The following is a 55,983-nucleotide window of genomic DNA, read 5'->3' as shown; positions in this document are numbered from 1 at the left end:
CGACGCAGACATCGCTGACGGCAATGAAATCCAATGGGCCGCGCGGCTTGAGCTCCTTGTACGGACGGTTGCCCGGGACCTCGATGATCCGGGCCGCCTGGGCGGAATCCAGACCGTTCAGCGTATCGAGCACCTTGCGCCCGAATTCCTGCCCCTTGGCCAGGTCCGCCGCATCAGGACGGGCCACGGCCACGGGATACTCGGTACTGGAAAAAGAGTGTTCGCCGATGAACGCGCCGCAGGCCACCACCGCCCCGCCCTGTTCGCGGACCGTGTCCGAAAGCTCAAGCAAGGCATCGTCGTACTCGCGGTTGCCGTAGACCACCACGCAGGCCACGGGCGCGCCGTTCAGGGACAGCCCCTTGAGCCAGCCTTCGAGCAGCACCGGCACCCTGCCGGAATAGACCGGCACGGCCAGCACGAGCAGGTCGTCCGCACCCAGGCGGACGGGATGGGCGCGCACGGGCTCGCGCGTGAGGTCGATGTGTTCCGCCTCCAGCCCGCACCCCTGGGCGATGGCCCCGGCCACGGAGGCGGAGGTTCCAGTGGGAGAAAAATAGGCCAATTTCAACGATCGAATATGCATGTCGAGATCCTGAGCTGTTGCTGAACGTTCCCCATGGCAGCCCCTCACCCGCCAAGGTATCGGCCACCATTCCTTCATAAACCGGGCTGTGCGCCCGGTCAAACCTTACCAGAGAAAAAAGACCCGCCTTCCGGTCTTTCTCGCCATCCTCCGGCGGCGGAACCGGACCAAAAGAAAGGGCGGAGACACTGCCTCCGCCCTTTGGATTGCCGGTGTTTCTCGTTCGCCTAGTGGTGGCCTCCGGCCATGGTGACCGTGATGCCGTAGAGGGTCTTGCCCGCGTTGATGGCGAAGTTGAACAGGGGGGCCGGGATCATGCCGATGATCAGCACGGCCGCGGCCAGCATGCCCGCGCCTGCGGAGGCGAACCAGCCGTTGTCCGGCGGAGCCGCCTGGGACGGCTCGGACTCTTCGGTGAAGGCGTGCCGGAACAGGGACAGGTAGTAGTAGATGGCGATGGCCGAGTTCACGACCAGGGTGATGACCAGCCAGTTGTATCCGTGATCCCAGGCCGAGGTGATCAGGAAGAACTTGCCCATGAAGCCCATGGTCGGCGGCAGGCCGACCAGCGCGAAGGCGCCGGCGGCCAGCGAGAACGCCAGGACCGGAGCCTTCTTGTACAGACCGTTCAGGTCGCTCAGCTTCAGGTTCCGGCCGTCGGACGCCACGCGGCAGACGATCCAGAACACGAGCAGGTTCATGACCAGGTAGGCCATGCCGTAGAAGGCGGCCGCGCCGATGCCCTCCGGAGTGCCGGAGACCAGGCCAACCATGATGTACCCGGCGTGCGCCACGGACGAGAAACCGAGCAGCCGTTTGAGGTCCGTCTGGACCAGGGCCGAGAGGTTTCCGAAGGTCATGGAGGCCGCGCCGAGCACCGCCAGGATGGTGGTGATCTCAAGGCCGGGCTTGAGCAGCACGGCCAACCGGCACAGGACCACGATGGCGCCCATCTTGGGCATGGTCGCCACAAAGGCGGCGGTCTCGTTGCTGGCGCCCTGGTAGACGTCCGGACACCAGAAGTGGAACGGGAACAGGGCCAGCTTGAAGAACATGCCGCCCAGGAAGAGCGACAGCCCGACAACGGCCATGGGCTGATCCGCGAAGGACCAGGACTTGTTCATGAGCTCGGCGATGTAGGTGGTGTGCTGGGTGGCCATGATGTAGGACAAGCCGTACAGGGCCAGGGCCGTGGCCACCGCGCCGAACATGATGTACTTGATGCCCGCTTCCGCCGCGCCCTTGTCCTTGGCGCGCAGGGGAATGACGGCATACATGGAGTAGGAGGCCAGTTCCAGGGCCAGGTAGATGGTGATCAGCTCCACTGCGGAGGAGAGCATCATCAGGCCGAGGGTGGAGAAGCCGAGCAGCATATAGTAGTCCGCCCGTTTCCCCTCCTCCAGGGTCGGCTGGCGCGAGGCGTTCAATACGGTGACGTAGAAGCCGAAGGCCAGGACGATCTTGAAGAACTGGGACATGAGGTCCACTTTGTAGACATCCCAGAACATGCTGCCGCTCAGGTGGAAGCCCGTGATGGCCACGAAGAACGCGGCGCAGGAACCAAAGGGCAGCCACCGCTCGACAGGCGGTTTCCACTCCTTCGTGCCCAGCGACTGGACCATCAGGGCCAGCACTATGCAGAAGAAGAACAGTTCCGGGACAAGCGCTGTGATATGGAAGTTCACGTCGGAAGCCCCCTATTGATTGTCAGCCACGATGCTGAGCACATGCGCGGCGGCGGTTTGCATCGGTTGCTCGGTCTCGACGGAAGCGACCTTGCGCTTGTCGAAGTCGTTGAGCAGCTTGTCGATGGACGGGTCGATGATCTTGAAGAACGGCGTGGGAGCCAGGCCGATCCAGAGCACGAACACCGCCGGGATGGTCAGGTAGATCCACTCGCGGGCGTTCAGGTCGCGCCAGGCCTTGGCCGTGCTGGGCTTGCCCCAGGCCAGCTTCAGGGACACGCGGAACATGTACGCCGCGCCCAGAAGCGCGCCGGGGACCAGGAACATGCCGATGTACGGGGAATCCTGAAATGCGCCGATGAAGACCAGTATCTCGCCCACAAAACCGTTGGTTCCGGGGAAGCCGAAGGACGCGAGCGCCATGAGGCCCCAGAAGAACATGAAGGCGGGCAGATACTTGCCGAGCCCCATATTCTTGGAGATCTCACGGCTGTGGCTGCGTTCGTAGACCGCGCCGATCATCATGAAGAGTGCGCCGGTGACGATGCCGTGGTTCAGCATCTGGAAGAGCGCACCCTCGACGCCGCGCTGGTTGAACAGGAAGATGCCCAGCGTGACGAAGCCCATGTGACCCACCGAGGAGTAGGCGACCAGTTTCTTGATGTCCGACTGTCCGAGCGCGATGGCCCCGCCGTAGAGGATGGACACGATGGAGATCGCGATCATCATCGGGGCGAAGTACTCGCTGGCGGCCGGGGTCAGCGGCAGGCAGAAGCGCAGGAAACCGTAGGTTCCCATCTTCAGCAGGACGGCCGCCAGGATGACGGAGCCGGCCGAAGGCGCCTGCACGTGGGCCGCGGGCAGCCAGGTGTGGAACGGGAACATGGGGACCTTGATGGCGAACGCCAGCGCCATGGCCAGGAAGGCCCAGAACTGGAAGCGGAAGCTGAAGTTCATCTGCATCAGGTCCGGGATGGAGAAGGTGCCGCCCGTGACCCGGAAGGCCACGATGGCCGCGAGCAACAGGGTGGACCCCGCCAGGGTGTACAGGAAGAACTTCAGCGACGCGTACTTGCGGTCGTCGCCGCCCCAGACCGCGATGAGCAGGTACATGGGGATGAGCATGGCTTCCCAGAACACGTAGAACAGGACCAGGTCCAGGGCGCAGAACACGCCCAGCACCGATGAGGTCATGAACAACAGGCAGAAGTGGAATTCCTTCTCCCGCTTGCCGATGTAGGTCCAGGAACACATGACGCACAGCGGCAGGACCGCGATGGTCAGAAGGACCATGAGTATGCTGATGCCGTCCACGCCGAGGTAGTACTGAAGGCCCCACTGGTGGACCCAGTCGATCTTCTCGACGAACTGGAAGTCAGCGTTGAGTTTGAAACCCATCAGCGGCACTGCAAGCAGACACTCGATGAGGGACACCGCCATGGTGTAATACCTCACCACCTGCGGAGCGCGCAGGAAGAAGAGTCCGCAGGCCGCGACGAGCGGGAATGCGATCAATATCGTGAGTACCGGATATCCGAAGTCCAAAATGAGCTCTCCTTAGATTGTCCGGCTTAGCCGAAGTACCATACGAGGGCGAAGATGCCCAAGCCGAGGACGGCGGCCAGCGCCAGGTAATCCTGCAGGTTGGCTGTCTGGGCCTTGGCCCCCAGCCTGCCGATGTTCCTGACGGTGTAGGCGCTGCCGTCCACCACTGTATCAATGCCCTTCTTGTCGAACCAAGAAGTGCCGTCACCCATGCCGAGGAGCGCGCGCAGGCCGACGGTCCGGTAGACCTCGGTCCAGACGTCGTCAACCTTGGAGACCGGCCAGCAGATGGCACGCATGGTGACGCGGCCGATCAGGCGGTAGAACCAGTCGAAGTCCAGGTTGAGCTTTGCGTGCGGCGTGATGATCTCGCGGGTCAGATAGAAGGCCAGGCCGGAGAAGCCGAGCAGCAGGCCTGCGTTGATGACCTTGTCGATGGTCCAGGGCACGAAGTGATGCCCTTCGATCTCCATGGGGAGATACTGGTAGAGCATGTGGGGGTAAACTCCCTGCGCGATGCACAAGAGGCCGCACAGCGCCATGCCCACGTACATGTTGACGGGCAGCGGCTTGACCTCGCCCGTGTATTCCTTCTTTCCGCCCCAGAACGCGAAGTACGGGAGCTTGATGCCGACCGAGATGAACGTACCGACCGCCGCGACCTCCATGCCGAGGGCCAGGATCGTGCGGTGGGCCTCGGCCGCGCCCGCGATGGTCATGGTTTTCGAGATGAAGCCGTTGAACAGCGGCATGCCGGAGATCGACAGGGCCGCGACCATGTACCAGACCATGACCCAGGGGAGCCGGTAGGCCAGGCCGCCCAGCTTGTCGAGCTTGGCGGTGCCGACCGAGTACAGGATCGCGCCGGTGCCCATGAAGAGCAGGCCCTTATAGAGGATGTGGGCGTAGGCGTGGGCCACGGCGCCGTTCAGCGTCATTGCCGTGCCGATGCCGATGCCCGCGACCATGTACCCCACCTGGGAGACGATGTGGTAGGACAGGATGCGCCGCGCGTTGTTCTCGATGCACGCGTACAGCACTCCGAAGACCGCCATGCAGGTGCCGGCCACGGCCAGGACCTCCCAGCCCGCGAAGCCGCGCGCCAGGACGTAGACCGCCGTCTTGGTGGTGAAGGCGCACATGTACACCGCGCCGCATACGGAGGCGCGGGGATAGGCGTCGGGCAGCCATGCGTGCAGGGGCACCACGGCGGCGTTGACGCAGAAGCCGATCAGGATCAGCCAGTCGTAGAGATGGGCCTCGGCGGGGTTGACGCCCACGAAGGCGAAGCTGCCGGTGGCCTTGTACTTGAGCAGCAGACCGGCCAGCAGGAACAGGCCGCCGACGGTGTGGTACAGGAAGTAGCGGAAGCCTGCGCCCACGGATTCCTTGGTCCGGGCCTGCCAGATGAGGAAGGTCGAGCCGATGGACATCAGCTCCCAGAACAGGAAGACCGTCAGCAGGTCGCCCGCGAACACGCAGCCGAACCCGCCGGCCACGTAGAGGGACCCGGCCACGTAGTGGCCCCGGTCCTCGACGTGCATGCCGTAGATGCAGCCGATGAAGGCGATGACCGCGAAGACCTGGCCGAAGACGATGGACAGTTTGTCCACCCGCCCGAGGACCAGGGTCTGGTCGAGGTATTCCAGCGCGCCGTACATGCCGGGCGTCACCGTGAAGATCGAATACAGAGCGATGAGCGGCGCGAGCAGGGCCAGGCCGCCTCGGAAGGCCTTGTTCTTCCACAGGGCGGCGGGCACGAAGGGCACCAGCAGCGCCAGCGCGAGGAAGGCCATGGAGGGGTGGTAGAACACGCTAGTCTCCATAGTAGTCCTCCTTGCGCGCAATGAACGGCTGGATCACCTTCTTCATGATGATGACCATGGCCAGTCCCACGATAAGCCCGAATCCGGCGAAGAACCCGGGATACTTGTCGAGCCCGAAGTGCGGGTGGTGCGTGACAAAAGGAACGTTGAGCAGCACGAGGACCGCAAGGGTGACGAAGAAGATGATCCTCCACGCCTTCCAGTTGTCTCTCCATTTGGCGAGAAGCTCGCCCAAACCTTTTTGACTCATTGACATATCCCCCTAGAACTTGCCGAGAACGTTGACGAAGTTCAGGAACGTCTGCGGATACAGACCCAAGAACACCGAGATGGCGGCCGTGATGCACAGCGGGACGACCATGGTCATGGACGGCTCGTTGTACTGACCGATGTTGGCCTCCGGCAGGGGCTTCTTGAAGAAGGCCCGGTAAGTGATGGGCACGAAGTAGCCCGCGTTGAGCGCCGTCGAGAGGAGCAGCGCGCAGAGCAGCGGCCACTGGTGCGCATCGAGCGTGCCGTTCACCAGGTACCATTTGGAGACGAAGCCGCAGACCGGCGGCATGCCGATCATCGACAGGGAGGCGATGGCGAACGCTCCGAAGGTGAGCGGCATGCGCCGTCCCAGGCCGTCCATGAGGCTGATCTTCTTCAGGTGGCAGGCGACGTAGATGGCGCCCGCGGCCATAAAGAGCGTGATCTTGGAGAAGGCGTGGTGGGCGATGTGCATCACGCCGCCCTGGACCGCCGAATCCACCAGCATGGTCACGCCGATGACGACATAGGAGAGCTGGGCCACCGTGGAGTAGGCCAGCCGCGCCTTGATGTCGTCCTTGGTCAACGCGATGAACGAGGCCACCGTCAGGGTGAAGGCCGCGATGTAGGCCGTCCCCATGCCGATGGACAGGTCTCCAAGCCAGGAGCCGGGCGAACCGACGTAGATCTGGCTCATGGTCAGGGCCGCCGCGGTCTTGGTCCCGAAGGCCGAGAGCACGATGCGGCTGACGCAGAAGACGCCGGCCTTGACGACCGCCACCGCGTGCAGCAGGGCCGAGACCGGGGTGGGCGCGACCATGGCCGACGGGAGCCAGTTGTGGAACGGCATGAGGGCCGCCTTGCCGATGCCGAAGATGAACAGCCAGTAGGTGAGAGCCACCAGTCTGGGATGCTCGGCGACGACCTGGGCGTTGAACATGCCGTGCTGGATGTCGGCGAGGTTGAAGTCGAGGTTGCCGACCAGCACGTAGGTCAGGACCATGGCGGGCAGGAGGAAGAGCTTGGAGGTACCCATCAAGTAGACGATGTACTTGCGGGCGCCGACCCGGGCTTCGTCGTCCTCGTGGTGGTAGACCAGCGGGTACGTGAACACGGTGATGACCTCGTAGAAGAGGTAGAGCGTGAACACGTTGGCCGACAGGGCCACGCCAACGGCGCCGAAGATGGCCACCGCGAAGCAGACGTAGTAGCGGGTCTGTGCATGCTCGTTCAGGCCGCGCATGTACCCGATGTTGTAGCTGGTCACGAAGAACCAGAGGAACGGGGCGATCAGGGCGAAGACCATGGACAGGCCGTCCGCCGCGAACGCTATGTTGATGCCCGGCATGATGGTGGTCACGTGATAATACAGGACCTGCCCGGAAAGAACTTTCGGGGCCATCCACACTACCGAGGTAAAGGTCAGAAACGCGCCGATGAAGCTGATTGCCTCGCGCCGGTTTTCATCGCCCCTGCAGAGGTAGATGAAGAGCGGCACAAGGAGAGTGATCACCACCGGCAGAAGAATCGGACTATATGTAGTTACACCTTCCATCATAGCTATTCCTTCAGGGTAGTGATGTCACTGGTTTTGGCGGACTTGAAGCGCCGGGCCACAACCACGACCATGGCGAGGACGAGCGTGGCTTCGGCGGCCGCGAGCCCCATGACGAACAGGGTGCCGAGCTGGCCGAGGACCGCGCTGAAGTCGGTCAGCTGCGCGGCCGCCACCATGGACAGCCCCGCGCCGTTGAGCATCAGCTCCACCGAGATCAGCATTCCGACGAGGCTCCTGCGCTGGGTCAGGCCGAAGAGACCCGCGCACAGCAGGATCAACGCGACGATTTGATAGAGGGTCAGTGCGCTCATTACTTGTCCCCTCCGGTTTTCTGGCCCCGCTTCTCCCAGACCAGCAGGACGGCGCCGGCCATGGCGACCATCAGCACGACCGAGATCAGCTCAAAGGGCAGGAAGTACGACCCGAGCAGCCCTTGGCCGAGCTGCTTGATCGGGACCTCGACGGGCATGGACACGGAATCGACCGGCTTGGTCATGACCAGCCAGCCGAGGATGGCCGCCGGGGCCATGGTGGCCGCCAGGCCGTAGACATACCGTTTCATGGGCGCGCGGCCCGATTCGTCGCCGCCCTTCTCCGCCCGGGTCAGCATGACCGCGAAGAAGACCAGGACGCTGACCGCGCCCACGTAGATGAGCAGCTGCATGAAGGCCATGAAGGGCGATGCCAGCAGCAGGTACATCCCGGCCACGCCGATGAGCGTGGTGATCAACCCGATCAAGGCGCGCACCAGGCTGCTGCTCGACACGGCGACCACGGAGCCGCCGAGGATCACGAGCGTGTATACGCCGAATGCAATTTTTGCCAAGACTTCCATATTACGCCTCCTTCTCCGCCGCGGCCGGTGCGGCCTCGGTTTTGGGAGCGGGCGCGGAAAGTTCCGTGGCCTGCTCCTTGAGCCGGGCGAGAAGATCGATTTTCATCTCTTTTCTGGAAGTCGCCACCCAATAGACGTTATTGGAGAATTTCAGCGACTTTGCCGGACAGTTGTCAATGCAGGTGCCGCACAGCGAGCACAGGGTGTAGTCGTAGATGAACTTGGCCGGATTCTTGGGGGCCTTGGGCTTCACGACCTTCTCCCCCGCTTCCTCGGCCGCCTTCATCGCCGCCTCTTCCGCCTCGGTGGGCTTGGGAGGCTTGGACTTGACCACGGTCAGGCATTTGCTCGGGCAGTTGGTCACGCACATCATGCAGGAGATGCACTTGGGCGTGGCCGGATCCTTGGGCTTGCCGATGAGTTCGACATGCCCGCCATATGTTTCCAGATTCTCGTCGTCGATGACCTGGCGCGGATAGTGGACCGTGACCAGGGGCTTGCAGAAATACTTGCCCGTGATCTTCAGCCCCACGATCAGGGACCAGCAGTCGAGAATCGGCTGGATTACGCTTTCTCTGAATTTACCCATTTCTTCCCCCTACAACTTCACGATCAGCGCGATGGCCAACAGGTTGAAGGTGGCCAGCGGCAGCAACCATTTCCAGTTGATGTTCAGCAGTTGATCGAACCGTACGCGGGGGAAGGTCCAGCGGGCCCACACCATGAAGGAGAGCAGCGCGTAGACCTTGATCAGCATCCACCACCATCCGCCGATGCCGGGGATGGGGCCGTGGAACCCGCCCAGGAACAGGACGGAGCAGACCGAGCACATGACCACCATGTAGCCGTATTCGGCCATGAAGAAGAGGCCGAACCCCATGGAGGAGTACTCGGTGTGGAAACCGGCGGTCAGCTCCGACTCGGCCTCGGCCAGGTCGAAGGGCGCGCGGTTGGTCTCGCCGAACATGGCGATGAGGAACACGAAGAAGGCGAGGAAGGTGAACGGGTTCCTGAAGATGAACCAGTTCCAGATGTACCCTTCCTGCATGGCCGTGATCTCGGTCAGGCTCAGGGTGCCGGTCATGAAGGAGATGGCCAGGACGGTGAGCAGCAGCGGGATCTCGTACGCCACGGTCTGGGAAACTGCGCGGGCCGCGCCGAGCACGCCCCACTTGTTGTTGGAGGCCCAGCCCGCCAGGATGACCGCCAGCCCATTGAAGCTGGAGAAGGCCAGGATGAGCAGCAGGCCGAGGTTCACGTCCATGCCGGTCAGCACCGGGCCGTACGGAATGGGCAGGAAGAGCAGCAGCACCGGGATCATGGACAGGATCGGGGCGAGCCAGTACAGGGCCGCGTCCGCGTTGTCCGGGGTCAGGAGCTGTTTGCCCATGAGTTTCAGACCGTCGATGAGCGGCTGGAGCACGCCGTGGGGGCCGACCTCGAAGGGTCCGGGCCGGCGCTGGATGTGGCCCGCGAACTTGCGCTCGAAATAGACCCACACCAGGGCGTTTATGCCCAGCCAGACCATGGACGCCACGACCGCTATGATCAGAGGTATCAGGTGTTGTAAGAATGCGTTCATGGATTAAACCTACCTGTCGATTTCAGGGATGATCAGGTCCAGGCTGCCCAGGATGGCCACGGCGTCCGCCAGGAGGGTGCCGTTGGCGGCCTCCGCGAACGCGTGCAGGTTGGAATAGCCGGGCGCCCGCAGCTTGATGCGGTACGGGACCTTGTCTCCGTTAGAGACGACATGGATGCCGATCTTGCCTCGGGCACCCTCCACGTTGAAGTAGGCTTCTCCCGCCGGCGGCTTCATGGACGGCTTGGGCGCCTTGTCCATGATGTGGCCGCCCTCGGCGGAGGGGAGCTGCTCCAGGGCCTGCTCGATGATGCGCAGCGACTGCTCCATCTCGGCCAGGCGGACGTGGTAGCGACCCGCCGAACAGCAGGAATCCTGCGTCGGGATCTCGAAGTCGAAACGGTCGTAGATGCCGTAGGGCTCGTCCTTGCGCAGGTCGTAGGGAACGCCGGCACCGCGGACCACGGGACCGGTACAGCCGTAACGGCGGCACATGTCCTGGTCGATGATGCCGATACCTTCGATGCGGCGGCGCAGGATGAGGTTCTCGGTGACGAGATCATGGTACATGGGCAGCCGTTCCCTGAAGTGGGGAATGAACGCCTTCATCAGCTCGATGCACTTGTCGTCGAAGTCCATCTGCAGGCCGCCGACGCGGAAGTTGCTGTAGGTCAGCCTGGAGGCCGAAGGCCTCTGCAGGGCGTCCAGGAGCATTTCGCGATCGTCGAAGGCGTACATGATGGGCGTGAACGCGCCGAGATCGAGGATGTAGGCCCCCCACCACAGGAGGTGGGAAGTCAGGCGGTTGAACTCGGTCATGATGACCCGCAGGTATTCCGCCCTTTCCGGGATCTCGATGCCCATCAGTTTTTCCACTGCGCCCACGTAGGCCCAGTTCCAGGCCATGGCGTGACCGTAGTCCACGCGGCCCATGTTGGGGATGAAACCGCCCCAGGTTTGGGTTTCGCCCATTTTTTCATGCATGCGGTGCAGGTAGCCCAGCACGGGCTCGGCGCGGACGATGTATTCGCCGTCCACCTCGATCACGATCCGCAAGACGCCGTGCGTAGACGGGTGTTGCGGGCCCATGTTGATGATCAGGGTTCCGTCCTGCTTCCCGGCCTCGAACTTCTGGGTGTAGAAATCACCCTTCATTTGTTCTAAATTCTGGTAAGCCGACATACACTCTCAGTCCGGTTTTATATACCGACCGGTCGCCCCGGCCTACGCGTCGGAGGCCTCCTCGGCCTCCGCTTCCGCAAACAACGCTTCCAGTTCCGGGGAACAGGACACGACTTCGCCGAGGCTCAGCACGTCCTTGATGGACTTGCGCGTCTTGTCCGTCTTCCGCAGGGGGAAGAGGTCCTTGTCCTCCACCGGCATGAGCAGCGGGACGAGATTGGGATTGTCCGCGAACTCCACGCCGTGGAAGTCGCGGGTTTCCCGCTCGTGCCATTCCGCCCCGTCAAAGACGGACACGATGGACGGCACCACGGGGTTGTCGGCGCCGAGCAATACCCTCAGCACCACCCGTTCATTGATGTTCCACCTGTTAAAATGATAATGAACCAGAAATCCCTCGTCGAAATCCAAAGCAAAGATGTCTTCGAGGGAATATCCGGCCTCGTACAGTTTGCGGGCCGCCTTCACGATCTGGTTCGGTGCCAGGTACACGGACCATGCATGCCCCGTGACGGCCTGATCCTGTTTGGCGACGCATTGGGTCGCAACCCCTTCCAAAGCTTGCAGCATGACTACCCCTCCACCTTGGCGGCCACAGGCCACCAACGTTTGCCCGTGATCAGGCGCTGCAGTTCAAAGAACCCCTCGAGCAGCCCTTCGGGCCTGGGCGGACAGCCCGGCACGTAGACGTCCACCGGGATCAGCGTATCCACACCCTGGATCACGTTGTAGTTGTCCTTGATCTTGAAGGGCCCGCCGGAGATGGCGCAGTTGCCCATGGCGATGACCCACTTGGGTCCGGGCATCTGCTCGTACAGACGGACGACCGCAGGCGCCATCTTCTTGGTCACGGTGCCGGCCACGATCATCACGTCGGACTGGCGGGGCGAAGGCCGGAAGACCTCGGCCCCGAACCGGGCCATGTCGAAACGCGCCATGCCGGTGGCCATCATCTCGATGGCGCAGCAGGCAAGACCGAAGGTCATGGGCCACAGGGACATGGATCGACAGACGTCGAAGATGTCCTGGGCCAGTTTGAGGTTGACGATGGGCGGGTCCATGTGATGGTTCCCCGCCGTCAGGAATTCCCTTTGCACTACTGAATCCTGCGCGGCCATGTGAACACCCCTTTCGCCCAAAAGTAGATGACGGAGAGAATAAGGAAGAACAAGAAGACGAAAACCTTCACGAAGGGAACCCAGCCCTCGGCGTCAGCATACGCCGTGGAAACCGGGAACAGGTAAAGGACGTCCACGTCGAAGGCCAGGAAGATCAGGGCGTATACGTAGTACGATACGCCCCACCGGGCCCACGAGCTGCCGTAGGGGACCATGCCGCACTCATACGGCATCCCGATATCCCCCCCCCTTGCTTTGGGGGCAAGCAGCATTGCAAGGATCAACGGCCCGACGGCAAAGAGAAGGCCAGCGAGCAAAAACAATACAATTGCAAAATGCAGCCAGTCGAAAAGCATACCCCATCCTTTGGCAGTAAATTTGCGGGAATCTTGAACCAAAATTTTTTCAAGAATTAACGAGTTCCATGCCCCGAAAAAAGCGCTAAGTCAAGCACCTTGCGCATTTTTTCATTAAGAACCCACCTCCTAAGTATGTAATTTTCTTCACTCTGAACGACCCTCGCTCGTGCAATATGTCACAAGCGATACCCCGCCCGGAAACGGCCTGAATACCGCTATCCGGAGGCCGAAAAAAAGGGGTGTCTCGCCATGGCGAGACACCCCTTCGGGAGGCAATGTGAAATCGTGAACACGGCTATCCGGGCAGTCCGTAGTCCCCAAAAGTGCCATAATCGTTTTTTCCCTGGCGCTTGGCTCCGTACATGGCCGCGTCGGCCCTGCTGATGAGGGTCACCGGGTCCTTGCCGTCCTCGGGGAAAAAGCTGATGCCGATGGTCGCGCCGATGGTCAGCTCGTGGCCGCGCACGGTGTACGGCTCCCTGACCACGTTCAGTAGGTTCTCGGTCACGCTGAACGCGCCCTCGCGGTCCCTGACGTCCGACAGCAGGATGCCGAACTCGTCGCCGCCCAGCCGGGCCAGGGTGTCGGACTCGCGGGTCCGCTGCTGCAGCCGCTCGGCCACCATGCACAGCAATTCGTCGCCCGCCTGATGGCCGTAGGTATCGTTCACCTGCTTGAAGTCATTGAGGTCCACGAAGAGCACGGCCACGATCCGCTCGTACCGCTTGGCCAGGGCCAGGGCGTGCTCCAGCCGGTCGAAGAAGCGGTGCCGGTTGGCAATGCCGGTGAGGCTGTCCACCGTGGCCAGCCGCTTCAGCTCCAGCTCGGTGTTCTTGCGATCGGTGATGTCCTCCAGCACGCCCTCGACGAAGTCCCGGCCCTCTACGCCCCGGACCAGCCGGGAGCTCTCCGAGCACCAGATGACCTCGCCGTCGCAGCGGCGCAGCCGGAATTCGAAATTGGTCACGGCCCCGTCGCGGGCCAGCAATTCGCGGTACAGCCGCCGATGGTGCTCCTCGATCATATGGGCGTCGCGGAGCGCGGGCACATTCACCACATCGGACATCTTCTCATATCCCAGGATGCGCAGCATGGCCGGGTTGGCCTCCAGGTATTCCCCTCCCAGGGTGCATTGGAAGATGCCCTCGATGGCCCGCTCGAAGATGGAACGGTACTTCTCCTCGGCCACGCGCAGGGCGATCTCGGTATTGCGGCGCTGCTCCACCTCGCTCTCCAGGAGCATCTTCTGCCGGTGCATCTGGAGGAACGCCTTGACCTTGCTGGTCAGGATTTCCGGGTCCACGGGCCGGAAGAGGTAGTCCACGGCCCCTGTCTCGTAGCCCTGGTGGACGTTCTCCTCGTCCTGGTAGATGGCGGTGATGAAGATGATCGGCACGTTGCGGCTGCGCTCGTGCTCCTTGATCCTGGCCGCGGCCTCGTAGCCGTTCATGCCGGGCATCTGGATGTCGAGCAGGATCACGGCGAAGTCGCTGGTCCTGGCCCGCTCCACGGCCTCGGCGCCGCTTTCGGCCTGGACCACGCGGCACTCGATGTCGCGCAGCATGTGCTTGAGCAACGCGAGGTTGGTCTGGGAATCATCGACGACGAGAACCTTTTGCAACTGATCGTCCATACGCGCCCCCTATGCCTTCTCCCGTCCGTCCGCCTCGACCCGGCTCAGCCTCACGCCGCCCTCCACGGGTTCGCCGCGAAGGACGAAATCGAAGCGGTCCAGGTCCATGCACAGGTCGAAATCCTCTTCCGGGCAGTCCGTCCTGGACTCGTCGAAAAACTTGGCCGCGCTGTCCACGTCCCGAAGGAATTTCCGCAGGGTCTCGATGCTGTTCGGATATTCCTCCAGCTCGTTCTTGATGTACATGGCGCACATCATGTCCTCCTGGGCGCGCATGACCCCGCCGGTGCCCATGGCCACCAGGGTGACGAGCTCCGGGGACCTGGCCCGGATGTAGTCCACCACGGCCCCCGCGTTGACGAAGCAGCCCACCAGGACCTCGTCGGCCCCGGTGCAGGCCATCAGCCCGCGCGTGCCCGCGTTGGTCACGTGCAGGAAGGTCTGCCCGGTCACGTCCGCTTCCTTCAACAGGAACGGAGAATTCAGGTGGTCGAAGACATCCACGGGTTCGGTCTCCAACTCCCCGATGATCTTGCCGTTTTTTGCGGCGGCAAGGGCGCGCGCCCGGTCCAGCGAATCGGTGGCGATGTACTCGCCCACGCCCATGTCCGCCAGGAAGCAGGCCACGGTGCTCGAGCGGAAGACGTCGATGACGACCACGAGACCCTTGGCGCGTTCCGCACCGGAAAGGCATTCAACCACATTAACGATCATCGGACACTCACTTGAAGCATTCCGGCGGGCACGGACGGGCCGCTCTCCGAATACCCGCCGGCCGTTACGGATTCCTTGCGGGACTACGGCCAGACAACTCGGTTTTATCCTCCCATAAACCCGCAACACCTGAACAGTAAAGGTTTTTCCGCGTCTCATTGACATGCTGCCAGGAATACTGCAATTAAGCGGCATGAAAAAGAAACGCGTTCTAGTCACCGGCGGCTCCGGCTTCCTCGGCTCGCACCTGTGCGAGCGGCTCCTGGCCAAGGGGCACGAGGTCATCTGCGTGGACAACTTCTTCACCGGCAAGAAGGACAACATCCTGCACTTGATGGACAACCCCTATTTCGAGGTGGTCCGGCACGACGTGACTTTCCCCCTGTATATTGAAGTGGACGAGATCTACAACCTGGCCTGCCCGGCGTCGCCCATCCACTACCAGTACGACCCGGTCCAGACCACCAAGACCTCGGTCCACGGAGCCATCAACATGCTCGGCCTGGCCAAGCGGCTGAAGGCCAAGATCCTCCAGGCCTCCACCTCCGAGGTCTACGGCGATCCAAAGATCCATCCGCAGACCGAGGATTACTGGGGCAACGTCAACCCCGTGGGCATCCGCTCCTGCTACGACGAGGGCAAGCGGTGCGCCGAGACCCTGTTCTTCGACTACAACCGCCAGCACTCCCTGCGCATCAAGGTCTGCCGCATCTTCAACACCTACGGCCCGCGCATGGCCATGGACGACGGACGGGTGGTCTCCAACTTCGTGATCCAGGCCCTTCGCGGCGAGGACATCACGGTCTACGGCAAGGGAGAACAGACGCGCAGCTTCTGCTACGTGGACGATCTGGTGGAGGGCATGGTCCGGCTCATGGAGAACACCGGGGACGACTTCCTCGGCCCCATGAACCTCGGCAACCCAGGCGAATTCACCATCCTCGAACTGGCCCGGACCGTCGTGGACCAGATCGGCTCCAAGTCGAAGATCGTGTTCAAGCCACTGCCCGCCGACGACCCCACCCAGCGCAAACCGGACATCTCCCTGGCGCGCAGGGTCATCGACTGGGAGCCCACCGTCGACCTCAAGACCGGACTGGTCAAGACCATCGAATACTTCGACGCCATGCTCAAGGAGCAATAGCCGAAGAGACTAAAAACGCGAAAAGGCCGGGATTTCGATCCCGGCCTTTTCGCGTTTTCAGGAGCGCTTCCTGGCGGCGAGCGTCCGCTCGACCATCTCCACGTAGGGTTCCAGCCCCGAGGCGACGTCCTCGGGCCACTCAAACGGGCCGGGTCTCGGCTCGCCCGCGGCACGCAGGACCATCTCGGCCATGGTCCCCTCGTCCGCCGGGTCCGGGAAGACCCAGCGCGGGGGCAGGAAGTGGGCCGAGCCGTTCATGGCGCTGGACAGGGACCGGCAGCCGCAGGCCAGGGCCTCCAGGGTGGCGTTGGAGCAGGCGTCGTAGAAGGTCGCCAGCACGAAGACGTCGGCGGCGCGGTAGAAGGCGGGCATGTCGTCCACCCGGCCCAGGAACTTCACCCGATGGGCGACGCCCAGCTCGCGGGCCAGCCGCTCGTATTTACCGGGATTGCGCCCGCCCGCCACGTGGAGCACGAAATGCTCCGGCAGCCGGGTCAGCATGGACACCAGATGCCGCACGCCCTTGAGGGCGAAGTTGGTGGCCGCCGTGGCCACCACCACCTGGTCCTCGCGGATGGCGGACGCATCGCGCAGCCGCAGCCGCTCCTGGTCGCCGATGGGCGAAAATCTGGCCAGGTCGGGCCGGTTGTAGACCACGTCGATGGCTTCCTTGTCCAGGAACGGGTGGGCCTCCACCAGCCAGTCGCGCACCAGGTGCGAGACGCAGACGATGCGCGGGGTGCGCCGCATGCGGACGCGGTCTATCACATGTATGGCCCAGTTGCCGGGCGAGAGCCTGCGCCGGAGCATCTTGAAGGACCGGGCGAACCCGCTGGGCCAGGCGCGCCGGGAGAGCTCCCAGAACTTGGAGATGGGACCGCCGCCGATGCGCAGGATGTCCTGGTTCAGGGTCTTGCCCATGCCGAAGACCAGGTCGTAGTTCCCGCGTTGCTGCGCCCGCTGCGCGCCGTAGGCGAACCACAGGATCTTGACCAGGCGGAACGCGCCGAACCGGCCGAGCACCACCGGCTCCACGCCCTCGGGCGGGTCGGTCTCGCACCGGGCGCAGATGAAGTCCACCGCGTGGCCGCGCGCGGCCAGCGCCTCGCTCAGCCGCCAGGCAAAGGATTCCGCGCCGCCGTACCGGCTCAATCTCGGCATGGTCACCGCCAGCCGCGCCCTGTTTTCAGATTTCACCATAGGATTGGAGTCTTGTCCCATTTTCATCGGTTTGACAACCGTCAGGTTGCCCGCCGGACCAAAGACGGCTATGCATTCGAAAACCGCACGAGGAGCCGTATGTTTTTCGCCACCCCGCCCTGGATCTCCAGCTGTTCCTGCTCATCAACCAGCACTGGCGCTGCGCATTGTTCGACACGCTCATGCCCCTGTTCTCATCCACGGCGGTGCTTGTCGCGATCCTGGCCGCAGCCGTGATCGCGACGGTGGCCAAGGGCGGGAAACGGCAGCTCCTCTACTTCCTCATCCTGCTCGCGGGCATGGGGATTTCGGATTTCTCCACCAAGCTCGCCAAGGACCAGATATACCGGGTCCGCCCGCTCAACGCCGTGGCAGGGACCTGGTACGTGGACAACGGCGAGTGGCGCACGCGGTCCGCGGACTTCGTCCGGACCAAGGAGCGCGGCACCTCCTATCCCTCGGCCCACGCGGCCAATACCATGACCCTCGCCCTGCTGGCCCTGCTCCTGTGGCCCCGCCTGAAGCGCTGGCCGCTGCTGGTGCCGCTGATCACGGGCTATTCCCGCGTCTACCTGGGCAAGCACTACCCCACCGACGTCCTGGCCGGATGGCTCTGGGGCGTGGTCGTGGCCGGAGCGGTCTGGCTGATCTGGAAGGAATTGGAACGGCGGGTCCCGTCCCTGCGGCCCGTCTAGTCCTCGCTCTCGTCCAGCTGCCCGGACTGCCGGTACCGCCGGTAGACCCGGATGCCCATCCATCCGGAGACAGCGAAGAGCACGACGCTCATGCCCACGGACAGGGCCACGCCCATGGTGGACTCGCGGTTCATGCCCGCGCCGAACAGGGCGAAGATGAAATTCTGCGGGATGTAGCCCAGGGTGGAGCCGAGGATGAACGGCGCCAGCGGGATGGAGCTGACCCCTGCGGCCAGGTTGGTGATCAGGTTCGAACCCAGAGGGAACAGCCGGATGGCCAGGGCGGTGTTGAACGGCTCGTGGCGCAGGAACCGGTTGACCTTCTCGGCCCGCGCTCCCAACTTGCGCTCCACCAGCTCACGCCCGCCCATCCGCGCGTAGATTGCCGCCAGGGCGCACCCCAGCCCTGACCCCACCGTGGACAGGACCGTGCCGCTGACCACACCGAAGGCGAAGCCGCCCAGAAACCCGACGAGCTGCCGGGGCAGCCCCACGGCGGTGAACGCCGCGCCCACGGCCAGGAAGATGACCACTGAGAGCGGCCCCCGGCCCAGAACGTGGTCGTTGAACCACTGGGTGTTGGAAAGCATGTCGCCCAGCCCCACGGCCCTGGACACGTACACGGCCAGCCCCAGGCCGGCCAGCATGATCAGCCCCTTGGCCAGGGACTTGATGCTCTTCAGGTTGGAATCACGCTTTTCGGTGGTCATTCTTCTCACGCAGCATGCGGTAATACAGGACCAGCAGGCACGCCTGGCCCAGAAAAAACAACGGATCGGCCTGAACCGCGCCGTAGGTCAGCCCGGCCAACCCGGACGCGGCGAGCGCCGCCTGCGCCGGGCGCGACAAGGGTTGTACCCCTTTCCCGCGCGTTCGTAAAATGGTCAGGCGCACGAAAAAAGCGCCCTGCCCCGCGATCACCAGGGCGAGCAGCCACCAGTAGGCGGGCAGGCTCATGCCTACTTCTTCTCTTTGACGGTATAGCCGATGTGCCGCTTGATCAGCCACTTGACCCCGATGAGGTCGTAGATGCCGGCCAGGGCGCGGTCCAGGGTGCCGTACTTGGACACGCCCGCCCCGCGCTCGCGGTGGTTGACCTTGACCTCGCGGATGCGCGCGCCCTGCATCTTCATCAGGATGGGGAAATAGCGGTGCATGTTCTTGAACCGGGGCAGCTTCCCGAGCATGTCCGCACGCATGACCTTCAGGGAGCAGCCGGTGTCGTGCACCCCGTCGTCCACGATGGAGTCGCGGATCTTGTTGGCGATGCGCGACGAGATGCGCTTGATGAAGGTGTCCCTGCGCTTGGCCCGCCAGCCGATGACCATCTCGCAGCCGTCGCCGAAGGCGGCCAGCATGTCCGGGATGTCGGCGGGGTCGTTCTGCAGGTCGGCGTCCATGGTGACCACGATGTCCGATTCCACGGCGTCGAACCCGGCGCAAAAGGCGGCGGACTGGCCCCGGTTCTCGGCAAAGGCCACGTACCGGACCTCCTCGAACTCATCCGCCAGCTGCCGTATTATAGTGAGACTGTCGTCGGTGCTGCAATCGTCCACGAACACGGCCTCCCACGGGCGGCCCGTGGAATCGGCCGCGGTCCTGATCTCGGAGAACAGGGTCCGCAGGTTGTCCTGCTCGTTGTAGACGGGCAGCACCACCGAAAATTTTTCTGCGTTGCTCATAGGGGTGATTCTCTACGGAATTCGGGCCCGGTTGTAAACTTTTTGCTGGCCCCCTCCCGGCCGGGACGATGTTTTCACGCCCCAAAAAAGTTTTTTTGAGATTTTCTAAAATTTGTTGTTGACAATTTCCCGCCACCAACCTAGAAACAGCGTCTCACGTGTCGCGGGGTGGAGCAGTACGGTAGCTCGTCGGGCTCATAACCCGAAGGTCGTAGGTTCAAATCCTGCCCCCGCTACCAAGGAAATCAAGGGCTTAGTCGAAAGACTAAGCCCTTTTCTTTAGAACATATATCGAGAACAACTTCGCCCTTACCTTCCCCCAAACGCTTCCACCCAACATAGACGAATGTCTATTTTAACAATTCAAAACATCATAAAACGTATAAAATATATGCACTTGAAAGAAGAAGAGCTTAGGTTTATATAATTTGTAAAGCCTTGTACAATCCTCGATGCACGATTAAAGGCTCACTCGTATTAAAGCGGGCTTCAGGCATTTTATATCTGTAGATTTGATAATTCCGTTGTTTTGGCTGATTACCAATTACGCTAAAATGGAAAAGTATACGCAATACAAAATCAACATTCTTTTCTTTTATTAGCCCCTGATCGTTTGCTTCGTTGAATGCAAAACGAAACTCATCAACCGGTATTGTTTGCTTTCTGATATGTGATATCAAATCAAAAATTCTTGCAATATCAGGTATTATACTGTGGATTTCATCCTCCAGTTCATTCCTAAGATAGTTCGAAAAAGAATCATCACTTTTTTGAACAATTTTAGACGTAATTTTTGGAATAGATTGTTCCAAGGCTTGAGATGAGCAATCTTTCATAAATTTAATAAAATCTCTTGGCCTAAGCATTGAGCTTCTAACCATAAATGGGAACTTACCCATTCGTTTATGTTGCCCATGACCATAGGCTATATCCCTATGATCAAACATTGTTTCCCACGCCTTCGGGAATGATAATATATCTCCATCTCTAGATATTGCTTTTGAAATCCTGTACGCCAACAAGCTCTTAATTTGTTCTTCACTCCACGTTATATTTATTAGGAAATCATTCCATTTATTTTTATCTGGATCAGAAACAATTTCATATATATCATCTCTAAGAAAAACAACAGGCAATATTTTAAAACCATTAGCAGGAAACAATGATTTAACATCTTGGACAGCTTTGAACAGACTGGTAAGAAGGGCTATGTATTCTTTATGCGATTCAGCAGTCAAAACATCTTTATAGTCCTCATCAAGTTCGTCGAAAACGATCAAATATGTTGAATCATCAATATAATCTTGTAACAATGCTTCAAGAATTTCGACTCTGTCAATCCATGGCGTTCTATTATCACAATTTTCGCACGTACTCTCATATCCAAGACCAGTAGAAAGTACTGAAAAATTGATCTTCATGCCCACCCAACGCTTTATAGACCGCGAAAGTGATCTTTCTGGATCATTAGAATATACAGTCTCAAGCATTGACCTAATTTCATAATCAATAGCCTCATTATGAATCATCTGCTTAGCAATAGTTGTGTAGATTAAATACTTCCACAAGGTGATATACTGATTTGGCTTGCTGAAGCTCTTATTATCCAATTCATATAGATCATTGAATGGGAATTCTTGAATGTTAATTTTTTAGTAAAAATGGTGGGACCACTTAAAGTAGTTAGATGCTCACAAATAGCAGTTTTTCCTGCTCCTTTTCTCCCAATCACATAGCATATTTCTCCATTTACTACTTGGTCGACTGATTCAGAATGATAAAAATATCTTTCAACATCTTCTTGCTTTGCCTCAAGCTTCCAATTTGAAATTTCTTTAAAAACTGAATTAATATCCATACATACCCCTTATTTCTTATATCCCATATCAGCATTCACCAAATTGTGCTTATTAATAACTCAATACAAATTGCATGTCTACGAAAACAGATGCACTATAAATCAAGCAAAACAGCAGCCACACAACCATGCTGCAATTTCTGAACTCAATTCCCAGCAAATACGCATCTTATCAAGTCATGGTATTTACCCCGTCTTTGATCTCATCACAAATCCTCGAGCTAAGAACTAGATAAGACCCTTCTCAGAATAATTGATATATTGACACAACTGGTATTCTTCTCATTTATGAGGCGTGCTTCTACCGCGTACCCTGTACATCTCAGCTGGTCCTTTCCCCACCCACGGCCAAAACGTAAACGCATCCAGCTCACTTCTTACCCCTCCTCATTTTCACACTCGCCAAACACAACAAAAAACGCTGCCTCGCCAACGCGCTAGGGAATCAATTCTTCCGCCCCCGCCGGTCGTACCTTGCGCCCGATTGATGATGCGTGAAATGACCCCCGCCGGTCGTACCTTGCGCCCGCCCTGATTGACTGTCCAATCCGATTCTGGCATGGAAAAGATAAGGAGAAATATACGCTATCGATTCAACAAATCGACGAGGGGATAACGACTGTCTTTCAGCTCATTCACCGGCAACTCATTCGCAAGGAGAAGGTAGTCACATGAAGATTCTGCTCAAGTTCTCACCGGTCATAGTCGCAGCCCTCCTGGCCATCCTGCCAACGCCCGAAGGACTGACACCCCAAGCATGGTATTTCCTGTCCATCTTCGTCGGCGTGGTGGTCGGGCTGATCATCGAACCCGTCCCCGCCGCCCTGGTGGGGTTGTCCGGCGTCGCCCTGGTGGCGGCCCTCGGCCTGGTGGACCCAAGCCCGGCGGCCAACCGCGCCTGGGCGCTCTCCGGCTTTTCCAACGGCGTCATCTGGCTGATCTTCGCGGCCTTCATGTTCGCCCTGGGATACCAGAAGACCGGGCTGGGCAAGCGCATCAGCCTCCACCTCATCCGGTTCCTGGGCAAGTCGACCCTTGGGCTGGGCTACGCCATCGCCTTCTCGGACGCGATCCTGGCCCCGTTCATGCCCTCCAACACCGCCCGCAGCGCCGGGACCATCTATCCCATCGCCAGCAACATCCCGCCCATGTTCGACTCCACCCCGGACAAGGACCCGCGCCGCATGGGCGCATACCTGAGCTGGGTGGGCATCAGCGCGACCTGCGTGACCAGCTCCATGTTCCTGACCGCCCTGGCCCCGAACCTGCTGGCCGTGGACATGATCCAGAAGTCCTCGGGCATCGCCATCAGCTGGGGCGACTGGGCCGCGGTCATGATCCCGGCCATGCTGCCGCTGTTCATCCTGACCCCGTGGCTGGGCTACGTGCTCTACCCGCCGACCCTGAAGCACTCCCCGGAAGCGCCCGCCTGGGCCGCCGAGGAGCTGGACAAGATGGGCCGGACCTCCACCAAGGAACTGATGATGCTCGGCTATGCCGTCCTGGCCCTGATCTTCTGGATCTTCGGCAAGCAGCTCCACGTGGACAGCACCGTGGCCGCCATCTCGGTCCTGTCGCTGATGGTCCTGACCGGGGTCATCACCTGGCAGGACGTCATCTCCAACAAGGGCGCCTGGAACGTCCTGACCTGGTTCGCCACCCTGGTGGCCATGGCCAGCGGTCTGAAGAAGACCGGCATCCTCGACTGGGTGGGCAACATCATCTCCACCAACCTTGCGGGCATGAGCCCGGTCTCGGTGATCGTCATGCTGGTCATCCTGTTCTTCGTGCTCCACTACTTCTTCGCCTCCACCACGGCGCACACCACGGCCCTGCTGCCCCTGTTCATGGCCACGGCCGCCCCGCTGCTCCCGCCGGAGCTGCTGCCCAAGGTCGCCCTGATGCTGGCCGGTTCGCTGGGCCTCATGGGGATCATCACCCCCTACGCCACCGGCCCCTCCCCCATCTGGTACGGCGCGGGCTTCATCAGCCAGGCCCGCTGGTGGGCGCTGGGCGCGGTCTTCGGCCTGATCTACCTGGGCTCCATGCTGGTGGTCACGGCCATCTACGTCTAACCGCTCCCATCCACTGACAATAAAAAAGGACCGGCGTCGTGCCGGTCCTTTTTTCGCGCCGAAGCGCGGAGAAAAATCCAGATACCCTACAGGCTCTGGGGGAAGTCCACCACCATGTGCAGGACGTCGTCCATGGGATCGAAACAGTCGGCCAGGAAACAGACGGCCATGTCGGACACGTGAAGCGATTCCACGGAGCCGAACAGGCAGGGCGCGTACCCGGCCTCGTCGCCGAGGACGGAGTGGGTTTCGACAGGGGCGTCCGGGAAAAGATCGGTCAGGGCCAGGATTTCCTGATGCCCGTGCGCGTGGGCCCCGTCCAGGAAGGAATGGTCCTCCCCGTCGGGAAGCTGTTCGGCAGGGGCGACCGGGGGCTCCAGGAACTCATCCATCTCGTTGGTCTCCGGAGTTCCGGCAGCGGTCTCCACGTCCGAGACGCTGTCGCTGAAGGCGAAGAGGTAGATGTCCCCGGGAACCATCTCGCCGCCGTGCAGCTCGAACATGGGCAGGGAACCGTCCATGGCCATGGCCTGGTAATCCTTGATGACCACCACGCCGCCGTCCTCACCGGTCAGGACCAAGTCCTTGCCGTTGCAGGAAAACAACACTTCGGAAACGAAAAAATTGAATTTAACCGGGACATCGGGAGAGACCACGTATTCCGCGACCTCGCCTGCCTTCGGAAGGGACACCTGCATCACACTCTGGGAGGGAGTAGATTCCGCCACAAGAGCCTCCTAAGGATAAAAGATCAGCAACTTCAATCAGATGCCTTTATGAGAACATTTCTTATCACACCCGGTTGGATTTGTCAAAAAAATCGACATCCCGTGCTGTTAGATTGTGGAAAAGCATATTCGGATGGTCTGTTTGAGTGATCAATACAATATACCCTTGCGCGTGGGGGCAAGGGGAGCGGAAGGCCGCAGGGACCGGCCGTAAAGATTGAACACAGGATACCCCAACCGCACCATCCGGGCAACCCGGCCCGGCCGCGCGGTTATCTTCTGCTCGTCCGGGGGGTTGCGCCGGACCCGTTTTTATGGCTCTACTCATCGCACCATGACAGCATTCAACGACAACGCCGTGGGCGCGCTGGAATTCACGGTGACCTGGGAACAGGACGACGCCGCCCACAAGGAACGGTTCCTCGGCCGCAAGGTCAACCCGGTCAACGATGTTTTCCCGCGCGGCATGCGCGAGGCCCTGGAGGGCAAGGAACCGGGCGAATCGGTTTATTTTACCTACGAGCCGCGCCTGTGCATCCCCCGGCGCAAGGAGAGCCTGGTCCTGACCCTGGGCCTCGACAGGCTGCGGCAAAAGACCGTGACCGGCGAACCGATCATCCCCCTGGTGGGCCGGTTCTATCCCCAGGGGCATATCAACGGGCTGCTGGACGTCTACCCCGACACCCTGACCCCGTTCCGCCTGACAGAGCTGGACGAGGAGACCTTCACCGCGGACCGCAACCATCCCCTGGCCGATGTGCCGGTGACCATCGAGGCGCGGATTCAATACCTGGAGCGGCGGGAGACCGGGACCTACGGCTCCCTGACCCACTGGCGCGAGGCCGTCTGCGACTGGGGGCCGGGCATGCAGGCCAGACTGGACGGCGAGCCAACCGACTTTTTCCACCCCGCCTTCTTCGACCGGCGGTCCGAGCTGGACGAAGGCTTCCGCCCTCCCCGGCCCGACGCGGCGGCCCTGCGCAACCTGGACCGGCTCCGAGAACGGCTCTTCCCCGAGGGGGCGCGGGTCCTGGACCTGTCCCTGGACTCCGAGCGCCCGACCGGAAAGTACGACGGCGCGGTCTGCTGCTGCTCACTGGAATACATGGACCGGCCCGTGGACGTCCTGCGCTACGTGGCCTACTTCCTGGAGCCGGGCGCGCCCCTGCTCCTGGCCTTCACCCACGCCTTTGACCCGGACCGGGCCATCCGGGGCTGGTCCGAGCTGCACCAATTCGAGCGGCTGGGGTTGGCCCTGGAATACCTGCGCATGGCCGGGTTCACCAACGACCTGAACACCCTGTCCATCCGCAACGACTGGCGCGACCGGGACGACCCGCGCTTCCTGGAGACCAAGGGCGTCAGCGACCCGGTGTTCGCGGCCTGGGGACGCAAGCCTTAAGGGTGTGTTGTTCAAAACTCACGGCGTCCCCCCCTGCCGGGTTGAGGGAATCCCCCCTGCTCTGCCGGTTTCTTCAGCCGCCGGCATGCCCCCCTGCTCCCGCTGCCGCGCAGTGATCGCGCGAAACGGCAAGGAGTCCCGGACGCCGGGTCAGTGACCGCAGGGAGACGGATAATACTGAATTTTAGTACGCGAGTTCAGGTAGTTGAATGCTTCAGCGTCAAGTTCGTCCGGGCGCAGGGTGGATTCGACCACGATATCGAGGTCGATGCCCAGCCGGTAGATGATCGCTTCGTGCTTGGGTATGGCCGGGTCGAAGAGGATGACCTCGGGATGGAGAAGGTCTTTGGGGTCCACCGACATGATCACCCCGATATCCCCGGAAGTGAACCGGCAGACGGTGCCGGGCGGGTACACGCCGAGAATCTTTATGAACCGGGTCAGCATGTCCGGATCGAACCGATCCTTGTATTTCCCGAACATCAGGGCCAACGCCTTGTGCGGCGAGACCGCCTTGGACGGGTCGCGCGTATTGATCAACCGGTCGTAGGTATCGGCGATGGCCACGATGCGGGCCGGAGGTATGATCCCGGCCTTGGTGGCCCCCTTGGGATAGCCGCGCCCGGTGCATTCCTCATGGTGCTGGTAGACGATCTTCATCACGTCCCTGCTGATGTCCGGCATCCTCGACAGCACCGACACCCCCAGCCGGGGATGCTCCTGGAACATCTTCGTTTCGGCCGGAGAGCGGTTGGGCTTGATCTGCAGCCCTTTGGGCAGCTTGAGCAGCCCTATGTCGTGCATCAATCCGCCGAAGGCCAGGTCGGCCATGCTCTCGGCATCGTAGCCAAGATCCGCACCGAGCATCAGGGAGAGGGTCATGACGTTCAGGGAATGGAATTCCTGGCCATCGTCGGTGGCGGAGGCGTTGATGAAGCTGACGCACATCTCGGTCTCCTCCAGGAACACCCTGGACATCTGCAGGGCCGTTTTCTTCGCCTCCTCGCAGCGGGCCACCTCTCCGCTCATGACTCCGCTCATGAAGACCCTGGACTCGACCACGGCCTTCTCGAAATTTTCCTCCATTCGCTGGAACTTGACCCGCCGCGCCCGCAGTTCGGACGCCTTCTCGAACTTCATCCGGGAATGGCTCACCGCGCTCTTCGCGGTGGCGGCGTCGACCTTGATCCGGGAGTCGGCCTTCAGCGGCTCGGCCTTGCTCTTTTCCGGATCATAAAGAACCGTCTCTCTTCCGATGGCGATGATCTCCCGGACCTCTTCCCGGTTCTTGATCTCGAAGCTGGAGCGTAGAAAGGGATGACGAAACCACGGGACGTTTCTGAGGGAGACGTACATGCCCGGCGTCAAACGGCGGACGGAAATTTCCTTGAGCATCAGACGGTGACCTCCTCCGCCGTGTCTTCGACGATCTTGATCGGCTCCGTGATGTCCAGGATGTCGTCGCTGTGCCGCTGCAGGTAGTCGACCGCGTCCTCGGAGAGCACTTCGTTGCGGGAGATGACCTTGACCCGCTTGCCGTCCACCTCGCCGTAGACGTCCTCGGCCACCACCATGCCCGGGGTCAGCCCCAGCGGATAGACCTCCCTGGTGTACTGCCGCCCCTCTTCGCCGAGAATGTTGGCCAGAACGCCAAGCACCTCCGCGTCATACCAGCCCTTGTGCCAACGCATGATGGACAGGGCCTGGGCCCCGCTCTTGCCGCCCTGCAGCAGCGCGTTGTAGTCGAGCAACACCCGCACGATCCGGCTCGAACCGGGGATATCGCTCCCGGACACGCCGTCATCGGGCAGCCCTTCGCCGTCGTACCGCTTGAGGACGTACTTGAGCCCTTCACCCATGCCCTCTGTGGGTTCGCTCATGGCCAGCAGGTCGGCCAGCATCCGCAGTTGATTATAGGCGTCGCGGACTATGCCCTTCTTGCTCCCGGCGCCGTGCATCAAGACCCCGGCGCTCTGGTCGTCCATGTTCGACAGCAACACCAGGAACAGGGTAAAGACCCGCTGCACGCTACGCCAGTCACAGCCGAGCAGCTCGCAGATGGACAGGATGAACGGCGTCAGGCGGTTGTAGGCCACATACAATTCGGGCTGCATCCCACCGGCCAGCTCCATCAGGCAGGAGAGCAGGATGTCGCCCCGGCCCTGTCCGTCGCTGGCGATGATCAGGCTGCGGTAGTTCTCCACGATTGAGTAAATGCGCTGCCGGGAATGGGGCTTGAAAACGACCTTGTGGGCCGGGATATAGGTCGCCTCGCGAATCTGATCTTCGCCCTGGACGGCGGGCATGAGCAGGATGACGATGGTCCTCGGCCACAGGAAACGGATTCGCTCAATGCGCTCGCGGGCAATCTCACCGTGGTCGCGGCAGACGTAGAGGAGCATGTGGGGCGAAGCCTGGTCCGCGCACTGTCGCTCGTTCAGACAGTCCGGATCCAGCGCCCTGACCTCGAAATCGGGGCCGAAGAGGTCACCGAATTTCTCGGCTGCACCTTCGCCCTCGTCAATAATCCCCATGCGGAGAAGATCCATCCCCTGCGAGGGTTTGCGTGAACCGTTCCTGACCATATGCATGATACCTCGAAAGCTCTTCCCGTCCGAATGAAAGGGATTTGACAAAAAATATCACATGACGGCTACCAGGCAACAATTATTTATAAATTATCATCTTCGCCATAAATGAAAACGGCCCCGGAGGCGAACCTCCGGGGCCGTGTGACTTCGGACCGGCGACGGCTAGTCGTCGAGCTGGATGTTCTTGCCTTCCTTGAGCCGCTTCATGGTGCGCACGGCGCACATCTTGCCGCACATGGAGCAGGAATCCTCATGCTCGGGCTTGGAGGATTCGCGGTAGGCGCGGGCCTTCTCCTCGTCCATGGACAGGGAGAACATGGCTTCCCAGTCCAGGTCGGCGCGGGCCTGGGACATCTTGTCGTCCCAGGTGCGCGCACCGGGCAGACCGTTGGCGATGTCCGCGGCGTGAGCCGCGATGCGCGAGGCGATGATGCCCTCCTTCATGTCGTCCAGGGTGGGCAGGCGGAGGTGTTCCGCCGGAGTGACGTAGCACAGGAAATTGGCCCCGGACGCGGCCGCGACGGCCCCGCCGATGGCCGAGGTGATGTGGTCGTAGCCGGGGGCCACGTCCGTGACCAGCGGACCGAGCACATAAAACGGCGCGCCGTGGCACAGCCGCTTCTCCAGGACCATGTTGGCCGCGATCTCGTTCAGCGCCATATGGCCCGGGCCCTCGATCATGACCTGCACGTTGCGCTCCCAGGCGCGCTTGGTCAGCTCGCCCAGCTCGATCATCTCCTGGACCTGCACCGCGTCCGTGGCGTCGTGGATGGAGCCGGGACGGCAGCCGTCGCCCAGGCTCAGGGTGACGTCGTATTTCTCGCAGATGTCGAGCAGCCGGTCGTAGTATTCGTAGAACGGGTTCTCGGCGTCGTTGTGCTTCATCCAGGCGTACAGCAGGGAGCCGCCGCGCGAGACGATGGACGTCAACCGGTCGTGCTTGTCGATACGCTCGGCCGTGCGCCGATTCATGCCGCAGTGGATGGTCAGGAAGTCCACGCCGTCCTCGACGTGGGCCTCCACGACCTTGAAGAACTCGTCCGCCGTGATGTCGGACAGGTTCTTCTCGTAAAAGCCCACCGCGTCGTAGATGGGCACGGTGCCGATCATGGCCCCGGACTCCTTGACCAGGGCCTGGCGGAACTCGCGGGTCTTGCCGAAGTTGGACAGGTCCATGATGGATTCCGCGCCGAGCTTCAGGGCGTGGCGGACCTTCTCCATCTCCACGTCGATGTTGCAGCAGTCCTTGGAGATGCCGAGGTTGACGTTGATCTTGGTGCGCAGCCCGTCGCCCACGCCCTCGGGGTCGATGTTGAGGTGGTTCCTGTTGGCCGGAATGATGACCGTCCCCTTGGCCATCCGGGCCATGAGGTCTTCGACGCGCATGTTCTCCTTGCGGGCCACGGTTTCCATCTGTTCGGTGACGATGCCCTTACGGGCGGCGTCCATCTGGGTAGTATAGTCCATGATTACTCCTTCGCGGCTCGGATCTCTGCCCTGAGCGCGGTTATTTTCCCTGCAATGTCCTTATCGCCGACGATCTCCGTGACCAGGGCCACGCAGCGCGCCCCCCGCCGGACAACCTCGGCGATGTTGTGTTGCTTTATGCCGCCGATGGCCACGAACGGGATGTCGTGTTCCGCGACCACGTGTTCCAGGTATTCGAACCCCACCGGGTCGACCACGTCGTCCTTGGTGTAGGTCCGGAAAATCGGGCCGACGCCGATATAATCCGCGCCGCGCCGCACCGCATCCAGGGCCTGGGCCGGGCTGTGGGTGGACAGGCCGATGGCCATGTCCTCGCCCACCAGCTCGCGGACCCGCTCGATGGGCAGGTCCTCCTGCCCGACGTGGACGCCGTCGGCGCCCACCAGGATGGCGATGTCGATGTCGTCGTTGACGATGAAGGCGGCCCCGGCCTCACGGGTCATCTCGCGGATGCGAAGACACTCTTCGAGCTTGGTGCCCGCCTTCTTCTCCTTCTCGCGGTACTGGATGAGCCGGACGTCCGCGTCGAGCATGGCCCGGACCACCTCGACGTTGGACCGCCCCAGGGAGAATTTCTCGGCGGTCAGGCAATAGAGGTCCGTATCCAGAATGTTCGCGCGGTTGATCCCTGCCATCAGGCCACCCCCTCTATGGCGAACCTGTCCAGGAAGTAGGTGAGGATCACGTCCGCCTGCTTGGCGGCGGCGATGCCCACTCTGGGGGACAGGGGCGGGGTGTCCCCCGCGCACTCGGTCACGCCGTCGCCCACCAGATAGAAGTTGTCGCGCACCTTGTGGGTTACCAGGGCGTCGCCGTTGCCGCACCCGCCGATACCGGAGGCCGAGACCACCAGGCACCCCGTGGGCAGCAGGGCCTCGACCAGCCGCTGCTTGGCGGCGGGCCGGTCAAAGGCTTCGACCACGGCCTCGCAGCCGATGAAGATGCGCTTGACCAGGGTCAGGTCCACCCGCTCGATGTGCGCGCCGATCTCCAGGTCCGGATTTACTGCGCGCATGTTCGCGGCCAGGGCGTCGGCCTTGAACTGGCCCACCTGGTCCCTGGTGAACGCCTGGCGGTTGAGGTTGGAGAATTCCACGCGGTCGAAGTCCACCAGCACGAATTTTTTAAACCCGCTGCGCACCAAATGCATGGCGCAGTTGGACCCCAGCCCGCCGCACCCGGCGATGCCGATGGTGAAGTGCTGCAAAAAGCGCAGCCTGGCCTCTCCCAGATGGGTCGCTATGCCTTGCTCGACATCGTTCATACGGCCTCCTTTGCCGGTTCGAGTATCGGCTCCCAGTCCTTGAACACGGGCTGGTAGCCCCTGGCGCGCAGGGCCGCGCACATCTCGTCCACGCTGCGTCCGTCGCTGATCTCGAACTGGCCGGTGTTCTCGTCGTCGCTGCCCTCGTCCGAATGGCCGCCCACGGCCGTGGACACGCCCGCCGACATGCGGGTCACGCCCAGGGGCAGGATGTTCTCGCGGAACCGCGCGTCCTCCCGGGTGGAGATGGTGATGCCCACGCGGGGCAGGAACAGCCTGAGCGCGGTCATGAACTGGACCATGTCGCGGTCGTCGGCAATGGTCGCGGGCTGCCAGCCCCCGGCGTGGGGGCGCATGCGCGGCAGGGAGACCGCGATCTCGGTCTGCGGATAGCGATGGATCAGGTAGGCCGCGTGCAGTCCGGTCAGCAGCGCGTCCCGCCGCCAGTCGCCCAACCCGAGAAGCGCGCCGATGTTGACCGTACGCAACCCCGCGCGGCAGCCGCGCTCGGGCGCGTCCAGCCTGAACCGGAAGTCCCGCTTGGGACCCTTGGGATGCAGGGTCGCGTACAACGCCTCGTCGTAGGTCTCCTGGAACATGGTCAGCCCGTCGACACCCGCGCGATTGAGCCTGGCGTATTCCTCCTCGGTCAGGGCGAAGACCTCGACGGAGACCGACGGGAAATACCTGGCCAGCACGCGGGTGCACGCCTCCAGATAGTCCACGCCCGCCTTGGCCGGAGCGTCGCCGGTGAGGATGAGCAGGTGCTTGAGGCCCGTGGCCGCGATGGCCTGCCCCTCGGCGTCCACCTGGTCCAGGGTCAGCATGGAGCGGTGTATCTGGTTGCGGCAGTTGAAGCCGCAGTAGACGCAATGGTTGGTGCAGAAATTGGACAGGTACAGCGGGGTGAACAGGCTGATGGTCCTGCCGAACTGCCGGGCCGTGACCCGGCTCGCCTCCTGCGCCATCTCTTCCAGCAGCCCGGAGGCCGCCGGGGACATGAGCGCCATGAAATCCCGGACTGAAAGCGTGGTCTGGTGGATGGCCCGGCGCACGTCCGCTTCCGTGAACCCGGCGAAGTCCTCGTCGGGCAGGGTCTCGGCGTACCCGGCGATAAGCGGATAAAAGCTCATGGCCTACCGCCCTCCCAGGAATCCGGTCAGGGGCGAGGAGGCGTCGGCCAGGACCCGCTTGGCCCCGGGGCCGGCCAGGTACGCCTCGCGCCCGGCCCGGACCGCGTCGCCGAAGGCGGCGGCCATGCGCACCGGGTCGGCGGCCGTGGCGATGGCCGTGTTGACCAGCACCGCGTCCGCGCCCATCTCCATGGCCTCGCACGCCTCGCTGGGCCGCCCGATGCCCGCGTCCACGATGATCGGCAGCTCGATCTCCTCGATCAGGATGCGGACCATCTCGCGCGTCTTGAGGCCCCGGTTGGTGCCGATGGGTGCGCCGAGCGGCATGACCGCGGCGGCCCCGGCGTCCGCAAGGGCCTTGGCCACGTACAGGTCGGCGTTGACGTAGGGCAGGACCACGAACCCCTCCTTGGCCAGGATTTCGGTGGCCTTCACGGTTTCGAAACCGTCGGGCAGGAGATAGCGGTTGTCGGAAATGACCTCGATCTTGATCCAATCGCCGCACCCCATGGCGCGGGCCAGCCGGGCGATGCGCACCGCCTCGTCCGCCGTGCGCGCCCCGGAGGTGTTGGGCAGCAGCTGCATGTGGTCGGGAATGTGGTCCATGACGTTGCCGGTGGCTGCGTCCAGGTCCACCCGCCGCAGGGCCACGGTGATAACCTCGGAACCGGACGCCGCGCAGACGTCGGGGATGACGGCGTCGTCGCCGTATTTGCCGGTTCCGGTGAACAGGCGGCTGGAGAGTTCCCGGCCGCCGATGATGAATGAATCTTCGCTCATGTCCTCTCCCTAGCCCCCGCCCACGAAGCGGAGGACCTCCAGGTGATCCCCGTCCTCGAGCGCGGTGATCGCGAACGCTTCGCCGGGGACGATATCCCCGTTGCGCTCGACCACCACCCCCGTGGACGGGAGGTTCTTCAGTTCCAGCAGGGTCAGGACAGTGGCGTCGGAGCTCAGCTCCATCTCCCCGCCGTTGACGGTCACGTTCATGACAGTTCCTCCAAAGGCCAAAAAAAAACGCTTGCCCGGTAAGGCAAGCGCGTCATGATGACCTAAAATCGATCTTGATGCAGCTTCCCTACGTCGGTATTGCCCGAATCAGGTTCAAAGGGTCGGATGCAATGATCCATCTCAGCCTCATTAGAGGCCCCCCTAGCTGCAAAGACCGTATGCCCTTTTCCGGGCAGTGTAAAGATGTTCCGCCCGGGCTAAAGTCCGGACGGTTTCCTGCCGATAAGTTCCCCGTGGATAAATAACGCAACGGGAGAGTCCGGCATGTTTTCGACACTGTTCCAGGCAACCGGTTTCAAGCGCGCCCTCGACCTGTTCGAGGCGGGAAGATTGGAAGAAGGCAAAGCGCTCCTCAAAAGTTTGCAGGAAGAATTCCTGGCGGTCTGCGAAGAGAACGAGGCCCTCAAGCGACAGCTCTCCGAAGTGGCGGAAGTCCTTGACCTGGCTGAAAAAGTCCAGTTCGACGGCCAGAAATACTGGCTCAACGACGAGGACGAACGGCGTGGCCCGTTCTGCCAGGTCTGCTACGACCGCGACGGATTGCTGGTCCACCTGCACCGGCGCGAAAACCACTGGGAATGCCAGAGCTGCCACGGCCTGTACATGATCCCCCGCGAGGCCCCGGCCACGGACCGCAAGAAGCCCCGGCTGCGCACCAACCTGAAGAAAACCGTGCCCCTCTTTTTCGAACGCGAGCTGGGCTGACCCCGGACGACGAATAAAAAAAAGCCCTCGCGCGGTTCTCCGTGCGAGGGCTTTTTTTGCGGGTTTGGCGCTACAGGAACTTGGTCCCCAACAGGGCCGCCCTGCGGGTCCACAGCTCGAGCATCTCCTTGTCGTCGAACTTGACCACGCCCCAGGCCAAGTCCTCGGTGTTCATGCCCGGCAGATAGACCTGCACCGCCACGTTCTTGGTCACCCGCTTGTGGTCCTTCCACAGGCTGGTGGCGAAGTCCTTGAGCTGGTCCCGCGTGGGCAGCTTGGTGGTGGCCAGGAACACCTTGAGGATGATCCAGGGTTCGCCGTACTCGCGGGTCTCGGCCTTTTCCAGATAGCGGAACTGGTATCCGTGGGCATTCTGGTCCGGGGCGGGATCGGGCCGTTTGGCATCGGCGAAGGCGGTCCGGTCGATGACCATGGTCTGCTGCTCCGAGCCGGATTTCACGGCCTCGGCCTTGAGTTCCTCGGCGGAGACCACCGGTTCGGCCGGGGGCGCGGGAGGCGTCGACGCCTTGGGCGCGGGCGCGGCCGGGGGGACGGGACGGGTCACGGCAGAGGCTCCGGGCGCGGCCACAACCGGCCTGGGCGCGGCCAGGTCCTCGGCGGGCTTGGACTTCTCGTCAATGAGGTTCTGCAGGGAGTAGCCGAGGGAGCTGCTCTCGGAACGGATCACGTCGTTGGCTGCGAAGACGGCCAGCCAGCCGTTGCCCACCAGTCCCACCTGGACCACGTCGCCGGGGCGCAGGGTGCGCACCAGGGGCGAACTCGTGGTCCGGCTCTGGTGCACGTTGACCTCGTCGGCCATGACCACCCGCCGGAATTCGGGTCGGCGCGGGGGCTCGGCCTTTGCCGGTTCAGGGGCCGGGGCGGGCGCAGGGGCCGGGGCCGGAGCCGGAGCCGGAGCGGCCTGCTCGGCCACGGGCGGCGCGACAGGCGCGTCATCGGTCACGGGCTGAAAATACTTGGCGAAGCTGTAGCCGATGCCGTTCATTCGGGAGCGGATGGTCACGCCGGGCTTGAATACGCGAATCCAGTCGTCCTCGGGAAAATCGACGATCACCCGCTGGCCCGGCTCCAGGGTGTCGACCTTGCGCCCCTTGGTGGAAGGCAGGTTCCGGACGTTGAGCTTGCGGGGGGTGTAGACGAGCTCGCCCCAGGTTTCGGGCTCGTACCGGCCGCGTTTGTCGACCAGGTACCGGGCGTTGGAGTACCCCACAACGTTGGCTTCGCTGTCGTCCGTGGCGTCCGGCTCGTACACGGCCACCCAGCCGTCCACCTCGTGGGCCACCCGGACCTTCTGGCCCGCATAGAGGCTGCCCACCCATTCGGAGGATGCGGAACGGGTCTCGCGCAGGTTCAGGGGCCTGTCGGAGTAAACAATCTTGCCGAAGGCGAAGGCGCCGGAAGCGGTCAGGAGCAACAGCAGGGCGGAAAAGAAAGGAATGATTCTGCGCATGTTCTGCACCCTAGATCAAGGCGTTGAGTTCTTTGATCACCCGGTCGGTAATGTCCATGGAGCCGTCCACGTAACCGATGATCTCGGGGTCGGTCAGGATCATGGTGAATCCCCGCTCGCGGGCTATGGTCCTGAGGATGGAGTCGGCATGGCGCATGACGAACTGGATCAGACGGCGCTCCTCGGCCTGGATCTCCAGGTTGGAGTTTTCCACCAGGCGCTCGTAGTCGCGCACCGTCGTGCGCAGCGCATTCTCGCGGGACTGCTGCTCGCTCACGGACAGGGCGTCCTCCTTCAGGCTCTCCTGAAGCTTGTTGACCTTGGCCAGGGCGTCGCGGACGCGCCGGTCCTTCTCCTTGCCGAGCCCGGCCAGGTCCTCCTGGGCGATCTTGCCGATCCGGGACTCGTTGATGATCCGCTGCGGGTTGACGAAACCGACCTTGGACTCCTGGGCGGACGCGGGCGCGGCCAGCAGCAGGCACAGGACGGTCAGCCAGAGGCATGATTTCACGCATTTCATGGTTCAACTACCTTGTGATCTTGAATAATGGGGCAATGTAGCCGACAAACCCGCCCCTGTCGATGGTTTACAGGGTCGAAAGGGGATCGAGGTCCAGCCCGGTGCGCACGTTCCTGGGGTCGGGGTTGGACCGGGCCATGGCCGCGTAGAGGGTCCGCACCTTGCCCCAGTCGTCGGATTTGAGCAAACAGTTGAACCGCTTGCGGCCCCGCAGCATGGCCAGGGGAGCCGGGGCCGGGCCGAGCACGGCGATGTCCAGCGCCCTGCCCTGCTCGCGCAGCACCTCGCCGAGGATGCCCACCGCCACCGGGCCGTTCTCCAGGTCCGCCGGATAGCTGATCCGCACCAGGGCCATGCGCGAGAACGGCGGATAGCGGAACACGGTACGCCGGGAGACCTCGCGCTCGAAGAAACCGGGGTAATCGCCGCCCAGGATTTCCTTCCATATGGGATGATTTGGGTTGCGCGTCTGGATCAGCACCCGCCCCGGATCGTCGCCGCGCCCCGCCCTGCCCGCCACCTGCACCAGCAGCTGGAAGGTGCGCTCCGAGGAGCGGTAGTCCGGCAGGTTCAGACCGAGGTCGCCGTCCGCGACCACCACCAGGGTCACGCCGGGGAAATGGTGTCCCTTGGAGATCATCTGGGTGCCCACCAGGACCTGGGCCTCGCCCCGCCCGAAGGCCCCGAGTATCTCCTCCAGCCGCTCCTGCCGCCGGGTGGCGTCGCGGTCCAGCCGGAGCACGCCGGTCCCTTCGGGCAGCAGCTCTTCCAGGACCTCCTCCAGCTGCTCGGTCCCTTCGCCCATGGGCACGAAATTCGAGCCGCCGCACTTGCGGCAGGTCAGGGGCCAGGCATAGCTCCGCCCGCAATAGTGGCAGACCAGCCGCTCGCGCCCCTTGTGGTAGGTCATGCCCACCTCGCAGTCCGGGCAGCGCACGGTCTCGGTGCAGTCCAGGCAGTACATGATCGGAGCGTAGCCGCGCCGGTTGAGCATGACGATGACCTGCTCCCCGGCCTTGACCGTCTCCAGCAACGCCTCGCGCACCTTGGGGGACAGGGACTTGTGCTTGGGCTCCAGGGCGGAGATGTCCACCAGCTCCACCTCGGGCAATTGGCTGTCGCCCACCCGTTCGCGCAGGGTCGAGACCCGAATCAGCCCCTGTGCGGCGGCGTGGAAGGTCTTGACGTCGGGCGTGGCCGAGCCGAGCAGGAGCAGCCCCTTGGCGCGGGCCGCGCGAAACCAGGCGACCTCCTTGGCGTGGTAGGCCAGCCGGTCCTCCTGCTTGAAGGATTCGTCGTGCTCCTCGTCCATGACCACCAGCCCGAGGTCCGGCAGCGGCAGGAACACGGCGGACCGGGTGCCGACCACAAGGACCGGGCCGTCGCCCCCGGCCAGTTCGCGGAAGGTCCCCTCCCGCTTCTTCGGGCTCTGGTAGCCGTGGTAGAAAAGGGTGCGGAACTGCGGGAACCGCCGGGCCACGGTGCGGTAGAGCTGGCAGGCCAGGGCGACCTCCGGGGCCAGGAAAAGCACGGACCGTCCCCGCTCCAGCAGCCTGAGGGCCATCTCCATATAGAGCACGGTCTTGCCCGATCCGGTCACGCCGTGGACCAGGTGCGCGCCGCCGCCCGCGTCCAGGGTGGCGGTCATCTCGTCCAGGGCGGTCCGCTGCTCGCCGGTCAGCTCGAAGGCGCAGCCGGGGTCGTCCCCGCCCGCGCTCCCCGCGCCGTCGATCTCGGCCAGCCGGTCGGCGGTCAGCTCGCCCAGGGTGACGATGCCCGCGCTCTCCAGCTTGACGGCCACCCCGCCGGTCCAGTCGCCCAGGGTGCAGCGCAGGGAATAGAGGGACTGGGGCCCGTTCTCCATAAGGTGTTCCAGCAGCCGGAGTTGCCGCTTGGCGTTGGGCCGCACCGCCCAAGGCGGGTCGGACAGCAGGGTGACGAACCGCTCCTCCGCTTCCTTCTGCGCATTGACGCGGACCCGCATGCGGCCGTCCAGCCAGAGGCGCAGGAACGCGGCCCGGTCCCGGTCCCCGGGCGCGGGCCTCCGGGGCGCAGGCGGGCGGGGTGCGGGGGGGCCCACCCCCGCTCCCTAGGGTCCCCCCCCCCGCCGCGCACCCCCCGGGCGCAGGGCGGTCCCCGGCGCGGGCCAGGTCCGAGGGGCGCGCCGTTGCGGGCAGGTCGCGCTCGGTCATGTGGCGGTCCACGGCGAAACTCACCGCCGCCGTGCGCAGCCCGCGCGGCAGGGCGATCTCCAGGATGCGGCCCACGTTGACCATCTGGCGGCGGGCCAGGTTCACGGCCATGTCCACGAAATCGGCGTCGAGCAGCGGTTCCGGCTCCAGGGGCCAGATCATGTTCTTGATCTCGACCCCCTTGGGCGCGCACTCCGCCGGGCCGACCACGATGCCGGCCCGATGGGACTTGCCGAAGGGAATGATCACCCGCTGCCCCGGCGAGAGGGGCGGAAAATGGGAAGGCCGCCCGTAGGTCCAGGCCTCATAGGGCGGACTGACGAGCGTTACCTGCCAGAGATCGGCCATGGGGAGGTCCTACCTGGCCCCTGGATACCGGAATGACTCCCGCAGGAAGCCGAACGGCTGGGGCGGCTCGGCGCAGGGAGTGGGGTCAAGGGCGTCCACGGCGTACAGCTCCTCGCTGTCCGCGCCGTTGATGCGCAGCCACTCCACGGCGCACTCGAACTCGCTCGCCCCGGTCCGGACCAGGACCTTTTGCGGCACGCGGTACCCCGCGTACGCCTTGTAGTCCAGGAACTCCACGGTGATCGGGCCGAGTTCGGAACCGTACCGGACCAGCAGGGGCGCATAGTCCTCGTTGTTCAGGTGCACGGCGGGCGCGGATTGATCCATGGGATCGGCCCCGAGCATCAGGCACGGCTGGTCGCCGCAGAACCCGAAGTTGCCCACGGTTTCGTCCACGCCCCACGCCTGCCAGGCCTCCAGGGGATCGGGAACCATCCAGACGAACAGGGGCGAAAGCGGAAAAGCGCTGGCGGTGCACGCCCGGGCCACGCTGCCCAGCGAGCCCACGGCCACGGCCTTGTCGCCGGCCTGCCACTCCTGCCGCCAGCGGCCCGAGGAATACCACAGGACGACCGACACGCCGGGTTGGTCCGGGAAGGTCATCTTGGCCTGCCAGGAGCGCATGGGGCCGTAGTTCTTGCGCAGGGACGCGGCCAGCTCCTCGCCGTCGGGCATGAAGGCGAAGGAGGGCAGCGCGGTCAGACACACCAACAATAGGGAGCAGATGATCTTCATGTTCTCTCTGGTTTCCGGTCCTGGCGGCGGGAGCCTGCTCCCGCCGGTTCCGTTAGGACGAGCAGGGAAGCAGTTCCTTGAGGCGCTTGACGAGATCGTCGCGCAGCTCCTCGTCCTGCAGGGCGAAATAGATGTTGGCCGTGAGGTACTCGACCCAGTCGCCCGCGTCGAACCGCTGGCCGCCGAGCTTCACGGCGATGAGCTTGTCCTGGTCGGCCAGCCCCTGGAGGGCGTCGGTCAGCTGGATTTCGCCGCCCACGCCCGCGCGCTGCCCTTCGAGGATGTCGAAGATCTCCGGCAGGAGCACGTACCGGCCGATGATGGCCAGGTTGGACGGGGCGTCCTTGACCGCGGGCTTCTCCACCAGCTCGGTCACCTTGTAGGTGTGCTGGTCGATGCGCTCACCCTTGATGATGCCGTACTTGCTGACCTTGTGCTCCGGCACCTCGATGACGCCGACCACGGCCTTGCCGGTCTCCTTGGCGGCCTTGATCAGCTCGCCGATGCCGGTGTGCACGCCGAACATCAGGTCGTCGCCGAGCATGACGGCGAAGGGCTCGTTCTTGCAGACCTCGCGGGCGGTGAGCACCGCATGGCCCAGGCCGAGCTGCTCCTTCTGGCGCACGCCGATGACGTTGACCAGCCCGGCCACACGCCGGACTTCCTCCAGGAGCGTGGTCTTGCCCGCCCGCTCCAGGAGCTGTTCCAGGAGGAAGTTGCGGTCGAAATGGTCCTCGATGATGGTCTTGTTCTGGTTGGTGACGAAGACCACGTCGCTCAACCCGGCCTCGATGCCCTCCTCCACGATGTACTGGACAATGGGCTTGCGGAAGATGGGCAGCATCTCCTTGGGAACGTTCTTGGTGGCGGGCAGGGAACGGGTGCCCCATCCGGCTACGGGAATGACCGCTTTCTTGATTTCCATGTGATCCTCCGCTTGGTAGTTGGTCTACTTCAGGTGTTTCTCACAGGCTTGGACGATATCCTCGGTGTACAGCTCCACTTTGGCCGCGTCCGGTCCCTCGACCATCACCCGGCAAACCGCCTCGGTGCCGGAATAGCGCAGCAGGACCCGCCCCTTGCCCTTGAGCGCGGTCTCGACCTTGAGGACCGCCTCCCGGACCTCCGGGGCCTGGTCAAAGGGAATCTTGCGTTTGACGTGGACGTTGCGCAGCACCTGGGGGAACGGCTCCAGCAGCCCGGCCAGCTCGGACAGGGGGCGCTCCCGCTCGCGCATGATGCGCAGCAGTTGCAGCGCGGCCAAAAGCCCGTCGCCGGTGGTGGAGTGTTCCATGAAAATGAGATGGCCGGACTGCTCGCCGCCGAGCATGCACCCTTCACGGCGCATGGCCTCGACCACGTAGCGGTCGCCCACGTCCGTGCGCAACAGCCGCCCGCCGTTGTCCTTCATGAACAGTTCGAGCGCCATGTTGCTCATGACCGTGGCCACCAGGGTGTTGCCCGGCAACCTGCCCTTCTCCATCAACTCCAGGGCGCACAGGGCCATGATCTGGTCGCCGTCCAGGATGCACCCCTTCTCGTCGCAGACGATGAGCCGGTCCGCGTCGCCGTCCAGGGCGATGCCCATGTCGGCCCCCTCCTCCGCCGTCATCCGGGCGATGACCTCCGGGTAGAGCGAGCCGCACTTGCGGTTGATGTTCAGCCCGTCCGGGGAAACGCCCACCGGGATGACCTCGGCCCCCAGCTCCTCCAGGACCTTGGGCGCCACGCCGTAGGCCGCGCCGTTGGCGCAGTCCAGGACGATCTTCATGCCGTCCAGGGTGAGCTTGGGCGAAAAACTGTTCTTGAGGTAGACGATGTACCGCCCGGTCGCGTCGTTGATGCGGTGGGCGCGGCCCACGTCCTCGGCCGGGGGATAATCCCACTGGGTGTTGTCGTTGAGGACCAGTTCGCTGATCTCGTCCTCCACCTCGTCGGGCAGCTTGAAGCCGTCGCGGTCGAAGAACTTGATGCCGTTGTCCATGAACGGGTTGTGGGACGCGGAGATGACCACGCCGAGGTCGGCGCGCATGTTCCGCGTCAGGAAGGAAATGGCGGGGGTGGGCATGGGGCCGACCAGGAAGACGTCCATGCCGTTGGCGCACAGCCCGCTGGTCAGCGCGGTCTCGAAGACGTAGCCCGACAGCCGGGTGTCCTTGCCGATGACCACGCGGTGGTGCTTGTTGCCGTTGCGAAAATATTGACCGGCGGCCAGGCCGAGCCTGAGGGCGATTTCCGGGGTCATGGGGAAGATGTTCCCCTGACCGCGCAGGCCGTCGGTTCCGAAAAGCCTCTGCTTCATGGATTGCTCCGGGATGCCGCCCTGGGGCGGCCTAGTTTTTCTTGATGGTGGTGGTCACCGTTTCGGGGTTCTTCTTCTCCAGGCGGCACCCTTCCGGCAGCGTGACGTCGTAGTCGAGCTCGAACGTACCGGGCGTGACCTTGTTCCCGGGGAGGACCGTGGCGATGATGGCCTTGCGGTACTCGTCGTCGTGGAACAGGAAGACGGGCCCTTCGATCAGCAGCCGGACGTACTTCTGGGCGACGCTCGCCTTGTACCCGTCCGGGTCCTGAATCTCAAGGGGGACCTTGACCCATATCTCGCGGGTCTTGGGCGCGAAAAACGCCTCCACCGACACCTGGCCGGGGCTGGCCTCGATGTCGTCGGACAATTCCAGGGCCACGTCCTCGGTCCACGACCTGGGGACGTCCTCCGGGAAGTCCTCGGTCAGGACCACGCGGGTCTTGGAAATTTTTCTGAGCAGGGTCTCGGAGCCGCGGATGGTCACCACGTCGGGCGAGGCCACGACCTCCTGCAGCTTGTAGTCGGCGTTGAGGTTGCCGGACCAGGCCGCCTCCACGGAAATCTGCTTGGAAATGCGGCGGTCGACGCGAAGCCGCAGCCGGTTGGGCTTGACCTCGATGATCTCGTAGGTGGACGAGAGCGGGATCTTGGCCGGCTCGATGTCCACCACCCGCTCGCCGATCTTCAGGTCGCTGAGGTTGATCGGGTAGGTCAGGTTCTGGGAGTTGAGGTTGCCCACCAGCCCCTTGGGGCCGCGCAGCCGAATCTGGATCTTGTCCACCAGCCCTTCCTCGATGATCAGTCCCTCCGGGGGATTGGTCATGACCACGGGCATGTCCACCCAGGTCTCGACCACCTCGCGGCCGGTCACCAGGAACCAGGTGAACACGGCCAGGGCCACGGACAGCAGTATGGTTTGCCAGTTCTTCAGCATGTCAGCGCCCCAAAGCGTTCTTGAGCACGCGCCTGAGCCGCGTCTCGTCCAGGCTGGTGGTCAGGCGGCCGTTCATGGCCACGGACACTTCGCCGCGCTCCTCGGAGACCACGATGGTGATGGCGTCCGATCCCTCGGAGATGCCGAGCGCCGCGCGGTGGCGCGTGCCGTACATGGGCTGGCCGCGCAGCTTGTTGGACAGGGGCAGGATGCAGGCCGCGGCCACGATGCGGTCGCGGCGCACGATGACCGCCCCGTCGTGCAACGGAGTGTCGGTGACGAAAATGGTTTCGATCAGTTCGGTGTTGACCTTGGCGTCCAGTTCGATGCCGCGCTCGATGATGTCGCCCAGCGGCATGTTCTTCTCGATGACGATGATCGCCCCGGTGGAGGTGTGGGACATGGTCATGACCGCCTTGGTCAACTGGTCCAGGGTGTCGTCGCGGACGTTGGACTTGGTCCAGAACCGCTTGGTGCCCACCGAGGCCAGGGCCTTGCGGATGTCGGTCTTGAAGAGGATGACCACCACCAGGAACAGGGAGGTCAGGAACTCGCCGAGCAGCGCGTTCAGGGTGTAGAGGTTGAGTTTCTCGGCCATGTAGTAGACGACCAGCACAATGACCAGGCCGTACAGGACCGCCGCCGCCCGCGTGCCGCGCACAAGGACGATGATGTTGTAATAGATGAAGGCCACCAGCCCGATGTCGAGCAGGACCCTCCAGGTGACTTGTATGCCGAAAAGCTCAAACATGTTGTTTAACTACGCCAATTCCCGAGCTATGGTCAACGTCTGGCGCGCAAGTTCCACCTCGTGCACGCGATGAATGGGCACGCCCTTGGCCGCCATCAGGGCCGTGGCGGCCTGGGTGGCGTTGCGCCGTTTGTCCACGGGCAGCCCCAAAAGCCCCTGCCACAGTGATTTGTTGGACAGTCCCATGTACAAGGGCAGGCCCAGCGCGTGGAACCGCTCGATCTCCCTGAGGATGTCCAGGTTGTGGGCCAGGGTCTTGCCGAACCCGATGCCGGGGTCCAGGACCACCCGGTCCAGGGGCAGCCCGGCGCGGTCCAGCACCGCCAGCCGCTCCTCGAAAAATTGCATGATCTCGCCGACCACGTCGTTGTAGCGCGGCTCGTCCTGCATCGCCTCGGGCCTGCCCAGGGAATGCATGAGCACGTAGCCGGGCTGGTGCTCCGCAAGGACGTCCAGCAGTTCCGGCTCGAAGCGGAACCCGGACACGTCGTTGACGATGGCCGCGCCCGCCTTGAGGGCCTCGTCCGCCACCCGCGCCTTGTAGGTGTCCACGGAGATGACCGCGCAGGTACCGGCCTCGACCAGCCCCCGGATCACCGGAATCACCCGCTCCAGCTCCTCGGCCTCGCTCACCGGGTCCGAATAGGGCCGGGTGGACTCGCCGCCCACATCCAGGATGTGCGCGCCCTCGCGGGCCAGGCTCAGGCCGTGGGCCACGCCCGTCTCCCGGTCGGGGTGCGCCCCGCCGTCGTAAAAGGAGTCCGGGGTCACATTGACGATCCCAGCAATGAAAAAGGGGGCGGGTCCCAAGACCCTGCCCCCCTTGATTGTCCATGTCGTATCTTTCATCATCCGCCAACCAGCGATCACTGCAGTTTCTTGCCGCCCTCGTCCCCGCCGGAAGCGTCGTCGCCCTCGTCGAGGATGAAGTCGTCGCCCGAATCGTCGGCCTTCTCGCTCACCGGGGAGTACCCGGAGCCGGAAGAGCCCACGACGCGTCCCTCGGCATCATAGCCGGACGGGTTGCCGGACGGGCCGCCGGACGGGCCGTTGCCGGAGGCTCCCCCGCCCGCGCCGTTGTTCGGCTCCTGCGGCGGCAGCGGCTTGCCCGCCATGAGCAGGTCGATGTCGTCGCCGGTGATGGTCTCGCGTTCCAGCAGGGCCAGGGAGATGGCGTCCAGGATCTCGCGATTCTCCTTGAGCAGCTTGGTGGCCTTCTCGTGGGCCTCCTCCACGAACCGCCGGACCTCGGAGTCGATCAGCTTGGCCGTCTCCTCGCCGTAGTTCTTGTTGTGGATCAGCTCGCGTCCCAGGAAGACCTGCTCCTGGTTGTCGCCGAAGCTCATGGGCCCGAGCTTGTCGGACATGCCCCACATGCAGACCATGTTGTGGGCGGTCTTGGTGGCCCGCTCGATGTCGTTGCTGGCACCGGTGGTCAGCTGGTTGAACACGACCTCCTCGGCCACCCGGCCGCCCATGAGGACGACCATGTTGTTCTGGAGGAATTCCTTGGAATAATTGTGCCGGTCCTCGCCGGGAAGCTGCATGGTCACGCCCAGCGCGCGGCCGCGCGGGATGATCGAGACCTTGTGCACCGGGTCGGTGCCGGGCAGCAGCTTGGCCACAAGGGCGTGACCCGCCTCGTGGTAGGCCGTGGTCCGCTTGTCCTCCTCGGAGAGGATCATGGAGCGGCGCTCGCGCCCGCCCATCATGACCTTGTCCTTGGCCTCCTCGAAGTCGGACATGTCCACGCGGTCCTTGCCCATCTTGGCGGCACCCAGCGCCGCCTCGTTGACCAGGTTTTCCAGGTCCGCGCCGGAGAAGCCGGGGGTACCCCTGGCGATGACCTCCAGGTTGACCTCCGGAGAGAGCGGGGTCTTGCGGCAGTGCACCTTGAGGATGCGCTCGCGGCCGCGCAGGTCCGGGCTCGGAACCACCACCTGGCGGTCGAAGCGGCCGGGCCGGAGCAGGGCCGGGTCGAGCACGTCGGGGCGGTTGGTGGCGGCCACCAGGATGACGCCCTCGTTGGACTCGAAGCCGTCCATCTCGACGAGCAGCTGGTTCAGGGTCTGCTCGCGCTCGTCATGGCCGCCGCCGAGCCCTGCGCCGCGCTGGCGGCCCACGGCGTCGATTTCGTCGATGAAGATCAGGCAGGGGGCGCTCTTCTTGCCCTGGGCGAAGAGGTCGCGCACGCGGGATGCACCCACGCCGACGAACATCTCCACGAAGTCCGAACCGGAAATGGAATAGAACGGCACGCCCGCCTCGCCGGCCACGGCGCGGGCCAGCAGGGTCTTACCGGTGCCGGGGCCGCCCACCAGGAGCACGCCCTTGGGGATGCGCCCGCCGAGCCGGGTGAACTTGCGCGGTTCGCGCAGGAAGTCCACGACCTCGGAGAGCTCCTCCTTGGCCTCGTCCACGCCGGCCACGTCGTCGAAGGTGACCTTGGCGGTCTCCTCGTTGATCAGCCGGGCCTTGGAGCGGCCGAAGCTCATGGCCCCGCGTCCGCCGCTGCCGCCGCCCTGCATCTGGCGCATGAAGAATATCCACACGCCGATGAGCAGGATCATGGGGAACCAGGACAGGAGCAGGGTCAGGTACCACGGCGACTCGTCCGGCGGCTCCGCCTTGACCTCGACCCCCTTGGAAATGAGGTTCTCGATCATGTTCGGATCGTCGGGGGCGTAGGTCTGGAACTGCTCGCCGGAGCTTTTCAGGCCGGTGATCTTCGGCCCCTGTATCTTGACCTGGGCCACCGCCCCGCTGTCCACCATGGCCAGGAACTCGCTGTAGGAGGGCGTGTCCTTGGGCATCGGAGGCTGGTTGAAAAGGTTGAACAGGACGACCATCAAGATGAATATGATCGCCCAGATTACTAAATTTTTCATATGGTTATTCAAAGGGGAGTCCTCCCTAAAGGTCAGATGAACGGCCCGCAGGCCCGGCTCGGAAGCGTTGTCTTCACGGTTAAAGGTATCTTAAACTAATGCCCTTATCCCAAAAATCAAGACACTTTGCAAAAAAACTCCGCGCCGGGCGTCCCCGCTACAGGGAGCCGAGCCATTCTTTCAGCGCGCCGATCTGGGCGGCCACGGATTTTGGGCCGGTCCCGCCGGGGGTCGCCCGCCGCTCGATGGCCGCCTGATAGTCGAGGACCGCATAGACGTCTTCCCCGATTTCACCGGAAAATTCCTGCAATTCCGTAAGCTCCAGGTCTTCCAGCCCGACGCCTTTCTTCTCCGCGTAGGCCACGGCCGCGCCGGTGATGTGGTGCGCCTCCCGGAAGGGAACGCCCTTGGCGGCCAGGTAGTCGGCCAGTTCGGTGGCGTTCAGGAAGCCGCGCTTGACGGTGGCCGCCATCTTTTCCGGCACGAACACCATGAGCCGGAGCATGTCGGCCATGATGCCGAGCGAGGCGGACACGGTGCGGTCCGCGTCGAAGAACGGCTCCTTGTCCTCCTGCATGTCCCGGTTGTAGGTCATGGGCAGCCCCTTGATCAGGACCAGCAGCCCCATGAGGTCGCCGACCACCCTGCCCGTCTTGCCGCGCATGATCTCGCAGGCGTCCGGGTTCTTCTTCTGGGGCATGATGGAGGAGCCGGTGGAATACTGGTCCGGCAGCTTCACGTAGCCGAAGTTCGGATTGGCCCAGATGATCAGCTCCTCGCACATGCGCGAGAGGTGGGCCATGATCAGGGAGCCGTCGAACACGGCCTCCAGCACGAAGTCGCGGTCGCTGACGGCGTCCATGGAGTTGGCGAAGACGGCCTCGAAACCGAGGTCCTCGGCCACCACAGCGGGAGCCACGGGATGGGTGGTTCCGGCCAGTGCCGCCGCGCCCAGCGGCATGACCCGCACCCGCTTCAGGGCGTCGGCCACGCGCTCGTGGTCCCGCTTGAACATCTGGCAGTAGGCCAGCAGATGGTGGGCCAGGCTCACGGGCTGGGCGGGCTGGAAGTGGGTGCAGCCGGGGAGCATGGTCTCCCGGTGCTCCTCGGCCCGGTCCACGTAGGTCCGGACCAGTGAGGCCAGGAGCTCCTTCCACACGGCAAGGCGCGCGGCGACGAACAACCGGAAGTCCAGGGCCACCTGGTCGTTGCGGCTGCGCGCGGTGTGCAGCTTGCCGCCCAGGGGGCCGATGATCTCGGTCAGCCGGGACTCGACGTTCATGTGCACGTCTTCCATCTCGGTCTTCCAGACGAACTCGCCGGACTCGATCTCAGCCCGGACCTTGTCCAGGCCGTCGCAGATGATCTTTGCCTCGTCGTCCGTCAGGAAGCCCTGCTTCGCCAGCATGCGGGCGTGGGCCTGGGAGCCGCGAATGTCCTCGGCGTACAGCAGCCGGTCAAAGGAGACCGACTCGGAATACGCCTCCATGGACGCGGCCGTTCCTTCGGCGAACCGCCCGCCCCACATCTTCTTTTCTGCCATCGGTCTACTCGCAGGAGTCTTCGATTTCCTTGCCGCCCCATTTGGACTGCTGCATGCGGCCCTTGAGGCGCAGCCCCACCAGCTTGATGAAGCCGGCGGCGTCGGCCTGGTCATACACGTAGTCTTCCTCGAAGGTGGCCAGCTCGGGGTTGTACAGGGAGAACGGGGACTTGCGGCCCAGCGGCACGCAGTTGCCCTTGTACAGCTTCACGCGGACGGTGCCGGTGACCTTCTCCTGGGACTTGTCGATCATGGCCTGCAGCGCCTCGCGCTCCGGGGAGAACCAGTACCCGTAGTACACCATCTCGGCGTAGCGGGGAATGAGGGTGTCGCGCAGGTGCATCATCTCGCGGTCCATGCACAGCCCTTCCAGGTCGCGGTGGGCGGCGGCCAGGATGGTCCCGCCGGGGGTCTCGTACACGCCGCGGGACTTCATGCCCACGAACCGGTTCTCGACCATGTCGATGCGTCCGATGCCGTGCCTGCCGCCCAGCTCGTTGAGCTTGGCCAACAGAGCCGCCGGGGAGTACTTCACGCTGTTGATGGCGATGGGATCACCGGCCTCGAAGTCGATGGTGATCTCCTCGGGCTCGTCCGGGCAGCGCTCGGGCGGGGTGATGTTGCGGTAGCAGTCCGGGCCGGGGGCGTTCCACGGATCTTCCAGCTCGCCGCCCTCGAAGGAGGTGTGCAGCAGGTTGGCGTCGATGGACCACGGCTTGGTGCGGCTCACCGGGATGGGGATGTCGTTCTCCTGGGCGAAATTGATCAGGTCGGTGCGGGACTTCAGCTCCCACTCGCGCCACGGGGCGATGGTCCTGAGCCGGGGGTTCAGGGCCATGGTGGCCAGCTCGAAACGGACCTGGTCGTTGCCCTTGCCGGTGGCGCCGTGGGACACGGCCTGGGCGCCCTCCATCTCGGCGATCTCGACCATCCGCTTGGAGATCAGCGGCCGGGCGATGGCTGTGCCGAGCAGGTAGCGGCCCTCGTACAGGGCGTTGGCCCGGAACATGGGAAAGACGTAATCGCGGACGAACTCCTCGCGGAGGTCCTCGACGTAGGCCTTGACCGCGCCGGTCTTGAGGGCCTTCTCCTCGATGCCGTCCATCTCTTCGCCCTGACCGAGGTCGGCGGTCATGCAGACCACTTCGCAGTCATAGTTGTTCTTCAGCCACTTGAGGATGATCGAGGTGTCCAGCCCACCGGAGTAGGCGAGCACCACCTTGTCGACTTTCTGCATTGTATATTCCTCGTATCTTTTCGGTTATTTATATATCCATTCGAGAATGGCTTTCTGTGCGTGCAGCCGGTTCTCGGCCTGGTCCCAGACGATGGAGGCCGGGGATTCGAACACGGCCTCGGAGACCTCCTCGCCCCGGTGGGCGGGCAGGCAGTGCATGAATTTGACGTCGCTCGCGCCCTTGGCCATCAGGGCGTCGTTGACCTCGTATCCGGCGAAGGCGGCCTCGCGCTTCTTCTGCTCTTCCTCCTGGCCCATGGACGCCCACACGTCGGTGTTGACGTAGTGCGCGCCGGACACGGCCACGGCGGGATCGCGGGTCAGGGTGACCTTGGCGCCCCGGTTCACGGCGGCGTCGAGGATGGCCGCGTCCGGCTCGTACCCTTCCGGGCAGGCCAGGGCCAGCTCGTAGCCGAAGGCGGCCGAACCGTTGATGAAGGAATGGGCCATGTTGTTGCCGTCGCCCACCCAGGCAACCTTCAGGGACGCGAGGTCCGGGGTCCGCTCGTACATGGTCAGCACGTCGGCCATGATCTGGCAGGGATGGTATTCGTCGGTCAGGGCATTGACCACCGGGATGTCGCCGTATTCGACCAGGGTTTCCAATTTCTCCTGGCCGAAGGTTCGCACGATGAGCCCGTCGGCGTAGCGCGACAGGACGCGCGCGGTGTCCTTGAGCGGCTCGCTGCGGCCCAGCTGGGAATCGCGGGCGGCGATGAACACCGGGTCTCCGCCGAGCTGGCGCACGCCGACCTCGAAGGACACGCGGGTCCTGGTGGACGCTTTTTCGAAAATCAGCAGCAGGGTCCTGCCCGCCAGGAGATCGGTCCGGACTTTGTTGTCCTTCATCTCCTTGGCGCGGAGGATGACCTGCAATACCTCATCCTTGGGGATGTCGGGAATGGTCAAAAAATGTTTGGGCATCGTACGTTCACTCCATCATCTATTGCCGGAATATCGGGAAAGAGAAAGATTTTGGCCCATATCACCATGAATGTAAAGGGAATTGGGCACTCCAAATCCGGTGATAATCCAGGCGGGCCGCCCCTGCGCGGGGAGCACGGGGCGGCTCAGGGATGGACCTGTTCGAGGTACAGCAATCCTCCGTATCGGAGTTGATTGATGGTCAGCGGCTTGATCGGATCGCCGTTGCGGTCAAAGGTGATCTCGCCGGTCACGCCCTCGAACCCGGAGATGCGGAACAGGGCGTCGCGCACCTCCGGCCCGTCCGTGGTCCCGGCCCACTCCATGGCCTCGCGCAGGAGCATGAAGCTGTCGTAGACCAGGGCCTGGGTGTTCTCCCTGATCTTCCCGGACTCCTTCTCGTATTCGCGGACGAATTCGCGGGACAGGCGGGTGTTCACCCAGCGGTTCCAGTGGCCGCTGAAATACACCCCATCGGCCAGCTCGCCTATGTACGAGTAGAGCTTGACGCTGATGCCGTCGCCGCTCATGCGGGCCGCGCGGACATTGTGCCGGGCGGTCCTCCCGAAGAAGGCCGCCACATCCGCGTACCCCCCGGGAACGAAGAGCAGGTCGGGGTCGAGCTGGGAGACGTTCTCCAGGTACATGTCCGGGTTCAGGTTGCCGGAATCGTATTCGGCGGTCCACAGGACCGCCCCTCCCTCGGCCTCGAAGCTCTCGGCAAAGGATTTGGCCAGCCCCTTGCTGTAGGTACGGCCCCTGTCCACCAGGATCACGGCGGTCTTGGCCCGCAACTTGTCCCCTGCGAAATGCGCCAGCCCGGCGCCCTGGAGCTCGTCGGTGAAGCAGGCGCGAAAGATGTAGTCCCCGGTCCAGGTCACGGCGGGGTTGGTGGACATGTGGGTGATCATGGGGATGCGGGCCTTTTGCAGGACCTCGGCCATGGCCAGGGAATGAGAGCTCCAGTTGCAGCCCACCACGGCCACCGCGCCGTCGGCGAGCGCCTGGCGGGCGGCTTCGGCGCTCCCCTCCGGGGTGCTCTGGTTATCGTATTCCAGGAGCTCCACCGGTCGGCCGAGGATGCCTCGATCCCCGTTGATGACGTTGACCGAGTACCGGGCGGCCTCGAAGGACAGGGAATTGGTCGGCCCGGCCTCGCCCGTCTTGGCGGTGATCATGGCGATGCGCACGGGATTGGCGGCGGACGCCTCGGAAGACGCAAAAACGGCCAGCGCCAGGATCGACAGCATGAGGGACAGCCCGACGATCCGGACGAAGGTTTCCCTGGGGCGTATTCCTGTAACGGCCACGGCTCCTCCTCCCTGGATTGCTATTTACTGCCGCATAGTTACTCGGAAAAACGCTGTCAATTATATTGGATCACTGATGTTTTTCCAGCCATTCGCGAAACTGCCGGAAGGTCAGGGCGCGGCTCGCGGGGCCGCTGCGGACGTAGAACTCCTCACCCTTGGCCGCATCCAGAATGGCCGGGGCCCGGGCCGGAATGCAGTGGATGCGCAGGACCTTGACCCCGTCCACGTCGATGACCGCGCTGTCGATGTAGCGCGAAAATTCGGTGCCGATGTGCCGGTCCACCAGGTTGTTGAAGTGCAGCAGCGCACGGTCGTCGCTCTCGAAATTGTCCTCGCCGAATCCGGTCACGGTGCCGTCGTCGGCCACCCCGACGAGCAGGGTGCCGCCCTCGGAGTTGAGGAATGCGGACACGGTCTTGAGGCAGGCGTGCTCGATCTCCTTGCCGTTCTTGCCGGACTTGAGGTTGAAGCGCAGGGTCTGCTTGAACTCCAGGCGTCCGCCCTCCCCTTCGAGGAGCAGGGACTTGATCTCCTCGGCGGTCACCGCGGCCTCGCGCCGTCGGCCCATGGCCTCTATCCTCCCCCGGTTGCGCTGCAGGACAACGAGCACGCCGAAGGCGATGACGATAAGCAGCACCGCACCGCCCTGGAGAAAGGTGTCGCTGGTCAGGGCGGACAGCACGTTCTTGCGCGGCACGGCCACGCCCAGGGACAGGGTGTCCCCGAACACGGTCAGGGGCATGGCCCAGGCCCACCAGACCTCGCCGTCCACCTGGTAGGAGAACGGCTTCTCTGGCCCGGTCGGATCAGCCGCCGCCACCCGTTTGACCGCCCCGGCCAGCACCGGGTCGGCCAGTTCGCCGCCCTTCACCGCCGCGTCGGCCACGCCGGTGGCCACGCCTTCGCCCACGCCGACAACGGGCATGGCCTTGCCGTTGCCCAGGTACAGGAAAATCCGTTCCGCCCCGCCCCGCTCCGCGCCGCCCAGCCGGGACAGCAGGGCGTCCACCGGAAAGGCGAAGGAGAGCATCAGCCGTTCCCCGGCCTTGGTGTCCTCCAGCGCGGAGGCCGTAACCCAGGCCTCGCCCACGCCGTGGAACCGGTTGGAGCTGCGCCAGTTGACCTGACCCGGCTCCAGATGGGCGAACTCCTCGGCCAGGGCGCGGTCCACCTCGGGCAGGTCCACGGACCATCCCTTGAAAGGCGCGCCCTTGTCCCTGGCGTCCTTGAACTGACTCCAGTCCAGCTCGGTGTGCAGGGTGTCCGGCACGCCCTCGACCACGCCGCCGTATCTTCGCGTCAGCAGGTAGCGCAGCCCCTGGCCGTCGCTGATCATGACCGCGGCCACGTTCTGGTGGCGCTCGAACACCTTGCGGAATTCCCTGCGCAACACCTCCGGCTCCAGGCTGTCGAGCAGCCCCTCGCCGATCTCCTCGTTGGTGCTCAGGACCGCGTCGAGCAGCACGGTCACGGCCCCGGACAGGCCGCGCGCCGAGTTCTCCACGGCCACCACCGCCGCGTCGCGCCGGATCTCGCGCACGCCCCAGTAGGCCAGCGCGCCGACGGCCGCCACCACGAAGATGACCCCGTAGAAGAGGACCTGGTAGAGCTCCCTGCCCCGGATGGCCGCCATGGCTACGCCGCGCCCCCGTGCTCCAGGAGCGCCCGGTCCACGGCCGCGTCGGTCATGTCGAACATGATCTCGCCGTGATCGAAGCCGGCCAGATGGAGCAGCCCGTGGGCCAGCAGCCGGGCCAGGTGTTCCAGCGGAGTCTGGCCGTAGAGGTCGGTCTCGCGGGCCAGGGTGTCCACGGACAGGGCCAGCTCGCCGAGGAAAGCGCCCTCGTCTCCCGGGAGTTCGGGATCGTCCGGGTCATGGGCCGGAAAGCTCAGGATGTTGGTCGGGCCGGTGCAGCCCAGGAACTCGCGGTTGAGCCGGGCGATCTCCCGGTCGTCCACGAGCTTGAGGGAAAAGGTCCGCCCGTCCAGGCCCAGGGCGTCGAGGAGCGTCTCGCAGAGCGCGCGCAGCTCGCCCCCGGACAGGGGAAAACGCGGGTCGAGCCTGGTTTCCCGGACCACGGTCACCGGGGAGGCGAGGCTCATTGGCCGTTCCCCTCGTGGGCGTCGTAGGCGCGGACGATGCGGCCCACCAGCGGATGGCGGATGACGTCCTTCTCGTCGAAAAGAATGAAGCGCACGCCCTTGACCCCTTCCAGGATGGTGCGGGCGTGGAGCAGGCCGGACCGGGCCTGGGACGGCAGGTCGATCTGGGTCACGTCGCCGGTGATCACCGCCTTGGACCCGAAGCCGAGGCGGGTCAGGAACATCTTCATCTGCTCCGGGGTGGTGTTCTGGGCCTCGTCCAGGATGATGAAGGCGTCGTTCAGGGTGCGCCCGCGCATGAAGGCCAGGGGCGCGACCTCGATGATACCGGAGTCCTGATAGTCCTGGACCTTGGCGAAATCCAGCATGTCGTGCAGGGCGTCGTACAGGGGGCGCAGGTACGGGTTGATCTTCTCGGCCAGGTCGCCGGGCAGGAAGCCGAGCTTCTCCCCCGCCTCCACGGCGGGCCGGGTCAGGACGATGCGCTTGACCTCTCGCCGGGCCAGGGCGCCCACGGCCATGGCCACGGCCAGGTATGTCTTGCCGGTGCCCGCCGGGCCGATGCCGAAGGTCATGTCCGAATCGCGGATGGCGTCGAGATATTCACGCTGGTTCAAGGACTTGGGCGACACGGTCCGCTTGCCGGAGGTGGCGTAGACGTCGCCCTTGAAGACCTCGCCCACATCGGCGGAGGGCTGCCGCTCCAGGATGCGGCAGGCAAAGTCCACGTCCTGCGGATAGACCGACTTGCCCTTGCGGACCATGGCGTAGAGCTGGGTCAGGACCTGGGCGGCCAGATCGCCCTTCTCCGCCTCCCCTTCCGGGGCGTGGATGGTCAGGGTGGACCCCCGGCTTTCGATGCGCACGCCCACGCGTTCGCCCAGGAGCTTGAGGTGCTGGTCATGGGGGCCGAAGAGCTGGCCGGCCATGCGGCCGTCGTCGAATTCGAGCTTGGTGGTGGGCAGAACTGGTTCCTCCGAATTAGTCCTTGGCGCGCAGGAACATCCACCGGCACGCCTTGCGTTCAAAGACGTTGGCGATCTCGTACAGGGCCGCGCCCATGATGGACATGCCCAGGATGCCGGCGAACATGGTCAGGTAGTCCATGGCTCCCCAGGCGTCCATAATCATATATCCCAGGCCGCGCGAGGTGGCAAAGGATTCCACGAAAAACAGGACCGCCACCGACACGCCGGTGCCGAGCCGCAGGGAGGTGAATCCGTGGGGCAGCGCGGCGGGGAGCAGCACCTCGCGGAGCACGTCCGAACTCGTCCCGCCCAGGGAGCGGACCGAGTCGAAATACTTGGGATGGATGGAACGCACGCCGTCGCGGGTGGTGACCAGGATCTGGTAGCCGAGGATGAGCGCGATCATGGCGATCTTGGAGGTGTCGCCCAGCCCGAGCAGGAGCAGGAACACCGGCAGGAGCACGATCTTGGGCACCGGATAGGTCAGGAACACGAAGGGGGCCAGGAGCTTGTCCACCCGCTTGACGCTGCCCATGACCAGCCCCAGGGGGAAGGCGATGATCCAGGCCAGTCCCATGGCGGTCACCGAGCGGTACAGGCTGACCCCGAAATGCTCCCAGAAGATTTGCGTGGTCATGGCCCGGGCCAGGGCCGCCACCGCGTCCTCGGGATCGGGCAGGATGACCCCGCCCAGCGCCAGGGCCGCGAGCTTCCAGAGCACGCCCATGACCAGGATCACCAGCCCGTAGCGGGCCAGGGAGCGCAACAGCCCTACCATTGCGCCTCCACGGTGTGCCGGAGCTCCTTGAGCAGGGCGAAGCACGCCTCGGTGTCGCGGATGCGGGCGTCGCCGAAGCCGGGATTGTCGAACACGGCCACGGGCCGGGCCGGGCGCGCGGACATGACCATGATCCGCTGGCCGAGCATGACCGCCTCCTCAAGGGAGTGCGTGACCAGCACGTAGGGCGTCCGGCGCAGTTGCCAGGCGTCGAGCAGGGCCAGTTGCAGCCGCTCGCGGGTCAGGGCGTCCAGGGAGGAGAACGGTTCGTCCAGCAGCGTCAGGCCGGGGCGGGTGACGAAGGCGCGGGCGATGGCCACCCGCTGCTGCTCGCCGCCGGAGAGATTGGCGGGATAGTCGTTGTCGCGCCCGACGATGCCCACTTCGGCCAGCTGCTCGCGGGCGCGCTTGAGCCGCTCCCGGCGGCCCATGCCTTGGATCTTGAGGCCCAGCGCCACGTTGTCCACCACGGTGCGCCACGGCAGCAGCCCGTAGTCCTGGAGAATGATCGAGATATCCGGCGAGGGCTTGGTCACCGGGCGACCGTCCATGAGGACCCGGCCCGTGTCGGGCGCGGCCAGCCCGCTCAGGAGGTACAGCAGGGTCGTCTTGCCGCAGCCGGAAGGCCCGACCACGGCCAGGGTCTGCCCGCCGTCCAGGGTGAAGGAGACGTCCTCGATGACGCGCTTGCCGTCATAGGACTTGCCCAGTTTCTCCGCCGTCAGCATCGCTTACGGCTTGACGGGCGACAACGCTTGCGCGTCGGAAATCCGGGCCTTGAGCAGCCCCTTGGAGACCATCCACGCCTGGACGTCCTCCAGCTCCGCCGAGGTCGGCAGCGCGGGCGCGGGGAAGGGATAGACCGGGAATTCGGATATCAGGGGCTTGGGGATGCGGCAGGTCTCGGCCATGAGGGCGCGGTACTTCTCCGGGGCTTCCCGGAGCCGCTTCACGGCCTCGGCATAGGCCTTGACGAACCGCCGGTACCCTTCGCCGTCGTTCTCGAAATACCGCTTGCGCAGGCAGAGCACGGTCAGGGGCAGGTCCAGGTTCTCGGCCGTGGCCAGCACCCCGCCGCCCTTGAGCCGGGCCAGGGACAGGAGCGGCTCGGGCAGGAGCGCG

General features: G+C 63.6%; 56 protein-coding genes, 1 tRNA gene, 1 pseudogene and 1 riboswitch (2 of these 59 only partly in view). Of the genes and pseudogenes, 6 read left to right on the top strand and 52 right to left on the bottom strand.

Features of this window, described 5'->3' with window-relative positions:
* From AWY79_RS10070 to AWY79_RS09995, 16 genes are all read right to left on the bottom strand, one after another.
* A protein-coding gene (locus AWY79_RS10070) for an EFR1 family ferrodoxin (protein ID WP_066803139.1) crosses the window boundary here: on the bottom strand, positions 1-586 show its 5' portion. Its footprint begins 212 nt before the window's first position; only the first 586 of its 798 coding nucleotides appear in the window; its start codon is at positions 584-586; its stop codon lies beyond the left edge, outside the window.
* 227 nt (positions 587-813) lie between these two features.
* Positions 814-2,271: an NADH-quinone oxidoreductase subunit N gene (locus AWY79_RS10065; RefSeq protein WP_078063748.1), complete on the bottom strand. Its 1,458-nt coding sequence runs from the start codon at positions 2,269-2,271 to the stop codon at positions 814-816.
* Between the two features lie 12 nt (positions 2,272-2,283).
* Entirely contained in the window at positions 2,284-3,819 is a 1,536-nt protein-coding gene (locus AWY79_RS10060) for a complex I subunit 4 family protein (protein WP_066803137.1), read from the bottom strand.
* Positions 3,820-3,842: 23 nt separating this feature from the next.
* Positions 3,843-5,642, bottom strand: a complete 1,800-nt coding sequence (locus tag AWY79_RS10055; protein WP_066803134.1) for a Na(+)/H(+) antiporter subunit D — start codon at positions 5,640-5,642, stop codon at positions 3,843-3,845.
* Complete coding sequence (locus AWY79_RS10050) at positions 5,632-5,892, bottom strand: hypothetical protein (RefSeq protein WP_066803132.1); 261 nt, start codon at positions 5,890-5,892, stop codon at positions 5,632-5,634. The genes AWY79_RS10055 and AWY79_RS10050 overlap by 11 nt, the downstream gene beginning before the upstream one ends.
* Positions 5,893-5,904: 12 nt before the next feature.
* On the bottom strand, positions 5,905-7,452 hold the full coding sequence (locus AWY79_RS10045) for a monovalent cation/H+ antiporter subunit D family protein (protein ID WP_066803130.1): 1,548 nt from the start codon (positions 7,450-7,452) through the stop codon (positions 5,905-5,907).
* Positions 7,453-7,454: 2 nt separating this feature from the next.
* Complete coding sequence (gene nuoK, locus AWY79_RS10040) at positions 7,455-7,763, bottom strand: NADH-quinone oxidoreductase subunit NuoK (protein WP_066803128.1); 309 nt, start codon at positions 7,761-7,763, stop codon at positions 7,455-7,457.
* Positions 7,763-8,287 (bottom strand): NADH-quinone oxidoreductase subunit J family protein, encoded by a 525-nt coding sequence (locus AWY79_RS10035; protein WP_066803125.1) that lies wholly within the window; start codon positions 8,285-8,287, stop codon positions 7,763-7,765. The genes nuoK and AWY79_RS10035 overlap by 1 nt, the downstream gene beginning before the upstream one ends.
* Before the next feature lies 1 nt (position 8,288).
* The gene (locus AWY79_RS10030) at positions 8,289-8,876 is read right to left on the bottom strand and encodes a 4Fe-4S binding protein (protein WP_066803123.1); all 588 of its coding nucleotides are present in this window, start codon (positions 8,874-8,876) and stop codon (positions 8,289-8,291) included.
* Between the two features lie 9 nt (positions 8,877-8,885).
* On the bottom strand, positions 8,886-9,869 hold the full coding sequence (gene nuoH / locus AWY79_RS10025; RefSeq protein WP_066803121.1) for an NADH-quinone oxidoreductase subunit NuoH: 984 nt from the start codon (positions 9,867-9,869) through the stop codon (positions 8,886-8,888).
* A 9-nt stretch (positions 9,870-9,878) separates the two neighbouring features.
* Entirely contained in the window at positions 9,879-11,051 is a 1,173-nt protein-coding gene (locus AWY79_RS10020; RefSeq protein WP_066803119.1) for an NADH-quinone oxidoreductase subunit D, read from the bottom strand.
* 42 nt (positions 11,052-11,093) lie between these two features.
* A complete protein-coding gene (locus AWY79_RS10015; protein WP_066803117.1) occupies positions 11,094-11,621 on the bottom strand; it encodes an NADH-quinone oxidoreductase subunit C in 528 nt (175 codons plus the stop codon).
* A gap of 2 nt (positions 11,622-11,623) precedes the next feature.
* The gene (locus AWY79_RS10010) at positions 11,624-12,169 is read right to left on the bottom strand and encodes an NADH-quinone oxidoreductase subunit B (protein WP_066803115.1); all 546 of its coding nucleotides are present in this window, start codon (positions 12,167-12,169) and stop codon (positions 11,624-11,626) included.
* On the bottom strand, positions 12,148-12,525 hold the full coding sequence (locus AWY79_RS10005) for an NADH-quinone oxidoreductase subunit A (RefSeq protein WP_066803113.1): 378 nt from the start codon (positions 12,523-12,525) through the stop codon (positions 12,148-12,150). Before AWY79_RS10005 ends, AWY79_RS10010 begins: the two co-directional genes overlap by 22 nt.
* Positions 12,526-12,823: 298 nt before the next feature.
* Positions 12,824-14,161 carry a GGDEF domain-containing response regulator gene (locus tag AWY79_RS10000; protein ID WP_066803111.1) on the bottom strand — a complete coding sequence of 446 codons (1,338 nt, stop codon included), beginning with the start codon at positions 14,159-14,161 and terminating at the stop codon, positions 12,824-12,826.
* 9 nt (positions 14,162-14,170) lie between these two features.
* On the bottom strand, positions 14,171-14,863 hold the full coding sequence (locus tag AWY79_RS09995) for a 2-phosphosulfolactate phosphatase (RefSeq protein ID WP_233490897.1): 693 nt from the start codon (positions 14,861-14,863) through the stop codon (positions 14,171-14,173).
* Positions 14,864-15,068: 205 nt separating this feature from the next.
* On the opposite strand from AWY79_RS09995, the gene AWY79_RS09990 reads away from it, so the two are divergent.
* On the top strand, positions 15,069-16,019 hold the full coding sequence (locus tag AWY79_RS09990; RefSeq protein ID WP_066803107.1) for a UDP-glucuronic acid decarboxylase family protein: 951 nt from the start codon (positions 15,069-15,071) through the stop codon (positions 16,017-16,019).
* Between the two features lie 57 nt (positions 16,020-16,076).
* Here AWY79_RS09990 and AWY79_RS09985 read toward each other — a convergent pair whose 3' ends face one another.
* Entirely contained in the window at positions 16,077-17,219 is a 1,143-nt protein-coding gene (locus AWY79_RS09985) for a glycosyltransferase family 4 protein (RefSeq protein ID WP_066803105.1), read from the bottom strand.
* Between the two features lie 182 nt (positions 17,220-17,401).
* Between AWY79_RS09985 and AWY79_RS09980 the strand changes: the two genes are divergently transcribed.
* Complete coding sequence (locus tag AWY79_RS09980; protein WP_078063884.1) at positions 17,402-17,914, top strand: phosphatase PAP2 family protein; 513 nt, start codon at positions 17,402-17,404, stop codon at positions 17,912-17,914.
* Here the strand turns inward: AWY79_RS09980 and AWY79_RS09975 are convergent.
* Genes AWY79_RS09975 through AWY79_RS09965 form a run of 3 tightly spaced genes read right to left on the bottom strand, consistent with a single transcriptional unit; the run spans position 17,911 to position 19,596 of the window.
* The gene (locus AWY79_RS09975) at positions 17,911-18,624 is read right to left on the bottom strand and encodes a TVP38/TMEM64 family protein (RefSeq protein WP_066803100.1); all 714 of its coding nucleotides are present in this window, start codon (positions 18,622-18,624) and stop codon (positions 17,911-17,913) included. The two genes, AWY79_RS09980 and AWY79_RS09975, sit on opposite strands and share 4 nt — an antisense overlap.
* Entirely contained in the window at positions 18,605-18,871 is a 267-nt protein-coding gene (locus tag AWY79_RS09970; protein ID WP_066803097.1) for a lipid A biosynthesis domain-containing protein, read from the bottom strand. Before AWY79_RS09970 ends, AWY79_RS09975 begins: the two co-directional genes overlap by 20 nt.
* Before the next feature lie 2 nt (positions 18,872-18,873).
* On the bottom strand, positions 18,874-19,596 hold the full coding sequence (locus tag AWY79_RS09965) for a glycosyltransferase family 2 protein (RefSeq protein WP_066803094.1): 723 nt from the start codon (positions 19,594-19,596) through the stop codon (positions 18,874-18,876).
* 162 nt (positions 19,597-19,758) lie between these two features.
* Between AWY79_RS09965 and AWY79_RS09960 the strand changes: the two genes are divergently transcribed.
* A tRNA-Met gene (locus tag AWY79_RS09960) sits at positions 19,759-19,835 on the top strand.
* A 180-nt stretch (positions 19,836-20,015) separates the two neighbouring features.
* On the opposite strand, the gene AWY79_RS18825 is transcribed toward AWY79_RS09960, so the two are convergent.
* Both AWY79_RS18825 and AWY79_RS18820 read right to left on the bottom strand, forming a co-directional pair.
* Positions 20,016-21,206, bottom strand: coding sequence for a P-loop ATPase, Sll1717 family (locus tag AWY79_RS18825; RefSeq protein WP_158509890.1), 1,191 nt, complete (start codon positions 21,204-21,206; stop codon positions 20,016-20,018).
* The gene (locus AWY79_RS18820; protein ID WP_148651025.1) at positions 21,149-21,454 is read right to left on the bottom strand and encodes a hypothetical protein; all 306 of its coding nucleotides are present in this window, start codon (positions 21,452-21,454) and stop codon (positions 21,149-21,151) included. The genes AWY79_RS18825 and AWY79_RS18820 overlap by 58 nt, the downstream gene beginning before the upstream one ends.
* 671 nt (positions 21,455-22,125) lie before the next feature.
* Here AWY79_RS18820 and AWY79_RS09955 point away from each other — a divergent pair.
* On the top strand, positions 22,126-23,529 hold the full coding sequence (locus AWY79_RS09955) for an anion permease (RefSeq protein WP_066803091.1): 1,404 nt from the start codon (positions 22,126-22,128) through the stop codon (positions 23,527-23,529).
* Between the two features lie 86 nt (positions 23,530-23,615).
* On the opposite strand, the gene AWY79_RS09950 is transcribed toward AWY79_RS09955, so the two are convergent.
* Positions 23,616-24,221, bottom strand: a complete 606-nt coding sequence (locus AWY79_RS09950; protein WP_133987192.1) for a hypothetical protein — start codon at positions 24,219-24,221, stop codon at positions 23,616-23,618.
* A gap of 370 nt (positions 24,222-24,591) precedes the next feature.
* On the opposite strand from AWY79_RS09950, the gene AWY79_RS09945 reads away from it, so the two are divergent.
* The gene (locus AWY79_RS09945) at positions 24,592-25,659 is read left to right on the top strand and encodes a peptidylprolyl isomerase (RefSeq protein ID WP_066803084.1); all 1,068 of its coding nucleotides are present in this window, start codon (positions 24,592-24,594) and stop codon (positions 25,657-25,659) included.
* Positions 25,660-25,809: 150 nt separating this feature from the next.
* Here the strand turns inward: AWY79_RS09945 and AWY79_RS09940 are convergent, their stop codons facing one another.
* From AWY79_RS09940 to thiS, 8 genes are all read right to left on the bottom strand, one after another.
* Positions 25,810-27,054: an HD-GYP domain-containing protein gene (locus AWY79_RS09940; RefSeq protein WP_066803081.1), complete on the bottom strand. Its 1,245-nt coding sequence runs from the start codon at positions 27,052-27,054 to the stop codon at positions 25,810-25,812.
* Positions 27,054-28,208, bottom strand: a complete 1,155-nt coding sequence (locus tag AWY79_RS09935; RefSeq protein ID WP_066803078.1) for an HD domain-containing phosphohydrolase — start codon at positions 28,206-28,208, stop codon at positions 27,054-27,056. Before AWY79_RS09935 ends, AWY79_RS09940 begins: the two co-directional genes overlap by 1 nt.
* Positions 28,209-28,412: 204 nt before the next feature.
* Positions 28,413-29,717, bottom strand: coding sequence for a phosphomethylpyrimidine synthase ThiC (thiC, locus tag AWY79_RS09930; RefSeq protein ID WP_066803075.1), 1,305 nt, complete (start codon positions 29,715-29,717; stop codon positions 28,413-28,415).
* Positions 29,718-29,719: 2 nt separating this feature from the next.
* Entirely contained in the window at positions 29,720-30,373 is a 654-nt protein-coding gene (thiE, locus tag AWY79_RS09925) for a thiamine phosphate synthase (RefSeq protein ID WP_066803072.1), read from the bottom strand.
* Positions 30,373-31,002: a sulfur carrier protein ThiS adenylyltransferase ThiF gene (thiF, locus tag AWY79_RS09920; RefSeq protein ID WP_066803070.1), complete on the bottom strand. Its 630-nt coding sequence runs from the start codon at positions 31,000-31,002 to the stop codon at positions 30,373-30,375. The genes thiE and thiF overlap by 1 nt, the downstream gene beginning before the upstream one ends.
* Complete coding sequence (thiH, locus tag AWY79_RS09915) at positions 30,999-32,135, bottom strand: 2-iminoacetate synthase ThiH (RefSeq protein WP_066803067.1); 1,137 nt, start codon at positions 32,133-32,135, stop codon at positions 30,999-31,001. Before thiH ends, thiF begins: the two co-directional genes overlap by 4 nt.
* 3 nt (positions 32,136-32,138) lie before the next feature.
* Positions 32,139-32,915, bottom strand: a complete 777-nt coding sequence (locus AWY79_RS09910) for a thiazole synthase (protein ID WP_066803064.1) — start codon at positions 32,913-32,915, stop codon at positions 32,139-32,141.
* A 9-nt stretch (positions 32,916-32,924) separates the two neighbouring features.
* On the bottom strand, positions 32,925-33,125 hold the full coding sequence (gene thiS, locus AWY79_RS09905) for a sulfur carrier protein ThiS (protein ID WP_066803061.1): 201 nt from the start codon (positions 33,123-33,125) through the stop codon (positions 32,925-32,927).
* Between the two features lie 68 nt (positions 33,126-33,193).
* A riboswitch (TPP riboswitch) is annotated at positions 33,194-33,299 on the bottom strand.
* 111 nt (positions 33,300-33,410) lie between these two features.
* On the opposite strand from thiS, the gene AWY79_RS09900 reads away from it, so the two are divergent.
* A complete protein-coding gene (locus AWY79_RS09900; protein ID WP_066803058.1) occupies positions 33,411-33,851 on the top strand; it encodes a hypothetical protein in 441 nt (146 codons plus the stop codon).
* 70 nt (positions 33,852-33,921) lie between these two features.
* Here the strand turns inward: AWY79_RS09900 and AWY79_RS18815 are convergent, their stop codons facing one another.
* The 21 genes and pseudogenes from AWY79_RS18815 to AWY79_RS09800 form a co-directional block, all read right to left on the bottom strand.
* Entirely contained in the window at positions 33,922-35,322 is a 1,401-nt protein-coding gene (locus AWY79_RS18815; RefSeq protein ID WP_066807159.1) for an SH3 domain-containing protein, read from the bottom strand.
* A gap of 10 nt (positions 35,323-35,332) precedes the next feature.
* On the bottom strand, positions 35,333-35,842 hold the full coding sequence (locus AWY79_RS09890) for an OmpH/Skp family outer membrane protein (RefSeq protein WP_066803055.1): 510 nt from the start codon (positions 35,840-35,842) through the stop codon (positions 35,333-35,335).
* A gap of 67 nt (positions 35,843-35,909) precedes the next feature.
* Positions 35,910-37,922, bottom strand: coding sequence for a replication restart helicase PriA (priA, locus tag AWY79_RS09885; protein ID WP_233490896.1), 2,013 nt, complete (start codon positions 37,920-37,922; stop codon positions 35,910-35,912).
* A 217-nt stretch (positions 37,923-38,139) separates the two neighbouring features.
* Positions 38,140-38,382 (bottom strand): annotated as a pseudogene (locus AWY79_RS19355) (primosomal protein N' family DNA-binding protein); the annotation flags it as partial.
* Positions 38,383-38,391: 9 nt separating this feature from the next.
* Positions 38,392-39,117: a hypothetical protein gene (locus AWY79_RS09880; protein WP_066803052.1), complete on the bottom strand. Its 726-nt coding sequence runs from the start codon at positions 39,115-39,117 to the stop codon at positions 38,392-38,394.
* Between the two features lie 52 nt (positions 39,118-39,169).
* Entirely contained in the window at positions 39,170-40,042 is an 873-nt protein-coding gene (gene galU / locus AWY79_RS09875) for a UTP--glucose-1-phosphate uridylyltransferase GalU (protein ID WP_066803049.1), read from the bottom strand.
* Positions 40,043-40,066: 24 nt separating this feature from the next.
* Positions 40,067-41,419 (bottom strand): phosphoglucosamine mutase, encoded by a 1,353-nt coding sequence (glmM, locus tag AWY79_RS09870; protein WP_066803046.1) that lies wholly within the window; start codon positions 41,417-41,419, stop codon positions 40,067-40,069.
* A gap of 31 nt (positions 41,420-41,450) precedes the next feature.
* On the bottom strand, positions 41,451-42,356 hold the full coding sequence (locus AWY79_RS09865) for a CdaR family protein (protein ID WP_066803042.1): 906 nt from the start codon (positions 42,354-42,356) through the stop codon (positions 41,451-41,453).
* Position 42,357: 1 nt separating this feature from the next.
* Complete coding sequence (gene cdaA / locus AWY79_RS09860) at positions 42,358-43,107, bottom strand: diadenylate cyclase CdaA (protein WP_066803039.1); 750 nt, start codon at positions 43,105-43,107, stop codon at positions 42,358-42,360.
* A gap of 9 nt (positions 43,108-43,116) precedes the next feature.
* On the bottom strand, positions 43,117-43,959 hold the full coding sequence (gene folP / locus AWY79_RS09855; protein ID WP_066803035.1) for a dihydropteroate synthase: 843 nt from the start codon (positions 43,957-43,959) through the stop codon (positions 43,117-43,119).
* 14 nt (positions 43,960-43,973) lie between these two features.
* Positions 43,974-46,007: an ATP-dependent zinc metalloprotease FtsH gene (gene ftsH, locus AWY79_RS09850; protein ID WP_066803033.1), complete on the bottom strand. Its 2,034-nt coding sequence runs from the start codon at positions 46,005-46,007 to the stop codon at positions 43,974-43,976.
* Between the two features lie 145 nt (positions 46,008-46,152).
* Complete coding sequence (gene argH / locus AWY79_RS09845; RefSeq protein WP_066803031.1) at positions 46,153-47,538, bottom strand: argininosuccinate lyase; 1,386 nt, start codon at positions 47,536-47,538, stop codon at positions 46,153-46,155.
* Between the two features lie 4 nt (positions 47,539-47,542).
* Complete coding sequence (locus AWY79_RS09840; protein ID WP_066803029.1) at positions 47,543-48,775, bottom strand: argininosuccinate synthase; 1,233 nt, start codon at positions 48,773-48,775, stop codon at positions 47,543-47,545.
* Positions 48,776-48,799: 24 nt separating this feature from the next.
* Positions 48,800-49,699, bottom strand: a complete 900-nt coding sequence (gene argF / locus AWY79_RS09835; protein ID WP_066803026.1) for an ornithine carbamoyltransferase — start codon at positions 49,697-49,699, stop codon at positions 48,800-48,802.
* 146 nt (positions 49,700-49,845) lie between these two features.
* On the bottom strand, positions 49,846-51,009 hold the full coding sequence (locus AWY79_RS09830) for an ABC transporter substrate-binding protein (RefSeq protein ID WP_133987186.1): 1,164 nt from the start codon (positions 51,007-51,009) through the stop codon (positions 49,846-49,848).
* 70 nt (positions 51,010-51,079) lie between these two features.
* Entirely contained in the window at positions 51,080-52,645 is a 1,566-nt protein-coding gene (locus AWY79_RS09825) for an AlbA family DNA-binding domain-containing protein (protein ID WP_066803020.1), read from the bottom strand.
* A gap of 2 nt (positions 52,646-52,647) precedes the next feature.
* Entirely contained in the window at positions 52,648-53,115 is a 468-nt protein-coding gene (ybeY, locus tag AWY79_RS09820; RefSeq protein ID WP_066803016.1) for an rRNA maturation RNase YbeY, read from the bottom strand.
* The gene (locus AWY79_RS09815; protein WP_066803013.1) at positions 53,112-54,044 is read right to left on the bottom strand and encodes a PhoH family protein; all 933 of its coding nucleotides are present in this window, start codon (positions 54,042-54,044) and stop codon (positions 53,112-53,114) included. The genes ybeY and AWY79_RS09815 overlap by 4 nt, the downstream gene beginning before the upstream one ends.
* Before the next feature lie 52 nt (positions 54,045-54,096).
* Positions 54,097-54,861: an ABC transporter permease gene (locus tag AWY79_RS09810; protein ID WP_078063747.1), complete on the bottom strand. Its 765-nt coding sequence runs from the start codon at positions 54,859-54,861 to the stop codon at positions 54,097-54,099.
* Complete coding sequence (locus AWY79_RS09805; RefSeq protein ID WP_066803010.1) at positions 54,855-55,589, bottom strand: ABC transporter ATP-binding protein; 735 nt, start codon at positions 55,587-55,589, stop codon at positions 54,855-54,857. Before AWY79_RS09805 ends, AWY79_RS09810 begins: the two co-directional genes overlap by 7 nt.
* Before the next feature lie 3 nt (positions 55,590-55,592).
* A protein-coding gene (locus AWY79_RS09800; RefSeq protein ID WP_066803007.1) for an ABC transporter substrate-binding protein crosses the window boundary here: on the bottom strand, positions 55,593-55,983 show its end. 536 nt of this gene lie beyond the right edge of the window; the window shows 391 of its 927 coding nt (coding positions 537-927); its start codon lies beyond the right edge, outside the window — the gene reads right to left on this strand; it ends in the stop codon at positions 55,593-55,595.

Origin of the sequence: Pseudodesulfovibrio indicus (genome assembly GCF_001563225.1) — a bacterium.
Lineage (GTDB): Bacteria > Desulfobacterota > Desulfovibrionia > Desulfovibrionales > Desulfovibrionaceae > Pseudodesulfovibrio > Pseudodesulfovibrio indicus.
The sequence above is the reverse complement of the archived record's forward strand: the minus strand, read 5'-3'. Positions and strand labels throughout refer to the sequence as shown.

Excerpts from the sequence above, each read along its gene's own strand:
- AWY79_RS10055 (WP_066803134.1), bottom strand. The coding sequence starts at position 5,642 with ATGGAGACTAGCGTGTTCTACCACCCCTCCATGGCCTTCCTCGCGCTG.
- AWY79_RS10050 (WP_066803132.1), bottom strand. The coding sequence starts at position 5,892 with ATGAGTCAAAAAGGTTTGGGCGAGCTTCTCGCCAAATGGAGAGACAAC.
- AWY79_RS10045 (WP_066803130.1), bottom strand. The coding sequence starts at position 7,452 with ATGATGGAAGGTGTAACTACATATAGTCCGATTCTTCTGCCGGTGGTG.
- nuoK (WP_066803128.1), bottom strand. The coding sequence starts at position 7,763 with ATGAGCGCACTGACCCTCTATCAAATCGTCGCGTTGATCCTGCTGTGC.
- AWY79_RS10035 (WP_066803125.1), bottom strand. The coding sequence starts at position 8,287 with ATGGAAGTCTTGGCAAAAATTGCATTCGGCGTATACACGCTCGTGATC.
- AWY79_RS10030 (WP_066803123.1), bottom strand. The coding sequence starts at position 8,876 with ATGGGTAAATTCAGAGAAAGCGTAATCCAGCCGATTCTCGACTGCTGG.
- nuoH (WP_066803121.1), bottom strand. The coding sequence starts at position 9,869 with ATGAACGCATTCTTACAACACCTGATACCTCTGATCATAGCGGTCGTG.
- AWY79_RS10020 (WP_066803119.1), bottom strand. The coding sequence starts at position 11,051 with ATGTCGGCTTACCAGAATTTAGAACAAATGAAGGGTGATTTCTACACC.
- AWY79_RS10015 (WP_066803117.1), bottom strand. The coding sequence starts at position 11,621 with ATGCTGCAAGCTTTGGAAGGGGTTGCGACCCAATGCGTCGCCAAACAG.
- AWY79_RS10010 (WP_066803115.1), bottom strand. The coding sequence starts at position 12,169 with ATGGCCGCGCAGGATTCAGTAGTGCAAAGGGAATTCCTGACGGCGGGG.
- AWY79_RS10005 (WP_066803113.1), bottom strand. The coding sequence starts at position 12,525 with ATGCTTTTCGACTGGCTGCATTTTGCAATTGTATTGTTTTTGCTCGCT.
- AWY79_RS10000 (WP_066803111.1), bottom strand. The coding sequence starts at position 14,161 with ATGGACGATCAGTTGCAAAAGGTTCTCGTCGTCGATGATTCCCAGACC.
- AWY79_RS09990 (WP_066803107.1), top strand. The coding sequence starts at position 15,069 with ATGAAAAAGAAACGCGTTCTAGTCACCGGCGGCTCCGGCTTCCTCGGC.
- AWY79_RS09985 (WP_066803105.1), bottom strand. The coding sequence starts at position 17,219 with ATGGTGAAATCTGAAAACAGGGCGCGGCTGGCGGTGACCATGCCGAGA.
- AWY79_RS09980 (WP_078063884.1), top strand. The coding sequence starts at position 17,402 with ATGCCCCTGTTCTCATCCACGGCGGTGCTTGTCGCGATCCTGGCCGCA.
- AWY79_RS09975 (WP_066803100.1), bottom strand. The coding sequence starts at position 18,624 with ATGACCACCGAAAAGCGTGATTCCAACCTGAAGAGCATCAAGTCCCTG.
- AWY79_RS09970 (WP_066803097.1), bottom strand. The coding sequence starts at position 18,871 with ATGAGCCTGCCCGCCTACTGGTGGCTGCTCGCCCTGGTGATCGCGGGG.
- AWY79_RS09965 (WP_066803094.1), bottom strand. The coding sequence starts at position 19,596 with ATGAGCAACGCAGAAAAATTTTCGGTGGTGCTGCCCGTCTACAACGAG.
- AWY79_RS18820 (WP_148651025.1), bottom strand. The coding sequence starts at position 21,454 with ATGGATATTAATTCAGTTTTTAAAGAAATTTCAAATTGGAAGCTTGAG.
- AWY79_RS09955 (WP_066803091.1), top strand. The coding sequence starts at position 22,126 with ATGAAGATTCTGCTCAAGTTCTCACCGGTCATAGTCGCAGCCCTCCTG.
- AWY79_RS09945 (WP_066803084.1), top strand. The coding sequence starts at position 24,592 with ATGACAGCATTCAACGACAACGCCGTGGGCGCGCTGGAATTCACGGTG.
- AWY79_RS09940 (WP_066803081.1), bottom strand. The coding sequence starts at position 27,054 with ATGCTCAAGGAAATTTCCGTCCGCCGTTTGACGCCGGGCATGTACGTC.
- AWY79_RS09935 (WP_066803078.1), bottom strand. The coding sequence starts at position 28,208 with ATGGATCTTCTCCGCATGGGGATTATTGACGAGGGCGAAGGTGCAGCC.
- thiC (WP_066803075.1), bottom strand. The coding sequence starts at position 29,717 with ATGGACTATACTACCCAGATGGACGCCGCCCGTAAGGGCATCGTCACC.
- thiE (WP_066803072.1), bottom strand. The coding sequence starts at position 30,373 with ATGGCAGGGATCAACCGCGCGAACATTCTGGATACGGACCTCTATTGC.
- thiF (WP_066803070.1), bottom strand. The coding sequence starts at position 31,002 with ATGAACGATGTCGAGCAAGGCATAGCGACCCATCTGGGAGAGGCCAGG.
- thiH (WP_066803067.1), bottom strand. The coding sequence starts at position 32,135 with ATGAGCTTTTATCCGCTTATCGCCGGGTACGCCGAGACCCTGCCCGAC.
- AWY79_RS09910 (WP_066803064.1), bottom strand. The coding sequence starts at position 32,915 with ATGAGCGAAGATTCATTCATCATCGGCGGCCGGGAACTCTCCAGCCGC.
- thiS (WP_066803061.1), bottom strand. The coding sequence starts at position 33,125 with ATGAACGTGACCGTCAACGGCGGGGAGATGGAGCTGAGCTCCGACGCC.
- AWY79_RS09900 (WP_066803058.1), top strand. The coding sequence starts at position 33,411 with ATGTTTTCGACACTGTTCCAGGCAACCGGTTTCAAGCGCGCCCTCGAC.
- AWY79_RS18815 (WP_066807159.1), bottom strand. The coding sequence starts at position 35,322 with ATGCGCAGAATCATTCCTTTCTTTTCCGCCCTGCTGTTGCTCCTGACC.
- AWY79_RS09890 (WP_066803055.1), bottom strand. The coding sequence starts at position 35,842 with ATGAAATGCGTGAAATCATGCCTCTGGCTGACCGTCCTGTGCCTGCTG.
- AWY79_RS09880 (WP_066803052.1), bottom strand. The coding sequence starts at position 39,117 with ATGAAGATCATCTGCTCCCTATTGTTGGTGTGTCTGACCGCGCTGCCC.
- galU (WP_066803049.1), bottom strand. The coding sequence starts at position 40,042 with ATGGAAATCAAGAAAGCGGTCATTCCCGTAGCCGGATGGGGCACCCGT.
- glmM (WP_066803046.1), bottom strand. The coding sequence starts at position 41,419 with ATGAAGCAGAGGCTTTTCGGAACCGACGGCCTGCGCGGTCAGGGGAAC.
- AWY79_RS09865 (WP_066803042.1), bottom strand. The coding sequence starts at position 42,356 with ATGCTGAAGAACTGGCAAACCATACTGCTGTCCGTGGCCCTGGCCGTG.
- cdaA (WP_066803039.1), bottom strand. The coding sequence starts at position 43,107 with ATGTTTGAGCTTTTCGGCATACAAGTCACCTGGAGGGTCCTGCTCGAC.
- folP (WP_066803035.1), bottom strand. The coding sequence starts at position 43,959 with ATGATGAAAGATACGACATGGACAATCAAGGGGGGCAGGGTCTTGGGA.
- argH (WP_066803031.1), bottom strand. The coding sequence starts at position 47,538 with ATGGCAGAAAAGAAGATGTGGGGCGGGCGGTTCGCCGAAGGAACGGCC.
- AWY79_RS09840 (WP_066803029.1), bottom strand. The coding sequence starts at position 48,775 with ATGCAGAAAGTCGACAAGGTGGTGCTCGCCTACTCCGGTGGGCTGGAC.
- argF (WP_066803026.1), bottom strand. The coding sequence starts at position 49,699 with ATGCCCAAACATTTTTTGACCATTCCCGACATCCCCAAGGATGAGGTA.
- AWY79_RS09825 (WP_066803020.1), bottom strand. The coding sequence starts at position 52,645 with ATGGCGGCCATCCGGGGCAGGGAGCTCTACCAGGTCCTCTTCTACGGG.
- ybeY (WP_066803016.1), bottom strand. The coding sequence starts at position 53,115 with ATGAGCCTCGCCTCCCCGGTGACCGTGGTCCGGGAAACCAGGCTCGAC.
- AWY79_RS09815 (WP_066803013.1), bottom strand. The coding sequence starts at position 54,044 with ATGGCCGGCCAGCTCTTCGGCCCCCATGACCAGCACCTCAAGCTCCTG.
- AWY79_RS09810 (WP_078063747.1), bottom strand. The coding sequence starts at position 54,861 with ATGGTAGGGCTGTTGCGCTCCCTGGCCCGCTACGGGCTGGTGATCCTG.
- AWY79_RS09805 (WP_066803010.1), bottom strand. The coding sequence starts at position 55,589 with ATGCTGACGGCGGAGAAACTGGGCAAGTCCTATGACGGCAAGCGCGTC.